The sequence below is a fragment of the Staphylococcus sp. GDX8P114P-2 genome, from assembly GCF_017892945.1.
GTDB lineage: Bacteria > Bacillota > Bacilli > Staphylococcales > Staphylococcaceae > Staphylococcus > Staphylococcus arlettae.
In genome coordinates this window covers 288358-346028 of the sequence record NZ_JAESMB010000008.1, presented here as the reverse complement: position 1 = coordinate 346028, position 57671 = coordinate 288358, and the positions used below count along the sequence as shown (strand labels likewise).

The 57671-nt window shown below is 32.8% G+C and carries 60 protein-coding genes (2 of these 60 only partly in view); 48 read left to right on the top strand and 12 right to left on the bottom strand.

Features of this window, described 5'->3' with window-relative positions:
- From KA845_RS04790 to KA845_RS04730, 13 genes are all read left to right on the top strand, one after another.
- Positions 1-419, top strand: partial view of a GNAT family N-acetyltransferase gene (locus KA845_RS04790; RefSeq protein WP_002510793.1) — the 3' portion only. Its footprint begins 58 nt before the window's first position; the window shows 419 of its 477 coding nt (coding positions 59-477); the start codon falls outside the window, past its left edge; its stop codon occupies positions 417-419.
- 33 nt (positions 420-452) lie between these two features.
- Positions 453-1751 carry an HD domain-containing protein gene (locus tag KA845_RS04785; RefSeq protein WP_002510794.1) on the top strand — a complete coding sequence of 433 codons (1299 nt, stop codon included), beginning with the start codon at positions 453-455 and terminating at the stop codon, positions 1749-1751.
- Positions 1752-1820: 69 nt separating this feature from the next.
- Positions 1821-2345, top strand: coding sequence for a YwhD family protein (locus KA845_RS04780; protein ID WP_172606435.1), 525 nt, complete (start codon positions 1821-1823; stop codon positions 2343-2345).
- Positions 2346-2569: 224 nt separating this feature from the next.
- Complete coding sequence (locus KA845_RS04775) at positions 2570-2986, top strand: YwiB family protein (protein WP_021459197.1); 417 nt, start codon at positions 2570-2572, stop codon at positions 2984-2986.
- Positions 2983-4650 carry an arginine--tRNA ligase gene (argS, locus tag KA845_RS04770; RefSeq protein WP_210127809.1) on the top strand — a complete coding sequence of 556 codons (1668 nt, stop codon included), beginning with the start codon at positions 2983-2985 and terminating at the stop codon, positions 4648-4650. Before KA845_RS04775 ends, argS begins: the two co-directional genes overlap by 4 nt.
- Before the next feature lie 108 nt (positions 4651-4758).
- The gene (locus KA845_RS04765) at positions 4759-5394 is read left to right on the top strand and encodes an endonuclease III domain-containing protein (protein ID WP_002510798.1); all 636 of its coding nucleotides are present in this window, start codon (positions 4759-4761) and stop codon (positions 5392-5394) included.
- A gap of 64 nt (positions 5395-5458) precedes the next feature.
- Positions 5459-6331, top strand: a complete 873-nt coding sequence (locus KA845_RS04760; RefSeq protein ID WP_210127808.1) for an ABC transporter substrate-binding protein — start codon at positions 5459-5461, stop codon at positions 6329-6331.
- Between the two features lie 130 nt (positions 6332-6461).
- Positions 6462-7412, top strand: coding sequence for a FecCD family ABC transporter permease (locus KA845_RS04755; RefSeq protein WP_002510800.1), 951 nt, complete (start codon positions 6462-6464; stop codon positions 7410-7412).
- Positions 7413-7440: 28 nt separating this feature from the next.
- Positions 7441-8139 (top strand): HAD family hydrolase, encoded by a 699-nt coding sequence (locus KA845_RS04750; RefSeq protein ID WP_103388028.1) that lies wholly within the window; start codon positions 7441-7443, stop codon positions 8137-8139.
- A 1-nt stretch (position 8140) separates the two neighbouring features.
- Entirely contained in the window at positions 8141-8926 is a 786-nt protein-coding gene (locus KA845_RS04745; RefSeq protein WP_002510802.1) for an alpha/beta fold hydrolase, read from the top strand.
- A 138-nt stretch (positions 8927-9064) separates the two neighbouring features.
- Positions 9065-9568, top strand: a complete 504-nt coding sequence (locus KA845_RS04740; RefSeq protein WP_002510803.1) for an SA0570 family protein — start codon at positions 9065-9067, stop codon at positions 9566-9568.
- Positions 9569-9743: 175 nt separating this feature from the next.
- Positions 9744-10454: a hypothetical protein gene (locus tag KA845_RS04735; RefSeq protein ID WP_103388029.1), complete on the top strand. Its 711-nt coding sequence runs from the start codon at positions 9744-9746 to the stop codon at positions 10452-10454.
- Positions 10455-10708: 254 nt separating this feature from the next.
- Positions 10709-11503, top strand: coding sequence for an alpha/beta fold hydrolase (locus KA845_RS04730; RefSeq protein WP_002510804.1), 795 nt, complete (start codon positions 10709-10711; stop codon positions 11501-11503).
- A 146-nt stretch (positions 11504-11649) separates the two neighbouring features.
- Here KA845_RS04730 and sarA read toward each other — a convergent pair whose 3' ends face one another.
- Both sarA and KA845_RS04720 read right to left on the bottom strand, forming a co-directional pair.
- On the bottom strand, positions 11650-12024 hold the full coding sequence (gene sarA, locus KA845_RS04725; RefSeq protein WP_002510805.1) for a global transcriptional regulator SarA: 375 nt from the start codon (positions 12022-12024) through the stop codon (positions 11650-11652).
- 857 nt (positions 12025-12881) lie between these two features.
- On the bottom strand, positions 12882-13811 hold the full coding sequence (locus tag KA845_RS04720; protein ID WP_031266615.1) for a DMT family transporter: 930 nt from the start codon (positions 13809-13811) through the stop codon (positions 12882-12884).
- Between the two features lie 178 nt (positions 13812-13989).
- Here KA845_RS04720 and KA845_RS04715 point away from each other — a divergent pair, with 178 nt between their 5' ends.
- Entirely contained in the window at positions 13990-14223 is a 234-nt protein-coding gene (locus tag KA845_RS04715) for a hypothetical protein (RefSeq protein WP_002508989.1), read from the top strand.
- Positions 14224-14376: 153 nt separating this feature from the next.
- Here KA845_RS04715 and KA845_RS04710 read toward each other — a convergent pair whose 3' ends face one another.
- Positions 14377-14610 carry a DUF2922 domain-containing protein gene (locus tag KA845_RS04710; RefSeq protein ID WP_002508988.1) on the bottom strand — a complete coding sequence of 78 codons (234 nt, stop codon included), beginning with the start codon at positions 14608-14610 and terminating at the stop codon, positions 14377-14379.
- A 12-nt stretch (positions 14611-14622) separates the two neighbouring features.
- A complete protein-coding gene (sroA, locus tag KA845_RS04705) occupies positions 14623-14829 on the bottom strand; it encodes a sigS mRNA-stabilizing protein SroA (protein ID WP_021459188.1) in 207 nt (68 codons plus the stop codon).
- Between the two features lie 148 nt (positions 14830-14977).
- On the opposite strand from sroA, the gene KA845_RS04700 reads away from it, so the two are divergent.
- The 9 genes from KA845_RS04700 (at position 14978) to KA845_RS04660 (ending at position 24290) form a co-directional block, all read left to right on the top strand.
- A complete protein-coding gene (locus KA845_RS04700; protein ID WP_103388030.1) occupies positions 14978-15529 on the top strand; it encodes a tyrosine-type recombinase/integrase in 552 nt (183 codons plus the stop codon).
- A gap of 18 nt (positions 15530-15547) precedes the next feature.
- Positions 15548-17944 (top strand): DUF4040 family protein, encoded by a 2397-nt coding sequence (locus KA845_RS04695; RefSeq protein WP_210127807.1) that lies wholly within the window; start codon positions 15548-15550, stop codon positions 17942-17944.
- Positions 17931-18356, top strand: a complete 426-nt coding sequence (mnhB2, locus tag KA845_RS04690; protein ID WP_002508985.1) for a Na+/H+ antiporter Mnh2 subunit B — start codon at positions 17931-17933, stop codon at positions 18354-18356. Before KA845_RS04695 ends, mnhB2 begins: the two co-directional genes overlap by 14 nt.
- Positions 18353-18700, top strand: a complete 348-nt coding sequence (mnhC2, locus tag KA845_RS04685) for a Na+/H+ antiporter Mnh2 subunit C (protein WP_002508984.1) — start codon at positions 18353-18355, stop codon at positions 18698-18700. Before mnhB2 ends, mnhC2 begins: the two co-directional genes overlap by 4 nt.
- On the top strand, positions 18693-20192 hold the full coding sequence (gene mnhD2 / locus KA845_RS04680; protein WP_245338049.1) for a Na+/H+ antiporter Mnh2 subunit D: 1500 nt from the start codon (positions 18693-18695) through the stop codon (positions 20190-20192). The genes mnhC2 and mnhD2 overlap by 8 nt, the downstream gene beginning before the upstream one ends.
- A gap of 3 nt (positions 20193-20195) precedes the next feature.
- On the top strand, positions 20196-20678 hold the full coding sequence (mnhE2, locus tag KA845_RS04675) for a Na+/H+ antiporter Mnh2 subunit E (protein WP_021459184.1): 483 nt from the start codon (positions 20196-20198) through the stop codon (positions 20676-20678).
- Positions 20675-20977 carry a Na+/H+ antiporter Mnh2 subunit F gene (gene mnhF2 / locus KA845_RS04670; RefSeq protein ID WP_002508981.1) on the top strand — a complete coding sequence of 101 codons (303 nt, stop codon included), beginning with the start codon at positions 20675-20677 and terminating at the stop codon, positions 20975-20977. Before mnhE2 ends, mnhF2 begins: the two co-directional genes overlap by 4 nt.
- Positions 20952-21398 carry a Na+/H+ antiporter subunit G gene (locus KA845_RS04665; protein WP_002508980.1) on the top strand — a complete coding sequence of 149 codons (447 nt, stop codon included), beginning with the start codon at positions 20952-20954 and terminating at the stop codon, positions 21396-21398. The genes mnhF2 and KA845_RS04665 overlap by 26 nt, the downstream gene beginning before the upstream one ends.
- An 843-nt stretch (positions 21399-22241) precedes the next feature.
- Positions 22242-24290 (top strand): cation:proton antiporter, encoded by a 2049-nt coding sequence (locus KA845_RS04660; protein ID WP_103388032.1) that lies wholly within the window; start codon positions 22242-22244, stop codon positions 24288-24290.
- 364 nt (positions 24291-24654) lie between these two features.
- On the opposite strand, the gene mntC is transcribed toward KA845_RS04660, so the two are convergent.
- Genes mntC through KA845_RS04645 form a run of 3 tightly spaced genes read right to left on the bottom strand, consistent with a single transcriptional unit; the run spans position 24655 to position 27164 of the window.
- Entirely contained in the window at positions 24655-25587 is a 933-nt protein-coding gene (gene mntC, locus KA845_RS04655; RefSeq protein ID WP_021459182.1) for a manganese ABC transporter substrate-binding lipoprotein MntC, read from the bottom strand.
- Entirely contained in the window at positions 25584-26420 is an 837-nt protein-coding gene (locus KA845_RS04650; protein WP_002508977.1) for a metal ABC transporter permease, read from the bottom strand. The genes mntC and KA845_RS04650 overlap by 4 nt, the downstream gene beginning before the upstream one ends.
- A 3-nt stretch (positions 26421-26423) precedes the next feature.
- Positions 26424-27164 carry a metal ABC transporter ATP-binding protein gene (locus tag KA845_RS04645; protein ID WP_002508976.1) on the bottom strand — a complete coding sequence of 247 codons (741 nt, stop codon included), beginning with the start codon at positions 27162-27164 and terminating at the stop codon, positions 26424-26426.
- Between the two features lie 120 nt (positions 27165-27284).
- On the opposite strand from KA845_RS04645, the gene KA845_RS04640 reads away from it, so the two are divergent.
- A complete protein-coding gene (locus KA845_RS04640) occupies positions 27285-27926 on the top strand; it encodes a metal-dependent transcriptional regulator (RefSeq protein WP_021459180.1) in 642 nt (213 codons plus the stop codon).
- A gap of 47 nt (positions 27927-27973) precedes the next feature.
- Here KA845_RS04640 and KA845_RS04635 read toward each other — a convergent pair whose 3' ends face one another.
- On the bottom strand, positions 27974-28723 hold the full coding sequence (locus KA845_RS04635) for a M50 family metallopeptidase (RefSeq protein WP_204176593.1): 750 nt from the start codon (positions 28721-28723) through the stop codon (positions 27974-27976).
- A gap of 207 nt (positions 28724-28930) precedes the next feature.
- Here KA845_RS04635 and tarA point away from each other — a divergent pair, with 207 nt between their 5' ends.
- On the top strand, positions 28931-29680 hold the full coding sequence (gene tarA / locus KA845_RS04630) for an N-acetylglucosaminyldiphosphoundecaprenol N-acetyl-beta-D-mannosaminyltransferase TarA (RefSeq protein WP_021459178.1): 750 nt from the start codon (positions 28931-28933) through the stop codon (positions 29678-29680).
- Positions 29681-29734: 54 nt separating this feature from the next.
- Here the strand turns inward: tarA and tagH are convergent, their stop codons facing one another.
- Positions 29735-30529, bottom strand: coding sequence for a teichoic acids export ABC transporter ATP-binding subunit TagH (tagH, locus tag KA845_RS04625; RefSeq protein ID WP_002508972.1), 795 nt, complete (start codon positions 30527-30529; stop codon positions 29735-29737).
- 394 nt (positions 30530-30923) lie between these two features.
- Here tagH and KA845_RS04620 point away from each other — a divergent pair, with 394 nt between their 5' ends.
- The 4 genes from KA845_RS04620 (at position 30924) to tagD (ending at position 34587) form a co-directional block, all read left to right on the top strand.
- On the top strand, positions 30924-31724 hold the full coding sequence (locus KA845_RS04620) for an ABC transporter permease (protein ID WP_210127806.1): 801 nt from the start codon (positions 30924-30926) through the stop codon (positions 31722-31724).
- 235 nt (positions 31725-31959) lie between these two features.
- On the top strand, positions 31960-33051 hold the full coding sequence (gene tarB, locus KA845_RS04615; RefSeq protein WP_103388035.1) for a teichoic acid glycerol-phosphate primase TarB: 1092 nt from the start codon (positions 31960-31962) through the stop codon (positions 33049-33051).
- Positions 33048-34106, top strand: a complete 1059-nt coding sequence (locus KA845_RS04610) for a glycosyltransferase family 2 protein (RefSeq protein WP_021459176.1) — start codon at positions 33048-33050, stop codon at positions 34104-34106. Before tarB ends, KA845_RS04610 begins: the two co-directional genes overlap by 4 nt.
- An 82-nt stretch (positions 34107-34188) precedes the next feature.
- A complete protein-coding gene (gene tagD / locus KA845_RS04605; RefSeq protein WP_002508968.1) occupies positions 34189-34587 on the top strand; it encodes a glycerol-3-phosphate cytidylyltransferase in 399 nt (132 codons plus the stop codon).
- A gap of 175 nt (positions 34588-34762) precedes the next feature.
- Here tagD and pbp4 read toward each other — a convergent pair whose 3' ends face one another.
- On the bottom strand, positions 34763-36058 hold the full coding sequence (gene pbp4 / locus KA845_RS04600; protein WP_107373894.1) for a penicillin-binding protein PBP4: 1296 nt from the start codon (positions 36056-36058) through the stop codon (positions 34763-34765).
- Between the two features lie 201 nt (positions 36059-36259).
- On the opposite strand from pbp4, the gene KA845_RS04595 reads away from it, so the two are divergent.
- The 12 genes from KA845_RS04595 (at position 36260) to KA845_RS04540 (ending at position 49213) form a co-directional block, all read left to right on the top strand.
- A complete protein-coding gene (locus KA845_RS04595) occupies positions 36260-37981 on the top strand; it encodes an ABC transporter ATP-binding protein (RefSeq protein WP_103388038.1) in 1722 nt (573 codons plus the stop codon).
- A gap of 284 nt (positions 37982-38265) precedes the next feature.
- On the top strand, positions 38266-39495 hold the full coding sequence (locus KA845_RS04590; protein ID WP_002508965.1) for a NupC/NupG family nucleoside CNT transporter: 1230 nt from the start codon (positions 38266-38268) through the stop codon (positions 39493-39495).
- A 438-nt stretch (positions 39496-39933) separates the two neighbouring features.
- On the top strand, positions 39934-40770 hold the full coding sequence (locus tag KA845_RS04585; RefSeq protein WP_002508964.1) for a YitT family protein: 837 nt from the start codon (positions 39934-39936) through the stop codon (positions 40768-40770).
- A gap of 341 nt (positions 40771-41111) precedes the next feature.
- Positions 41112-41915 carry an ABC transporter ATP-binding protein gene (locus KA845_RS04580; protein ID WP_002508963.1) on the top strand — a complete coding sequence of 268 codons (804 nt, stop codon included), beginning with the start codon at positions 41112-41114 and terminating at the stop codon, positions 41913-41915.
- Positions 41916-41967: 52 nt separating this feature from the next.
- Entirely contained in the window at positions 41968-42927 is a 960-nt protein-coding gene (locus KA845_RS04575; protein ID WP_411841195.1) for a FecCD family ABC transporter permease, read from the top strand.
- Positions 42924-43940 carry a FecCD family ABC transporter permease gene (locus KA845_RS04570; protein WP_002508962.1) on the top strand — a complete coding sequence of 339 codons (1017 nt, stop codon included), beginning with the start codon at positions 42924-42926 and terminating at the stop codon, positions 43938-43940. The genes KA845_RS04575 and KA845_RS04570 overlap by 4 nt, the downstream gene beginning before the upstream one ends.
- Before the next feature lie 156 nt (positions 43941-44096).
- A complete protein-coding gene (dhaK, locus tag KA845_RS04565) occupies positions 44097-45062 on the top strand; it encodes a dihydroxyacetone kinase subunit DhaK (protein ID WP_103388041.1) in 966 nt (321 codons plus the stop codon).
- 12 nt (positions 45063-45074) lie between these two features.
- The gene (dhaL, locus tag KA845_RS04560; RefSeq protein ID WP_103388042.1) at positions 45075-45650 is read left to right on the top strand and encodes a dihydroxyacetone kinase subunit DhaL; all 576 of its coding nucleotides are present in this window, start codon (positions 45075-45077) and stop codon (positions 45648-45650) included.
- 1 nt (position 45651) lies between these two features.
- Positions 45652-46014, top strand: coding sequence for a dihydroxyacetone kinase phosphoryl donor subunit DhaM (gene dhaM, locus KA845_RS04555; protein ID WP_103388043.1), 363 nt, complete (start codon positions 45652-45654; stop codon positions 46012-46014).
- Between the two features lie 152 nt (positions 46015-46166).
- Entirely contained in the window at positions 46167-46670 is a 504-nt protein-coding gene (locus KA845_RS04550; RefSeq protein ID WP_021459169.1) for a hypothetical protein, read from the top strand.
- Between the two features lie 297 nt (positions 46671-46967).
- Positions 46968-48035, top strand: a complete 1068-nt coding sequence (locus KA845_RS04545; RefSeq protein ID WP_103388044.1) for a YkvI family membrane protein — start codon at positions 46968-46970, stop codon at positions 48033-48035.
- 146 nt (positions 48036-48181) lie between these two features.
- Positions 48182-49213, top strand: coding sequence for an alpha/beta hydrolase (locus tag KA845_RS04540; RefSeq protein ID WP_002508956.1), 1032 nt, complete (start codon positions 48182-48184; stop codon positions 49211-49213).
- Positions 49214-49303: 90 nt separating this feature from the next.
- Here KA845_RS04540 and KA845_RS04535 read toward each other — a convergent pair whose 3' ends face one another.
- Positions 49304-49810: a GNAT family N-acetyltransferase gene (locus KA845_RS04535; protein WP_002508955.1), complete on the bottom strand. Its 507-nt coding sequence runs from the start codon at positions 49808-49810 to the stop codon at positions 49304-49306.
- A gap of 116 nt (positions 49811-49926) precedes the next feature.
- Here KA845_RS04535 and KA845_RS04530 point away from each other — a divergent pair, with 116 nt between their 5' ends.
- The 5 genes from KA845_RS04530 (at position 49927) to KA845_RS04510 (ending at position 54596) form a co-directional block, all read left to right on the top strand.
- Positions 49927-50844 (top strand): Rossmann-fold NAD(P)-binding domain-containing protein, encoded by a 918-nt coding sequence (locus KA845_RS04530; protein ID WP_103388045.1) that lies wholly within the window; start codon positions 49927-49929, stop codon positions 50842-50844.
- A gap of 18 nt (positions 50845-50862) precedes the next feature.
- Positions 50863-51537 carry a response regulator transcription factor gene (locus KA845_RS04525; RefSeq protein ID WP_002508953.1) on the top strand — a complete coding sequence of 225 codons (675 nt, stop codon included), beginning with the start codon at positions 50863-50865 and terminating at the stop codon, positions 51535-51537.
- A complete protein-coding gene (locus tag KA845_RS04520) occupies positions 51530-52561 on the top strand; it encodes a sensor histidine kinase (RefSeq protein ID WP_002508952.1) in 1032 nt (343 codons plus the stop codon). Before KA845_RS04525 ends, KA845_RS04520 begins: the two co-directional genes overlap by 8 nt.
- A 399-nt stretch (positions 52562-52960) precedes the next feature.
- The gene (locus KA845_RS04515; protein ID WP_002508951.1) at positions 52961-53578 is read left to right on the top strand and encodes a DUF47 domain-containing protein; all 618 of its coding nucleotides are present in this window, start codon (positions 52961-52963) and stop codon (positions 53576-53578) included.
- Between the two features lie 13 nt (positions 53579-53591).
- A complete protein-coding gene (locus KA845_RS04510; protein ID WP_002508950.1) occupies positions 53592-54596 on the top strand; it encodes an inorganic phosphate transporter in 1005 nt (334 codons plus the stop codon).
- Between the two features lie 552 nt (positions 54597-55148).
- On the opposite strand, the gene KA845_RS04505 is transcribed toward KA845_RS04510, so the two are convergent.
- Positions 55149-55958, bottom strand: coding sequence for a LysM peptidoglycan-binding domain-containing protein (locus KA845_RS04505; protein WP_002508949.1), 810 nt, complete (start codon positions 55956-55958; stop codon positions 55149-55151).
- Between the two features lie 352 nt (positions 55959-56310).
- Between KA845_RS04505 and KA845_RS04500 the strand changes: the two genes are divergently transcribed.
- On the top strand, positions 56311-56970 hold the full coding sequence (locus KA845_RS04500; RefSeq protein ID WP_002508948.1) for a Bax inhibitor-1/YccA family protein: 660 nt from the start codon (positions 56311-56313) through the stop codon (positions 56968-56970).
- A 177-nt stretch (positions 56971-57147) separates the two neighbouring features.
- Positions 57148-57671: the 5' portion of a YebC/PmpR family DNA-binding transcriptional regulator gene (locus KA845_RS04495; RefSeq protein ID WP_002508947.1), read on the top strand. It continues 190 nt past the right edge of the window; 524 of the gene's 714 nt are visible here — the first part of the coding sequence; the start codon lies at positions 57148-57150; the stop codon falls past the right edge of the window.

The window sequence follows — 57671 nt, the reverse complement described above, 5'->3', positions numbered from 1 at the left end:
CAAAAGCTTGGTATAACACATATCTGAATATTTATGCAGCTAAAACAGTTAATGAATTGTTAGCTGCTTCATATAATGAAGAGCATTTAAAAAAACGCTTGGAATCACAATTGTTTTTAGTCGTTGAATCTAACGATGAAATTATAGGTTTTGCGAATTTTATTTATGGGACAGAACTTTATTTATCAGCTCACTATGTGACACCAGTGTCACAACATCATGGGTATGGCACTGATTTGTTAGAACAAGGGATTGCCCAGTTTAAAGATCAATATGATGAAATATTTTTAGAAGTTGATAATAAAAATGATGAAGCGATGGCATTTTATAAACATAAAGGCTTTGAAGTAGTTCGGTCGTATGAGCATGTAATGTATGGTGAAACTATGGATTTAGCTTTAATGCGTAAAAAGCTGTAGACGTTTCAGCTATTAGTGAATAGGAGGACTATTTTGACACAATCAACATATGCGACGCAAAAATTACCTGAAGAAAAAGTATTTAAAGATCCGATACATCGCTATATACATGTTAAAGACCAAGTTATTTGGGATTTAATTAAAACTAAAGAATTTCAACGTTTAAGACGCATCAAGCAACTAGGCACATTATATTTATCTTTCCATACTGCAGAACATAGTCGTTTTGGTCATTCATTAGGTGTATATGAAATAGTGCGTCGACTTATTGACGAATCATTTTCAGGTCGTGAAGCATGGAATGATGATGATAGACCATTAGCGTTGTGTGCCGCATTATTACATGATTTAGGTCATGGTCCTTTCTCACATAGCTTTGAAAAAATATTTAATACTGACCACGAAGCTTTTACACAAGCTATTATTACTGGACCAACTGAAGTAAATGAAGTGTTGCAGCGTGTAGCACCGACATTTCCTGAAGAAGTGGCTAATGTGATAAACAAATCGCATAGTAATAAATTAGTCATCTCAATGATATCATCACAAATTGATGCTGATAGAATGGATTATTTGCAAAGAGATGCTTATTTTACTGGTGTATCGTACGGTCAATTTGATATGGAGCGTATTTTACGTTTAATGCGTCCTTCGAAAGAAGAAGTACTTATTAAAGAAAGTGGTATGCATGCAGTAGAAAACTTTATTATGAGTCGTTATCAAATGTATTGGCAAATATATTTTCATCCAGTAAGTCGTGGTGGAGAGGTATTATTGAATAATTGTTTAAAACGTGCAAAGCAACTCTACAACGAAGGATATCAATTTAAAATGTATCCAACTGATTTCGTACCGTTCTTCGAGGAAACGATGACGATAGAACAATATATAGACTTAGACGAAGTAGTCGTCTTGTACTATTTAAAAGCATGGGTACATGAAGCGGATACTATTTTAAGTGATTTAGCTCGACGATTTATTAATCGTGATTTATTTAAGCATATGCCGTTTGATGGTTCAATTATTACCATTACTGAGTTAACAGATTTATTTATTCAGGCAGATATAGACCCTAATTATTATTTCGTAAGTGAATCATTTAGTGATTTACCATATGACTATGATCGACCAGGTTCCAATCGCCAACCTATTCATCTATTGAGACGTAATGGTTCAATTAGAGAAATTAGTAACCAATCGTTAATTATTTCGAGTATTACCGGTATACAAAGAGAGGATTATAAATTATATTATCCGAAAGAATTACTCGTGAATGTAGAAGATGATCAAGTGCGTAATGCGATTATTAGTTTGCTGAACGAATTAAACTAAGTTATTGTGACAGTGAAATATATAATTTAATATGGAAGTTAGAAATGATTGAATGATTTAGAAGGAGGTGTGGTGCTAGTGTCTGAAAATAAAGGATTTAAGTTTAACATTATTAAAAACGATCCATTGGGTGGACATAAAGGTACTAACATAGGTTCTATTAGTTTAGATAACATTGCACCAGTTTTTATAGATGTACAAAATCAAGAAGCTTTTATAGATATTGGTGGTATGCATGCACGTGCTAGTGTTGAAAAGGGTGTTAAGTGGATTAACGATAAAGAAATTGTTGAAGGTGAGGACGCTAAACCATACTGGTTATGTTGGGTAACTACGGAACGTGGTGAAAATGGACCTTATTATGCAGGCGTGACAGCATGTTACTTATTAGTTAATAAAAGCATCCGTCGAGGTTATAAAAGTATGCCAGAACATGTGAATATGATGGATAAATCAATGAAACGAGAAATTATTATTGATCATATAGGCGATACTAATAAAAACATTTTAAAAGCATTTTTAGAGCAACATAATGAGGAAATGTGGCACAATTCGGCTGAGGAATTGCATAAAGCATTGTCAACAGAAGGATAGTTACGAGCAGCGAGGCTGGGACATTTAGTATGTTCCAGCCTTATTACTATGGTGATTAATACAATTAGTGAATATGAACTGTGCATGTTACTATCATATGTAAAATTTTATGCAAATTTGTACTTGCTACTGCTATAGGATAATGCTAATTTCTTACCTGTGATGTAAGGCATAATTATGCTATAATTATGTGTATTATTTTAAAGATTAGGGTGAAATGAACATTGGAAAACAATGTATTTATTCATACAAAGCAAGTTGTCAAACAACACGACGATAAACAAAAATTTTCATTTAAAACAGAAGGTACATGGCAAAAGCGACAAGCAGATTTTATTCGATATAAAGAAACGATAGAAGATGCTACTGTCAATGTAACTGTGAAAATTGAACAAGCTGGCGTGAAAATTATCCGTAAAGGTGATATAAATATGAACCTTCATTTTGTAGAAGGGGAAGATACAATTACATTGTATGAAATTAATGGTGGCCGTATTCCATTAACTGTTCATACACACTCTATTTTACATTTTGTAACTGATGATGGTGGTAAAGTTAAAGTACATTATGATTTGTTACAAGAAGACGAAAAAATGGGCACATATCAATATGAAATAAGTTATAAGGAGAAAAAGCAATGAACATAATCGATAAAGTGAAGCATACATTAGTAGCTGAAATTAAAGCCAGTATTGTAAAAGCTGAACTAACTGAAGCAGCAAATATTCCTGAAATTAAAATAGAAATCCCTAAAGACACAGCAAATGGTGATTATTCGTCAAATATCGCAATGGTTTTAACAAAAATAGCTAAACGAAATCCACGTGATATCGCACAAGCAATCGTCGACAATTTAGATGCGACGAAAGCCAATGTTAAAGAAGTAGCAATTGCTGGTCCAGGTTTTATCAATTTTTATTTAGATAATTCTTATTTGACAGCTGTAATTGCAGAGGCATTGAATAAAGGCGATAAATTTGGAAGTGCTGAATCGCATGATAAAAGCAAAATAATTGTAGAGTATGTTTCTGCTAATCCTACAGGAGATTTACATATCGGACATGCAAGAAATGCTGCTGTAGGCGATACGCTGTCTAACATTTTAGCGGCTGCAGGTTATGATGTAACAAGAGAATATTATATCAATGATGCTGGGAATCAAATTACGAATTTAGCGCGTTCTATTGAAGCACGTTATTTTGAAGCATTAGGAGATACTACGCATACTATGCCAGATGACGGATATCATGGTAAAGATATTATTAATATTGGGCGTACTTTAGCTGAAAAACAACCTGAATTACGCTCATTATCAGATGAAGAACGTGTTAAAACGTTCAGAAAACTTGGTGTAGATTATGAAATGGAAAAATTACGTACTGATTTAGCTGATTTTAATACGCATTTTGATAGTTGGTTTAGTGAAACAACGCTATATGAACAAGGCGAAATTACAGAAGTATTAAATAAAATGAATGAGCTAGGCTACACTTACGAACAAGATGGTGCGACATGGTTAAGAACAACTGATTTTAAAGATGACAAAGATCGTGTACTTATTAAGAAAGATGGAAATTACACATACTTTTTACCAGATATTGCATATCACTTTGATAAAGTTCAACGTGGTAACGATACTTTGATTAATCTTTTTGGTGCAGACCATCACGGTTATATCAATCGTTTAAAAGCTTCACTAGAAACATTTGGTGTTGATAGCGACCGTTTAGAAATTCAAATTATGCAAATGGTACGTTTAATGCAAGATGGAGAAGAAGTGAAAATGAGTAAACGTACTGGTAATGCTATTACGTTACGTGAAATTATGGACGAAGTAGGTGTAGATGCGGCACGTTATTTCTTAACGATGAGAAGTCCAGATACACACTTTGATTTTGATATGGAGTTAGCTAAACAAGAATCTCAAGATAATCCAGTGTACTATGCACAATATGCTCATGCTCGTATTTGTTCTATTTTAAAACAAGCGCAAGAAAGAGGTATCACACCAACGACAGATGCAGATTTTAATTTAATTACGAATGACAAGGCAATAGAATTATTGAAAAAAGTAGCGGAATTTGAACCGACAATTGAAAGTGCGGCGGCACATAGAGCCCCTCATCGCATTACCAACTATATCCAAGATTTAGCAGCACATTTCCATAAATTTTATAATGCTGAAAAAGTGTTAACGGACGATGTTGCTAAAACAACTGCTTTAGTTGCTTTAATAGAAGCGGTAAGAATTACACTACACAATGCATTACATTTAGTAGGTGTCAACGCACCAGAATCAATGTAAGTAATAATTTTTGAAAGAGTCAGTGCATAAACAAAGTGGTGCGAGCGAGTACTATAATGTTAATCAAGCACTGACTCTTATTCAGTCTGATAACTAGTAGGTGGAGACATGTTAGACACAAAAACATTGTATCAAACGTTATATGCACATATGGGTCCACAGGGCTGGTGGCCAGCACAGAGCTCAATTGAAATAATCATAGGTGCTATTTTGGTCCAAAATACCAATTGGAATAATGCCGCGCGTGCGATTGAACAATTGAAAGATGCTACCGACTTACAACCTAAAACCTTGCTTCGACTCACAGATGAGCAATTACAAACATTAATCAGACCGAGTGGCTTTTATAAAAATAAAGCACGAACTCTGCAAACAGTCTTGTCATGGTTTGAGATTTTTAACTTTGATTATCAAGCAATCAAATCACATTATCAACAAGATTTAAGAGCCGTATTACTTGGACATAAAGGGATTGGTGAAGAAACGGCAGATGTGTTATTAGTTTATGTCTTTGGAGAGGTGCAATTTATTCCTGATAGCTATACTCGACGTATTTATTACAAATTAGGCTATCCCAATACGACAAATTATCGTAAGTTTAAACAGCATATTGTATTGCCGTCAGATTTTGAAGTACAAGATGCGAACGAATTTCATGCACTTTTAGATAATTTTGGAAAAGTTTATTTTAATAGTAAGCAACCACATAGATATACATTTTTAGATGAATATTTTATACGTTAAATGACAATTCAATATAACAATTGCAGATTGAATTAAAGTTGAAATAAATTAGGAGAACTAAGTCATGAAAAAATACCAATTATTTGTGGCACTATTTGTAGCTATCATAGTATTAGCTGGATGTGGTCAAAATGAACAACAAAATAGTAAAAATAATGATAAGCAGTCTTATGATCGTATCATTTCACTTATGCCAAGTAATACTGAAATTTTATATGAGTTAGGTTTAGGTAAACAAATTATAGGGGTGTCTACAGTAGATGATTACCCTAAAGACGTAAAAAACAAGCAACAGTTTGATGCTATGAAGTTAAATAAAGAAGCATTAATGAAAGCTAAACCAGATTTAATTTTAGCGCACGAAAGTCAAAAAGGCATGAATGGTAAAGTACTTAGCAGCTTAAAACAAAATGATATAAAAGTTGTTTATGTAAAAGATGCCCAATCAATATCTGAGATGTACGATACTTTTGAAAATATTGGCAAGTTAACAAACAAAGAGCAAGCGGCTAAGAAATTAATAGACGAAACCAAAGGAAATATAAAAAAAGTTGTCGAATCAGTGCCAGACATTAAACAACAACCTAATGTTTTTATGGAAGTATCTTCTGAACCAGAAATTTTTACAGCCGGCAAAAATACATTTTTTAATGATATGCTGACACAGTTGCATGCCAAAAATAGCTTTGCTTCGAAAGAGGGATGGCAAAAGGTAAGTAAAGAAGAAGTCATTAAACAAAATCCTGATGTCATGATAGGTACGATGGGCATTAGCAAGGAAAAATACCAAGAAAGTGTTAAGCAACGCGGTGGCTTTAACCACATTCAGGCCGTTCAATATGATCAAGTAACGACAGTGAATGGTGATGAAATATCAAGACCAGGACCTCGTATTGATGAAGGTTTGAAGGCACTAAGAGATGCGATATATAACTAAATAAAAATCCTTATCGCTAATTTTGACGATAAGGATTTTTTGCATAGAAGTGAATTTATTGTAGTTAGTTTTGTGTGATGATGATATGGTAAAATAAAGAACAAATTTGAGGCGAAAGCGTGGCAAGAAAATGATGCGTAATGGGGCGATATATGTATGGCTCGGCACTCTATTATGTGCCGTGTTAGTCAATCTAAGTTGGGGCATGTGGGGCTTGACGCCTGCGATGCAACATGCAATTTTTGTTGAAGTGCGCTTGCCTAGAGTTTTAGAGGCGCTTTTTGCCGGTATTGGGTTAACAGTTGCAGGACAAATGTTTCAAACTATATTAAATAATCCATTAGCTGACAGTTATACGTTAGGCTTGGCCAGTGGTGCTACTTTTGGTTCAGGATTAGCAGTTGTACTCGGTGCAGGTTTTATTATGCTCCCTCTGTTTTCTATATTATTTAGTTTGATCACATTACTTTTAGTCATTGTGATAACTACAATGATGTCTAAAGGCTACCCTATGAAATCACTTATTTTATCAGGTATTATGATTGGCGCGTTATTTAATGCTTTATTATATATGATGATTTTATTTAATCAAGATAAAATGAATAATATTGTTAATTATATGTTTGGGGGCTTTTCAGCAGCAGAATATAGAGAGGTAATATATATTGCTATAATCTTAATTTGTTGTATTGTGGTGTTATATAGTATGATGCCTAAAATTAAATTATTGCGACTTGGCGACTTACATGCGCAAGGGCTAGGATTGAACGCTCAGCAATTAACGTATGGTGTGCTGTTATTAGCATCAATTATGACAGCGATTATTATTGCCTTTGTAGGAATTATTGGTTTTATTGGTATGGTCATACCACAACTTATTCGTCGTTATTATTTTAAGTATACATTAAGTAAACAACTGACTTTAAACATGTTAATTGGTGGTACTACTATGTTAATCGCAGATGGTGTTGGAGGAATAATTTTACAAACATATCAAATCCCAGCGAGTATCATTATAGCCATTATCGGCATTCCTGTGTTATTTTATTTAATGATAACTCAACCTAAAACATTAAATTAAGTATAAAAAATAGAGAAGAAGGTAGCGTATGGATTTATCAAATATTAAAGCAGTTGTATTTGATTTAGAAGGTACTTTATTAGATAGAAAAAAATCACGAGAAAAATTTATAGAAGAACAATATGAGCGATTTCATGATTATTTAGTCAATATACAGGCAATAGATTTCAAAAATAAATTTATAGCATTAGATGATGACGAAGATCATGATAAACCGGAGTTATACAAAGCGATTATTAAAGATTTTCATGTAGATAGACTGACGTGGAAAGATTTATTTCATGATTTTGAAATGCATTTTTATCGCTATGTATTTCCGTATTACGATACTTTATACACGTTAGAACGACTTAACCAGTATAATTATATTACTGGTGTCATTGCTAACGGTAAATCAAAGATCAAGGAATACCGCCTACACGCCCTTGGAATAGAACACGTCATCAATTATATGTCGACGTCACAAACTGTTGGCGTGCGTAAACCACATCCCAAAATTTTTGAAGATATTTTAGAAAAGTTAGATACTAAACCAGAAGAGACTATGTATGTAGGAGACGATCCATTGAACGACGTCGCACCTGCAAGAGCAATGGGAATGATAAGTGTTTGGTTTAAAGATGAAGATGCAGAGATTGAACCATTACCAGAAGAAGTAGACTTTACGATTACAACATTAGAAGAATTGTTAACAATTTTACCGATGAAGCAGAAAGGACAAAACTGATATGAATTTATTTACTACACAAGACGGCGTTGCACTTAATTACGATACGAGTGGAGAAGGGCATGCTATTGTGATGATTCACACGGCATTAGAAAATTTTACAGTTTTTAAAGAACTGGAAAAACAACTGAGTAGGGACTATCAAATTGTACTTATAGATTTGCGAGGTCATGGGTACTCTGATAAACCTAAACATATTAGCTTTTCGGACTATGGTAGCGACATCAAACAATTATTAGATGCGTTATACATCAAAAGTTGTGCACTTATTGGACATGAAATGGGTGCCTCTGTGAGTGCTGAATTAGCATCAAAATATCCTGAATTAGTGACGTCTGTAACTATGGTGAATCCTACGATGTTAGAAGATAAATCGCCAAGTGAGCGTTTGTATCAAAAATATGCTGAAACAATTCGTAATTGGGATGAAGAAAAACAGCACAAATTTTTAGCGAATCAATTATATTACGATAAGAAAAAAGCACAAAAGGTGTTAAAACAAATGGAAAATACACTGGCTTTTACTACAACAGCGGAACGTCAGTCAGTTGAGGCTTCTTTTAATTTTAATAATATTAGAAACTTTTTAGCTCAAGTTCAAGTACCTGTCCAAATTATAGTTGGACAACATGGTGAACGGACTACAGTAGTTGAAGCTAAAGAAGTAGCAGATTATATTACGAACAGTGAATTTGAAGTTTTCCAACACTCAGGTTTATATCCTTTTATTGAAGAAAAAGAAGCATTTTTAAAAACAGTCAAACCTTTTATCAATCGTTTTGTGTAGAGATATTATAGTATTACACTTATATATATCTTTTATTAGTAATAATTGAAATCATTTTGTAATATCTCTGTTATTTTCGTAACATGTATATTATAATATGGTTAAGCACAAAATAGGTTGAAAAAGGAGAGAGTGCTGATGAAAAAGTTATTTGCTGCTTTATTAGTTTCAGGTCTTACATTATCAGGTTTTAGTGCTACAAATGTTGAGGCAGCTTCAGGTAACTCTATTCAAAGTGTTGAACAATTAGAGCAAGGTGATCAGGAACTCGAAGGTGCAGAATTAGGAGCATCTATCGAAACTGTATTAGAAAATAATAAAAAACCACTATATTCATACAGTCCTGATGGTGATGAACATTATTATGAATTTAAAAAAGATAATGGTGTATTAATTGTCACTGCAGACGGTAAAAAAGGTAAAGGTAAAATTTTACGTGCGTCAATGGTTTATAATGAACCCAATGGACCATCTTTTAATGAAGTGAAAAAAGAAGTAAGTAATAAGGCTTCTGCTCGTGAACATTACAATGATGTTACAGGTAACATAGGTTATATCCAAGACGACAATTTATCATATCAATTTACTACTACATCACCAGATGATAAAGATATTAAATTATATCGTATTGACTTAAGCTAATCGTCAATGTCATACTTAGTGAAAAATAAACCGACAAGTCTATACTTGTCGGTTGTTTTATTGATACAATGTTATTAATACGTCACTGGACACCATATAGCTGAGTTAATATGATAATTGGCATAAAGGTATGTTTAATAAGCACTGTAATAGTAGAAGAGAAAAGGAGACTATAATGAGAGTCAATGACAAAGTATTAGTAGAAAATATCAATGATTATTTTACTCATAAAGGACTTTCTCCTAATTTAATCGATGACATAAAAGAAAAGTTAAAAAAAGATTTTAGAAAATCTGAAGAACAAAATCAAGATTATATTGAGTATAGAGGAAAATCACCAGCTGAAATTATATTGACGATTCAACGTAATTTATTTACTTTACAGTTAAATCCTATTGTATTTTTCATTTTAAATTTTATCGTAATTTCTTATTTATATGATAAACAATATGTACCGTTCCAAGCAGCTTCAGGACTATCTATTTTTTATTGTTTGGTTATTTTACCTATTTCAATTGTGATTTATATTAGGATAAGTCATAAAAACTATTTGTATAGTAATAAATTAGAAATGTATATCGGTCTCGCCATTGCAGCAGTATCATTAGTATTAGTTGTTATCCATGCATTTAATGTTAATTTTAGTATCGTTGCGGTATCAATTTATGCACATCAATTTATTTTCTTTGTAGGTATCATTTTTAGTATTACCGGAATTTATTTCAAACGTTTAGAGTTTACAGGTATAGGTTTGCTGTTATGTCAAAAAACAGTAGATGCTATGATTATGAACCCTGGTATTGCGCAAATTGTATCTATCATTATTTGGATTTTATTACTAATTGTAATTATTTATTACACTATTCGTATTTCTTCCAGAAATTAACATTATAAAATGTACGTTGAAAACAGCAACAAAACATCACGTTTATCGTGGAACTTACAATTAATTTATAGCTCGATTTCAAAGTGAAGTAGCAATCAGATGGAGATGATTGTTGCTTCACTTTTCTTATTATATAAAAAAATCAAGAAAACAATTTGTTCTCAATATGATATTTTTATGAAATTAATAGGGTTCATAATGGAATAACATTTTACATAGTGGGTATATGTTACTTGTAAGGGGAGGTGACCCAAATGAATAAAATATTAGTTAATGATGACAACGAGATAGCTTACACAATTGAGGGTCAAGGAATTCCTGTAATTTTAATCCATGCCTTAGATGGGAATATGGCAGCATTTTGTAATCTAAAAAATGAATTGAAACACAATTATAAAGTAATCACATATGATGTAGTTGGTCATGGATACTCATCAAAACCAACAACTTTTACATTAGATGATCATATTGAAGATTTAAAAATCTTAATGGAACGATTAAATTTATTTGATGCCCATGTGATTGGTCATGACATGGGCGCGATTATTGCTAAAGGTTTTGCAGATCGCTATCAAAATTGTGTCCGCACGTTAACGTTAATTTCATTTGACTATACAAATGGTATTCATGGTCTCAATAAGTTAATGTTTGAACACGAAGAAGAAATAATTGGTTTTGATAAGGAAGAAGCTTTGATTATTTTATTCCCGTATATGTACACTGCCCGTGAGAGCGCCAAAAAGTGGGTACAGAAGCAAAGAATTTATGCACGACAAAAACCTGAATGCAGCGCAACTGCTACACGAGCAATGATGACTTTTCCAACTTTAGATAATGAAGAAATTATGGGAGAGACAACAGTACCCACCTTGATTATTAACGGGAAAAATGATCCGCTCATTAATCATGACTATACGGAAAATTTCGCATCTAATAATCTTAATATCACTGTAAAATTATTCGCTGAATCTGGACATGCTCCACATATTGAGGAACCATTACATTTTTTAACAGCCTTCAATTTGTTTGTGGAATCAGTGAAAGTGTGAGTATGTAGATATTAAGGGGAGTAAATTACACATGGAAATGAATAAGCACAAGTCAACGTTTAAACTGTATTATTAAATACATTAAAAAGAATCTGCAGCACCTTTGGTGTTGCAGATTCTTTTTATGAATATAAAATTAAAATGATTTAGACTTCTTTATTGTCATTAGCTTCTTTAATACGTTTATTAACACGTTCTAATAACTCATTAATTTTATCACGTTGTTTTTTGTTAACTAAAATTAATACAGTTCTTTCATCGTGTTCATTACGTTTTTTATCGAAGTAATCTTCTTGTGATAAATTTTTAACTGCTTTTACCACTTGCGGTTGTTTGTAATTTAAATGATTAATTATATCTTTTAAATAGTACTCTTCACTTTCATGCTCACTGATGTAAGTAAGTACTGCGAATTCTTCAAAGCTCACTGAGAATTCCTTTTTAATAATACCTTTTAATTTGTCTGCATATGTCACCATAGCCAATAACTCGAAACAATCATTTATTTTTGTGATCGCCATCTTTTATATTCCTCCCTGTTTTGCCAGCCCAATCATGATACAAATTAAATTTTATAATTTGTATAACTTTTATCTAAAACGAAAGTTAAACCTACTTTATTATGATAATTTTAGTCTAAATTTATTTGTGTAAAATATATTAAAACCATAATTATTTAGTTTATTATAACTAAATAAAAATAGAAAGTAAACTAAAAACTGTTTAAGAGTGGGCGTAATGATTTATTTTATTAATTCAATTAGTTTATAAGCAAAAATTTAAATATATTTTATTGCTCTAAACTAATTTTTCCCATTACAGTATAATTTAAAACTTAAATTGGCCGATTGGCGAATTTTTTGATTACTTTGTAATATTACTAAGTATTTAATGCATATTTCATTAATTAATGGTTAACATTAATACAAATGCATCGTAGTCTATTTTACCCGTTTTAAATATATTAAAGACATTTTTAGCATAATTTGCTTTTAAATTTATCAAAATTAATTTGACTATAAACTAATTTAAAGTCGTTGTATTTTAAAAAAATTAATTCTAAAACAAGGTGTTTCACTTTTCTATAATTACAAGTTGATCATTGAAAATGAAAACAATTCAAACACCAACAATAGTTAATTAAAATTTATTGTTAAATTGTTTATTTGATACTACCAAAGTTATATTACGCTCAATGAGTAATAAATTCAACTTTATTTTAATTACAAATGTTTTACAATGTTGTGTAAATTAAATGAGTAATTGAAATATTATTAATATATAGTAGATATTTTAACGTTTTAAGTTCAAAAAATGATAATTATTAACTGTAACTAAATCTCTGTCGCTATATGTAATTATAAATTGTAACTGCTGATTAGAAAAATCGTAATAAGATAATACCAAGCATCAATGCTATAATACCGATAATTTTTCGTAATGTTACTTTATTAGTAGGTGTTCCAAACAAACCAAAATGATCGATAATAATGCCCATAATCATCTGGCCTAACATAACTACTATGGTAGTAACAGCAGCGCCAAGATGTGGCATCAATATAATGTTTGTCGTAACAAATACGACACCAAGAATACCACCAATAAAATAAAGCGGTTTAAGTTTGCCTTGTGTCGGGTTATAAGTTGTTATTTTTAATGATTTATTAAATATCAAAGTGAGGATAAATAATAAAATTGTGCCGATAGTAAAGGAAACAAGGGCTGCCATTACTGGAGAATGTAATTGTTGTCCTAAACTACTATTAATTGTAGTTTGTATCGGAGGGCCAAAACCAAAGATAAAGCCAATAATTAGCCAAAGATAAAAAGAAACGGGTGTTACACGGCGTTCTTGTGTTTTACGAGTATAATTCATTAACAATATCCCTATAAATAATATGATAATGCCTAATGATTTCACTACAGTAAAAGGTTCGTGATTTGCGCCAAACCAACCAAAAGTATCAATAAGTACTCCCATAATAATTTGACCTGCAATAGTCATTACTACCGTTAAAGATGCACCTAATCTAGGTAAGAGGAGTAAGTTTCCTGTTAAAAAAATAACACCTATTATACCACCGACAAACCAAACATAGCTTAAGCTTTGGTTTGCATAGAAATCAGCTGTAAAGACATGAGGATTAACGATAATATTGATAAGAATTAAAAATAACATTCCCGTAGCGAATGAAATCGTCGAAGCATAAAATGATGAACGGGTATACATGCTCAATCGTGAGTTGATGGAAGTTTGAAAAGGTACTACCATACCAGCAACTAACCCTAAAATAAATAATAAAAACAAAATAATCACGCTTTCTCTAAAATTTTGATATTGATAATGTCAGTTTATTCTTTTGTTATATGATATGATGAGTATATACGATATAAATGTAAAATTCATGATATTGATACATGAGTTATAGCAGATATGTTTGTAAAAGTGAATGATTTTAGAATTTAAAAGTGAGTGACTAACTAAATTGAAGCAACTTTCTATCATTCGTCTGTTAGACGAAGAAACTTTTTTTATTGGTGCTGGGAGCAATCAACAACTAAGACCACAACAATTTATTGAAGTATTGAACCCTAAAAGATCATACAAAAATTTAGCACGCGTTGAAGAAGTGTATGAACAATATGCATTATGTAAAAAATTAGGCAAGAAAAAAATATTTTTTGGTGATACAGTCAGAATTCGTCCGTTAAATAATTAACTAGATGTCAAATATACATTAAAATGTCACAGTGACATCGCCCCTAAAGCACTTAAGCTGAGGGGGCGATTTTTATTTTTTAGACAGTTAGCAACTATGTGTATATATAGTGCTAATTAGATAGTCATATAATGTAAAGTTACTAGAAAATGGTTAGTGTTTAGCGTCTAACGTTTCAAAAATTGTAGTAATTGTTTTGTCTATCAAATAGGCAGCATGTACTTTCACAGGTTGGCTTTTCGAAATTCTCAAAATATCCAAATCAACTATTTTTTCCATGTTTTCTTTGACTTGTACTTCTGTTAGTTTACGTTCCACTTTAGGAATTTGTAGTTTTAACGTTTTATTAAGTACATCTGTAAATACTAATTCTAATGTTTTTGACATTATGGTGCCTCCTTAATGAACGATTTCGCTTTTGTTTAATTCTATAGTAGTAAACTGTTCTCCAAGCATATTTTCAAGCGCAACTTTAAAGGCTTTGATTTGTTCTGTAGTTGCCTGTGGATTTATATTGGCAAAACGACGAGAGAAATTTTTCACTTTCCCATCAGGTCCAGCAAAGCTACGAGAAAATGTTACTGTTAATTGATTAATTCCATTCATTGCTTAACACCTCCTTCTATTAAAAATATCGAAGTGATAAAAGCAAATGGCTATAAAAATTTTAAGAAATTTGTGTAAAATGCTTTTATGTTACTTATTTATCATTTATTATTGAATAAGAAACATTTTAAAGTTAAGAGGTGTGAAGATGAACCAGGTGGACCCAATTAGAGATATTGGAGATATAAAATTGATGTATGAAGTGTTGCAACGAAAGTCATATAGAGATTATTTATTATTTAAATTCGCAATACACACAGGTATTAGATTATCTGAATTATTAAATTTAACCGTGTGTGACGTGATGGATAAAAATAAAGCTATTAAATCATTTTGGGTAGAATCACATGCATCAAATATTAATATTATGATTCCAGAAGAATTACAACGCGAATTACGACAATACATCACTATGGAACAGTTAAATACGGGTGACTTGTTATTTCAATCCAATAGAACTCAAAAAGGTTTATCTAGACAACAAGCGTATCGCATTATCCATGCTGCTGCAGAAGAGTTGGGGATGTTACATATAGGATTAACAACTTTGCGTAAGACGTTTGCTTATCACGCCTATCAGTCTGGAATCTCTATTTCTATTATTCAAAAATATTTAGGGCATCAGACCACTTATGAAACGATGAAATTCATAGGTATTTCAAGGAATGCAAGTAAGACGACAATCGCGTTAAATTTATAAATGTAAAGGAGGAAGTCGATGAATTTGATATACCTATTATGTATTATATTAGCTATTACGATACTTGTGTCTTTAACAATGACACATGTCAAATTAAGTAGATTTGCAGGACAAATAGCTTTAATAGCTCCAGTTCTAGCTTTAGTATACTTTTTGTGGCAAATTCCACGAGTAGTGGAAGGACAAATGACGATGGTCAATATACCTTGGTTGCAAGCTATAGATATTGACTTGGCATTTAGACTTGACGGTTTAAGTTTACTTTTTGGCATATTAATTTCAGGCATTGGAGTAGCCGTCTTCTATTATGCGACACAGTATCTGTCTAAAGAACATGATCATTTACCGCGTTTTTATATATACTTATTACTTTTTATGTTCAGTATGATAGGTGTTGTTACTTCTAATAATACAATTTTATTATATGTGTTCTGGGAATTAACAAGTGTGTCATCATTTTTACTTATTTCTTATTGGTACGATAAAGAAGATAGTCAGTATGGTGCTATACAATCATTTGTAATTACAGTCTTAGGTGGTTTGGCATTATTAGTAGGCTTCGTTATGATTTACAGCATTACTGGCACAAATACGATTACAGATATTCTTGATCAAAGTGATAAAATAGCTAACCATCCATTGTTTATCCCAATTATTATTCTAGTGTTAATAGGTGCTTTTACCAAGTCAGCGCAATTTCCATTCCATGTATGGTTACCGAAAGCGATGGCCGCACCTACACCAGTCAGTGCCTACTTGCACTCGGCAACAATGGTGAAAGCAGGTATCTTTTTACTCTTTAGATTTACACCTGTTCTTGGACTTAGTGATTTTTATATTTATAGTGTGACTTTTGTTGGGTTAATTACAATGATTTATGGGGCTATAAATGCACTTAGACAATATGACTTAAAAGCAATATTAGCTTATTCAACCATCAGCCAACTCGGTATGATTATGTCGATGGTAGGTTTAGGTGGTGGTTATGCTCAACATACATCAGATGAATTATCAGCTAAATATGCAATGTTACTTTTTGCTGCATTGTTCCATTTATTAAATCACGCATTGTATAAAGGTGCGTTATTTATGGGTGTGGGTATTATTGACCATGAAACAGGAACACGTGATATTCGACAATTATCAGGAATGCGCAAAGTATTTCCGAAAGTTCATTTTGTCATGTTGCTGTCAGCATTATCTATGGCGGGCATTCCGTTTTTAAATGGTTTCTTAAGTAAAGAGATGTTTTTTGATGGTTTGCTTAGCGCACATGAATTGCCACAGTTTAATATAGTATTAACTTTAATTATTGATCTATTAGGTGGCTTAGCAAGTGTATTTACGATGATTTATGTGGTTTATATGATTAAGGAAGTCTTTTGGGGCAATTATAGTGAGGCGAAACTAGAAGTTGCTAAACCACATGAACCATTGAAATTTACATTACCATCATTACTAATGACGCTCTTATTGCCTGTTATTTTCTTTGTCCCGAATCTTTTCGGTGACCATTTAGTCTTACCGGCTTTAAGAAGTATTACCATTGGTGAAAAAGTTGATCAATTTGCTCCGCATATTGCCCAATGGCACGGCGTGAATTTACCACTTATACTAAGTGTTGTTGTCATATTAGTGGGGATTATCGCAGGATTGAAAATAAATTGGACTAAATTTGCACGTAATTTCAAAGTGAAATCTATTACAGAGTTTTATGACAATTCTTATAAACAATTTGAACGTTATTCAGGTTATAGTATACGTGTACTAATGAATAACCGTTTAAATCAATACATTATTATGACACTTATTATCTTTGCGGTACTTGTCTTGTATGCCATTATTCGTGTTGGCTTCCCTGAAGTACATCAAGTAAAAGTAGGGGAATTTGGACCGCTAGAAGTTGTTACGTTGATTGTTGTTTATGTGTTGGGAATTGCTTTAGTGTTTATCAGACAACGTCTAACAATGGTTATTCTGAATGGAATTATAGGGTATTGTGTTACAATATTCTTCATTTTAATGAAAGCACCAGATTTAGCATTAACGCAATTAGTGGTAGAAACGATAACAACGATACTCTTTATTGTCAGCTTTTCACGTTTACCAAACGTACCTAGAGCAAAAGTACATAAAAAACGTGAATTAATGAAAATAGTCGTATCACTAATCATGGCCATAACAGTAGTAATATTAGTCTTTATCGCACAACATGGCACATCAATATCAACGATATCAACGTTCTATCACAATGCTTATGAATTATCTGGCGGAAAAAATATAGTTAATTCTATATTAGGAGATTTCAGAGCATTTGATACGTTATTTGAAGGTATGGTATTGATTATTGTCGGCTTAGGTATCTACACATTATTAAAATTTAAAGATCGGAGGGGGCAAGATGAAAGAGAATGATGTTGTCTTACGCACAATAACTAAAATTGTGGTCTTTATTCTTTTAACATTTGGATTTTATCTGTTTTTAGCGGGACATAATAATCCAGGTGGTGGCTTTATTGGAGGACTGGTTCTTAGTTCAGCATTTTTACTAATGTTTCTAGCCTTCGATGTGAAACAAGTATTAGTCTCCCTGCCTGTTGATTTTAAAATAATGATTATTGTCGGCTCATTATTATCAATGGTAACAGCAATTGTACCTATGTTTTTTGGTAAACCGTTCCTTTACCAAACAGATGCATACGTCAATGTACCATTAATGGGTGAATTGCATTTAACAACTGTGACATTGTTTGAAGCGGGAATAGTACTCTCAGTTGTGGGAGTCATTGTTACCGTAATGCTGTCAATTAGTGGTGGTCGCTCATGAATTTAATTTTATTATTAGTAATTGGCTTCTTAATATTTATAGGAACGTATATGATTTTATCAGTCAATTTAATACGTATCGTTATTGGTATTTCTATTTATACGCATGCTGGTAATTTAATCATTATGAGTATGGGTAGTTATGGTAAAAACAAGACTGAACCATTAATTGGAACTGCTAACCAAAATTTTGTTGACCCTTTGTTACAAGCGATTGTCTTAACGGCTATTGTCATTGGCTTTGCGATGACAGCATTCTTGCTTGTACTTGTATACAGAACCTTCCGAGTTACTAAAGAAGATGAAATTGATGTGCTGAGAGGAGATGACGAAAATAATGAGTAATTTATTAATACTACCATTACTGCTTCCAGCACTTTGTGGTTTAATCTTGGTCTTCATTCGTAATAATAGTTTGTTATCCCGAATTTTTGCGATAGGTACGATGGCGGTCTCTACACTCGTCTCGTTATTCTTACTAATACATGTAATGCAGGGGAAACCTATCAAATTGGATTTTGGTGGATGGCAAGCACCGTATGGTATTCAGTTTGTCGGAGATTCTTTAAGTTTATTAATGGTTACAACATCAAGTTTCGTAGTCACATTAATAATTGCTTATGGCTTTGGTAGAGCTGAAAAACGTGCGATACGCTTCTATCTTCCCAGTTTTATTTTATTCTTAACTGTAGGCGTTATTGGCTCATTTTTAACTGCTGATTTATTCAACATCTATGTCATGTTTGAAGTAATGTTATTGTCTTCATTCGTATTAATTACATTAGGACAGTCGGTAGAACAACTACGAGCGGCAATTATCTATGTCGTGCTGAACATTGTCGGATCGTGGATGTTACTGTTAGGTATAGGGTTATTGTATAAGCTAACTGGAACACTTAACTTTGCACATGTTGCGCAACGTATTGGTGAAGTTCAAGATCAACGTGCCGTAGTCATAATTTCGATGGTCTTTTTAGTGGCATTTGGTTCTAAAGCAGCATTAGTCCTCTTTATGTGGTTGCCAAAAGCTTATGCGGTATTAAATACTGAATTAGCAGCATTATTTGCTGCATTAATGACTAAAGTTGGCGCTTATGCATTGATTCGTTTCTTTACTTTAATATTTAATGAACAAGATGATGTAAAGCATTCATTAATGGTCTTTTTAGCTTGTGTTACTATGCTTATTGGAGCATTTGGAGTAATGGCTTATAAAGATATTAAAAAAATTGCTGCCTATCAAGTTATTTTATCGATTGGATTTATCATATTAGGTTTGGGTACACATACTTTTGCGGGTGTGAATGGCGCCATATTTTACTTAACAAATGATATTGTTGTGAAAACTTTACTCTTCTTTATTATAGGAAGTTTAGTATATATAACTGGACATAGAAACTACCAATATTTATCTGGTTTAGCTAAACAAGAGCCATTTTTTGGTGTCGCTTTTATTGTATTAATTCTAGCTATCGGAGGCGTGCCACCTTTTAGTGGATTTCCTGGGAAATTATTAATTTTCCAAGGTGCTGTAGAAAATGGTAATTATATCGGTTTAACGTTAATGATCATTACAAGTTTAATAGCGATGTTTAGCTTATTCAGAATATACTTTACAATGTATTTAGGAAGTAGTGAAAAAGGTGAACAAGTATTGTTTAAACGTATTCCATTCTATCGTAAAAGTTTAATAGGGATGCTTGTCGCTGTGGTCATTGCTATTGGTTTAGCAGCACCTATTTTATTTAAAGTGACAGAAAATGCGACACATTTAAATATGGATGATCAAGCATATGAAAAAGCAGTTAATCCACATTTGCTGAAGGAGGAGAAATAATCTATGAGACAAGTAGTGTTAAATGTTGTCATTGCGTTTTTATGGGTTTTATTTCAAGATGAAGACGCTTTTAATATTTCTACCTTCTTCGCAGGATATTTAATTGGTCTAATTGTTATTTATATATTACATCGCTTTTTTGGCCAACAGTTTTACTTGAAAAAAGTTTGGGTGGCTATTAAATTTTTATTTGTGTATTTATATCAATTGATTACATCAAGTATGACCAACATTAATTATATTTTGTTTAAAACAAAAGATATGAATCCAGGTCTTGTTACGTATGAAACGACTTTAGATAGTGATTGGGAAGTATCATTTTTAACAATACTTATCATTATTACACCTGGCTCTACTGTTATTCGTATTTCAAAAGAAAAACAAAAATTCTTTATTCATGCAATTGATGTGTCAGACAAAGAACGTCAAAAGTTATTAAAAAGTATTAGACAATATGAAGGTCTAATATTGGAGGTGGCAGAATGATTGATTCACTAACCAATTTTTTCATTACAAGTTCCATTATTGTCTTTGGGATCGCGTTACTGCTCACTTTGTTTAGATTAATCAAGGGACCTACCACTGCTGATCGAGTTGTTGCATTTGATGCTGCCAGTGCAATACTCATGTCTATAGTAGGTGGTTTAAGCGTTATTTATGGTACGTTTTCATTCTTAGATTCTATATTATTAATTGCCATTATCTCATTTGTAAGTACAGTCTCTATTTCTAGATTTATTGAAGGGGGGCACGTATTTAATGCAAACAACAAGCGAAATCGTTAATTTATGTGCTGCCATTATCATGTTTTTAGGAAGTGTTATTGCACTTATTAGTGCCATTGGCTTAATCAAATTTCAGGATGTCTTTTTACGTAGTCATGCGGCTACTAAAAGTTCTACTTTGTCAGTGTTATTGACGTTAGTCGGAGTTATTATTTATTTCATCTCTGCGCAAGGATATTTAAGTGTACGTATGATTTTAGCCTTGGTATTTATTAATTTAACTTCTCCTGTTGGAGGACATTTAATTTCACGAGCTGCATATCGTACGGGGGCTTATATGTATCGTAAAAAAGATGGTATGAGACAAACGAACATATTGTTAAGTTCAAATGATGATCAAAATAATTTTGAACAGCTGAAAAAGCGTGCTAAAGAGCGTGAACAATTACGTAAAAAAGCCTATGAAGAAGACGAATATTAATTTTGTTATATGAAGATGTGTATCTTTTCCTCCTGTGCTGACAAGGTAGGCGGAATAAGATGCACTTTTTTTATTAAATATTTAGGTTAAATAATGTGCTGAGATGTTGAGAAGTTATTGATGAATCGTGGTATCCAGACTGTCGACAAAGTACAGTATTTTTGGCAATTTTTGTGCTCGCTTTCCGCGGGCACTGCCTCAGCCTGTAGTCTTCGGCGAGTGCTATTCCCGCAGGAGTCAGCCCAAAGCACTGCCAATATTGTAGAAAAGTCTTTAGGATAACTAATATTTAAGGTATGTTTACTGCCAATAAGACAATAGGCTATTGACAAAGCTTCCAACTTTTTTTGCAGTTTTTTGTGCTCGCTTTCCGCGGGAACTGCCTCAGCCTGTAGTCTTCGGCTCTTGCTATTCCCGCAGGAGTTGGCCCAAATCACTGCCAATAATATATGAAAGTTTTAGATGAACTATCACCTTGGTTTTTGTCTACGTTCTATAACAAGAGGAAAGGGAATAACTAAATCGTCATCTTCATTTTATATTGCCAGTAGCTAACTGAACTGTAATGTACCTTAACTCATGTTTTTTATACCAGTCATCCTTGTCGCTGTGGGGAGAGGAATCTTATTAATAAAATTCGATTTCTGTTCCATTCCCTAAAAAAATGATAAAATAATATATATTTGTAATTGTGTGAATTAATAATCGATGGGCAACGTTTGCTCATTGTAGCATTTAAAATGAGATGATAGCGTAAGCGCTTGTGTGACATGTATATTATGCGTTATTTGTTTCAACCTCAGCAATTATAATAGTAAAGTTCAAACGATGAGAGGTGAAACTATGCAAATATTTGAGACACTGCTTATTTTTATAGTAGTCGTCATTTTAAGTTCATTTGTACATATATTTTTATCAAAAGTTCCTTTGGCCTTCATTCAAATAATTTTAGGTATGTTGTTATATATTACACCTGTACCTGTAGACTTTAATTTTGATTCAGAACTTTTTATGGTTGCATTAATTGCTCCATTATTATTTGTAGAAGGTGTACAAGTATCTCGCGTACATTTAAGAAGGTATATTAAGCCAGTTTTAATGATGGCATTGGGTTTAGTAGTGACAACAGTTATAGTAGTAGGTCTGTTTGTTCATTGGATATGGCCTGAGTTACCAATGGCAGCAGCGTTTGCTTTAGCAGCCATTTTATGTCCTACCGATGCAGTAGCTGTGCAAGCTATAACGAAAGGGAAAGTATTACCTAAAGGTTCTATGACAATTTTAGAAGGTGAATCACTTTTAAATGATGCAGCTGGTATCATATCTTTTAAAATTGCTGTAGCAGCTCTTATTACTGGAACTTTTTCAGTGGCTAACGCGATAGAACAGTTTTTAATATCATCTATCGGAGGATTTATCGTAGGGCTTATTATCGGTGTGGTTTTAGTACGAGCAAGAGTATCTTTAACACGACGAGGCATTGAAAATGTTAACATGTTTACTTTTATTCAATTATTAACACCGTTTGTCACATATCTTATAGCAGAAATGTTCCATGCTTCAGGTATTATTGCCGCGGTTGTAGCTGGTTTGGTTCATGGCTTTGAAAGAGATCGTATCTCACAAGCACGTACACGTTTGCAAATGAGTTATAACCATACGTGGAATATTATCGGCTATGCATTGAATGGCTTTGTGTTTGCTATTTTAGGTTATTTAATTCCTGAAGTGGTAGGTCGTATTATAGAAAATGAACCGCATAATTTATTATTTTTAATTATTGTTACTGTTTTAATAGCACTAGCGATTTATGTCTTTAGATTTTTATGGGTGTTCGTTTTATACCCTTACTTTTATTTACCAGTGAGTCCTTTCCAAAAAATGATGTCGGATAATGAAAATAATCAAACTAACACAGAAACACCACCAAAAAGAGGGGTCTATGCATTTATAATGTCTCTTTGTGGTGTACATGGGACTATCTCATTAGCTATTGCTTTAACTTTGCCATATATGTTGGCAAATCATCATTCTTTTGCTTTTAGGGATGATTTACTATTTGTTGCATCTGGTATGGTAATTATTAGTTTAGTAATAGCACAATTCTTATTACCATTATTTACAACATCTGCACCGAAACCTAAAGATACAGGGATGAACTATAAGCATGCAAGAATCTTTATTTTAGAAAAGGTAATAGAGTCATTAAATAAAAATTCAACTTTAGAATCTAGTTTTCATTATGGAACGGTAATTAAAGAATACCATGAAAAACTTGCATTTTTACGTACTGTGGAAAATGAAGATGAAAATATCAAAGAATTACAGCGACTGCAAAAAATTGCATTTGAGGTTGAAAACGATACTTTAAATAATTTAGTTGTTAATGGTGATATTACTACTAGTGTGTTGGATAACTATATGCGTTACGCTGAACGAACACAAATTTATAAACAAGCTTCATTAATGCAACGTTTAATAGTTGAAGTGAAAGTTTATATTTTGAAAATACGTATTAAAAAACGTATGAAAACAAACGCAGCTTCTTCGTTATCTATTGCAGATAACTTGTTAGAAATCTCCAATGTTATGCGTACAGTACATTATCGAGTAGTGAGTCGCTTAAGTAAAGAAACTACTGAAGATAATAAATTAGAAGTTGGGATGATTTGTGATGGTTATTTGGCACGACGTGATAATTTAACACCAAGTAACTTTTTCAATCCTAAGAACGAAAATTCGATAACGAAAATTCGTTTAGATGCATTGAAAGAACAACGTCGTATCTTAAATCAATTGATAGAAGAAGAAGATGTTAGTGACACAACAGCGTTAAAAATACGAGAATCAATCAACTATGATGAAATGGTTATTGTAGATAGTTTAACTTAGTGACACTACTCTATAGATAGAGTTGCTTTAGTTTAATGTACGAACTGAAAAGTAAATAAAAATAAACTGGCAGATCACTAAAACAATGAATCATAAATGTTTAGCGGTCTGCCAGTTTTGTAAGCGTAGCAATATGGGCTGTCTGGATAGAAATTTCATTATATTGCTACGTTTACTTTTTTACACAGAGAAAAAGCCATCAATGGAGGAGGATTATGTACCATTGATGGCGTAAGAGTTTGATCTAAGGCTTGAATACCACCATATCGTACGTGGATGTGTAGCATGTATAGGAGAGACACGTACGATATGGGACTATTCACCTAGTTAACAGGTTGAATAGCCTTAGTTATTATCATAATTATTACTTCATACTGCCATGAATTGTGTTGATATTAGCTTCCATCATTTTATAATAGGAATCTCCTTTAGTTCCTTTTTCTCCAATAGAATCGGTAAATACTTCACCATAAATATCTTTTTTAGTTTCTTCACTTAACGTATCCATGCTTTTACGTTCAACACTTGTTTCAACAAGTAAGTGTTTTAGATTGTGTTTTTTAACAAATTCAATGGCTTGTTTCATCTGCTCTGGTGTACCTTGCTTTTCAGTATTTATTTCCCAAATGTATCCTGGTTTTAAATCGTACTGTCTTGCAAAGTATTTAAAAGCACCTTCGCTTGTAATAAATGCACGTGAGTCTTTTGAAATATCATCAAACTTGTTATGACTTTCTTTATTCAATGTTTGTAGCTTGCTAATATAATTTGAACCTTGTTTCTCTACATCTTTATTGTCTTTAACATTTTTAGTTAACGTCTCTTTAATAACTTCGGCATATTTAATACCATTTTCTAAACTTAACCACGCATGAGGATCTTGGTTCTCCTCTTTTTTACTAGCACCTTCTAAATAAATAGGCTTTACTGTTTTAGAAACAGCTACAACATTTTTATCGTCCATTGATTTATTCGCTTGTTTTAAAGCTTTTTCAAACCACCCGTTACCCGATTCTAAATTTAACCCATTATAAAATACAATATCAGCATCTGTTAATGCTTTAATATCTTTAGGTTTTACTTCGTATTCATGAGGGTCTTGGCCTATAGGAACGATACTATGTAAGTCTATATTCTTACCGCCAACATTTTGAGCTATATCATAAATTATTGAATTAGTAGTTACAACTTTTAATTTATCATTTGACTTGTTTTCTGACTGTGCAGATTTGTTGTTATTACTGCAAGCACCAACGACTAGCATTAATATTAAAAGTATGGGTAATAATTTTTTCATGTTAATTGTCCTTTCTTTATACGTGTGTTAATTTTTAGTGCGCTGAATACAATGATGTAAATAATAAATGCACACAGAACAATGGTTGCGCCACTTGGAATATTATAAATGTAGCTAAAATACATACCAGTGACAGAACAAATAATACTAATAGTACTAGCAATTACCATCATTTGTGGTAAGGTCTTAGCTATTAAAAATGCAGTACTCGCAGGTGTTATCAATAATGCAACGACTAAAATAATACCAACAGTTTGAATACTGGCTATTGTTACCATAGCTAGTAATAACATTACAAAATAATGAATTAATGTAGTGTTCAAGCCACTCATGCGGCTAAATGTTGAATCAAATGTTGAAATCATTAAAGGTCGATAAAATATAACAATAAGTAAAAGTACTATAGCACTGACGATAATAGTAGACCAAAAAATATTAGTTGTAATGGCAAGAATGTTGCCAAATAAAATATGGTGTAAATCTGTTGCACTATTAATCAAACTAATAATGATAATCCCAGTAGATAAAAAGGCCGTAAAACTAATACCTATCGCAGCATCTGGTTTAGTTTTACTGCTTTGCGTAATAAATCCTATAAATAAACTTGCAATCATCCCTGTAACTAAAGCACCGATATACATTGGTATACCGAGTACAAATGATAATGCTACACCAGGTAACACTGCATGACTCATAGCATCCCCCATTAACGAAAGACCGCGTAATACAATAAGACTACCTACCGTGCCACATACAATACCTACTACTATAGAGATAATAAGTGCACGGTTTAAAAATTGATAACTGAATAAATGTTCAATGAAATCTAACATATTTTACTGCACACTCTTTTCATCGGATATTAGTGCAGAAGGTTCTGCATTTAAAAATGTCTGGTTTAATTGTTCAGGTTGCATTGCTATATCGCTATCACCAAAAAAGCGAATAGTGCGATTAAGTAAAATGATACGATCGAAATATTGAGTGGCTTTAGATAAGTCGTGATGAACAATTAAGATTAATTTGTTTTCACTTTTTAGGTGCTGTAATAAATTGAAAATTAACTGTTCACTATGAAAATCTATGCCTACGAAAGGTTCATCTAACATATAGACCTGATTACTGTGCATTAAAGCACGTGCCACAAGTACACGTTGCAATTGACCTCCGCTTAATTCGGAAATTTGACGATGACGCAAATCATTTAATTCTAATGTTGTTAATAAAGACTCGAGTCGTGATTTTACTTTTTTAGTTACGGGTTTAAACCATCCGATATTACCATATGAGCCTGATAATATAACAGCTTCTACACCGATAGGAAAATCTAAATCAATATGAGCTTTTTGAGGAATATACGTAATTGATTTTAATACTGAGGAGAGCGGTTGTTGATTTAACAATTGTTCTCCAGTTGCTTTGAATTCTCCAATAAGCGATTTAAATAAAGATGACTTTCCTGCACCATTAGGTCCCATAATTCCTATAATTTCACCTTGGATAGGTAATGTTAAATTAATATCTTTGAGCACATGTTTCTTCCCTAAATGCAAATTTAAGTTTTTTATTTCTAACATAATTCACCTTCTAAAAATATTTTTAGGTTGACCTAATTTATTTTATAATATACTACGAACTTTTAGCGTGTCAAGAATTTTCGTGATACAATAAAGACAATGATTGTGAGAGGTGAAAGTATGCTGACAGAAGAGAAAGAGGACTACTTGAAGGCCATTTTAACGCATAAAGGCGATACTACTTTTGTATCAAACAAAAAGTTATCGCAGTATTTAAATATAAAGCCACCATCAGTAAGTGAAATGATAAATAGATTAGAACAAACAGAATTGGTAGCAACAAAACCATATAAAGGTGTGATGTTAACGCAGAAAGGTTTGGCACACACTTTAGATATTATTAAACGACATCGTTTACTTGAATTATTTTTAATTCAAATATTGCATTATGATTGGGAAGAAGTGCATCAGGAAGCGGAAGTATTAGAACACAGAGTCTCACATCTATTTGTAGAGCGGTTAGATAAGTTATTAGATTATCCAACTACATGTCCTCATGGCGGCGTTATACCACGTAATAATCAATATAAGGAACTATATACAACCGATTTATTACAATTTAGTGCTGGAGATTATGTTAATGTTAAAAGAGTAAGGGACAGAACAGAATTATTGGTTTATTTGTCTAGTAAAGCCATCTCAATTGGTGATGAAGTACTTATCGTCGATAAAGATGATACAAATAGAGTAGTAATGATTCAAAAAGGCGAGACGGTTACAATTTTGAGTTATGATAATGCAGCGCATATTTACGTAGAATAATATAAAAAGCGATGGTTTATATTAACCATCGCTTTTTGCATATATATTTAAAATGAAATAACTACAGTGAAAAGTTTATACACAGTATATAAATTAATCGCAATCCACAGTGTACTAAAAAAGAATGTGGGGCAGCGAGTTAATTCGTTTAATGTTGTACCATCCCATTCAACATCACGGTTGAAAAACGTCAGTTTAAAGATTGTCCAGCTTGATTGGAGCACTTCACCGAGCAACATTCCAAGGATGAAGTGGTAACTTATAGAAACGAAATAAAAGATGAGCTCCTGATCATTGCTTTGAAATATACCATAAAGCAATACAATTAACATCAAAAGTATAATAATTGGGAGTAATTTACGAGATGTTAATATGACAAAATAGCAAAATATAAATAAATACACAGCAATAAAGATGCTGGGATAGTTGGCAGTGACAGCTAAATATCCTAAAAAGAGCATTAAAGGTGGCATGATATAACCACCTAATGTGGTAATGATTTGGCTCAAACGACTACTAGATTGTGTAATAGCATAACCTTGTTGTGATGTTTGGTCACGTTCTGAAGGTTTAGCGACAATAACTAAATCTCTAGCTTTGCCTCCGCTAATTTTATTAAATAAAATATGGCCAAATTCATGTGTTAATACTGGAATATAATTTAAATAAATATCAATTATACGATTAAGTGGCTTGTGCCTATACTGATGAATCACAATGTAAAGCACTGCTAATATTAAAATCCAACTAATATGTAATTGAATGGATGAACTTAAAAATGATTGTATATAGGACATGCAAATACCTCTTTTGTAATGGTGATGAATATGAACTTTAATCTATTATAAACGATATAAACAATTAGCGCATTTGGACTTTTGATGTAGGAAAGAATTAGGGGAATAGCATATTACAGAAAGTATTATCTCATTACTGCGTATTATGATAAAATGACTGTTAATATTGTATGAAATCGACAGTGAGTAGATAGGAGTTAATAGTTAATGGTGAAAAGAGACGAAACAGATAAAGTAGATGTTTTATCTGTACATTTTAATAATGTCACAATGGACGATATGGTAACAAATGTAAAACAATTTTTTGAAGACGGGCAACAAGAGACACTGTTTATTGTGACTGCAAATCCAGAAATCGTAGATTATGCTACAACTAATACATTTTATCGAACATTGATTAACAGCGCTAATTATACCGTTGCAGATGGTACAGGCGTGGTCAAAGCTTCCAAAATTTTAAGAACGCCATTAAAAGCTCGTGTACCAGGTATTGAATTGATGGAATCATGTTTAAAAATAGCGCATTCTAATCATCAACGGGTGTATTTATTAGGAGCCAAAGAAGTAGTAGTAGTAAAAGCACAAGAACAGTTAAAACAGCAATATCCAAATATAATTTTTGATCATCATCACGGATATATCGATCTACAAGATGCGCACATTGCTCAAGAAATAAAAGACTTTAAGCCAGATTATATTTTTGTGGGGATGGGTTATCCTAAACAAGAAATGTGGATAGAGCAGCATCGACATAACTTTGAACATACAGTGATGATGGGCGTAGGTGGCTCATTAGAAGTATTTAGTGGAGTCAAAAAACGAGCACCTAAATTTATTAGAACCATTAATTTAGAGTGGGTCTATCGTTTAATAATTGATTGGAAACGGTTAGGAAGAATGCAAAGTATTCCTAGATTTTTATGGAAAGTTATGAAACAAATGCGACATAAACATTAAAAACGATTACGATGTCTTGAATTTTGTGGCATCGTAATCGTTTTTAGTTTAACGTTATTTAAATTCAAAACGAGAATTATCTAATTCTGATCTGAATTTTTTTTGATCCGCAGCGGAACGTTTTTTGAAGTCATTTAAAAATTTTTCATATTCAGGCAAGACTTCATCTAATGTACCAAATTGTTTTAATTTACCGCCTTCTATCCATGCAATTTTTGAACAGAAGTCACGTACTTGTTTCATATTATGACTGACAAAGAAAATTGTTTTATTTTGTTCTTTGTACTCATAAATTTTTTCTAGACATTTTTGTGCAAATGTTTGGTCACCAACGGATAAAGCTTCATCGATAACTAAAATATCGGGATTAGTGGTAATGTTTATTGAAAACCCTAATTTGGCACGCATACCACTGGAATATTTTTTAACGGGTTGGTAAATAAATTCACCAAGTTCACTGAACTCAATAATTTGTGGAGTATAATCTTTAATTTGTTTTTTATTAAAGCCCATACACAACATTTTAAATTCAATGTTTTCAATTCCAGTAAGTTGACCATTAAGTCCAGCATTAATGGCGATTACACTGACTTCTCCATTGCGGTTAATGTGACCACGTGTTGGGGAAAGTGATCCGCCAATCATGTTACTAAGGGTAGATTTACCAGAACCATTAATACCTACTAGGCCAATAACATCACCTTCATGTGCAGTTAATGATAAATCATTTAAAGCATAAAATGTTTTGTTTTTGTGAAAAGGTACCAGTAAATCTTTTACTCGTTCTTTATTATTGCGATAAATACGGTATTCTTTTGAGACATGTTCAATGTTTACCGAGACTGTCATAATTTTACCATCCTTATTTCTAATTACTGTTATTATAATATATAGTAAATGAGTTGTTAAATTTATTAACCTATTGTAAAGTAAGTAGGTATGAATTGCGAGAAAACTATAGTCTACAATTGTTAAAGTTTACTGAATTTGTGGAATTAAATCAACTCTTTTAGTAGAAAATAGTGTAAAATGTAGCTGGTATCATCTAGTATATAATAATTGGCAATACTATTTTATGATGATATTAATAGTAATGAGCTAAAATGAAATCATAGTAAGTTTACATCTATTTATTAAATAGGGTATAATTTTTTTGTTATGAAAATATTTGGAGATAACGACAGAATAAAAAACAAAAGTTTAAGATATAAAAGTAAATCGTTTGAAAGCGTGGTTTATTTAAATGAAGGCAGTTTGGACTGTATTTAAAGAACATATAAAAAATATATATTTGATCAAAAGATTAGCAGAATTTCAAATTAGAATCACTAACCATAATAATTACTTAGGTATGGCGTGGGAATTAATCAACCCAGCAATGCAAATTGCGGTTTATTGGTTTGTTTTTGGTTTAGGTATGCGCAGTAATACCCCTCAAGATGGTGTGCCGTTTATATATTGGTTATTGGTCGGTATTAGTATGTGGTTCTTTGTGAACCAAGGTGTATTAGAAGGAACCAAGGCGATTGCGTCGAAATATAATCAAGTAGCAAAAATGAATTTTCCGTTGTCTATTATTCCTACTTATATTGTGTTTAGTAGATTTTACGGGCATCTCGGTTTATTAGCCATAGTGATGGTTATATGTTATTTTGCAGGGTATCACCCGACAATTTACACCTTACAGTTGTTAATATATGTACCTTTCGCGTTAATCTTAACGGTGGCAATTTCACTCGTAACATCAACTTTAGGTGTACTTATTAGAGATACTCAGATGGCAATGCAAGCGTTAATGCGAATTGTCTTTTTCGTATCATCTATTTTAATCGTGCCACCTAAAGGTATTGTAACTGATGTGATGCAATTAAATCCGATTTACTTTTTAGCTGAAGCATATAGAGCTGCTATTTTACATCATGATTGGTACTTTATTTCTCATTGGGAATTGGCAGTCTATAATGTCATTTTAGTTATTGTTTTACTCGTGGTAGGATCGATTTTACACATGAAGTATCGCGATCATTTTGCAGACTTTATGTAATGCATTATTTATAAAATATATGAAGAACCTGAAACATATTTTACGTTCCAGGTTCTTTTTGTATATTGGTAATAATTAATCGTTAGAAGTGTAGGTTAAGTGAATAGGGTCAAGCTGACAATAAGATAGAACGAAATAATTTAATAATTAAACATTGCTATCGTTGCAATTCTATAAATTTTGGAAAAAGCACGCTATAATTAAATGAAACTAACTGAAGTAAAGGGGAGAAAAAATGAGACAATGGATAAAAAGAATTTACATGATGATGATACATATACTAAATGTAGTATTTAGTTGGAATAAAATATCAACTAAACACATAGTAGTGATGATGACTTTTGAAGCAGATGTCTTACCGATAATTAAAGAATTATCTCAACAAGGATATCGTGTCACAGTAATTGCTAAAGGCATACATCAAGAAACCATTGAACAATTACAAAATTGTACATTTATTCCAGCAGGAAATAAACATATTATTCACCATATAAAAGCATTAAGCACAGCAAAAGTAATAGTGATTGATACTTATTATTTACTATTAGGTGGCTATCGCAAAAAAGCTGGTCAAAAAATTATTCAAACGTGGCATGCTGCAGGTGCGCTAAAACATTTTGGGCTAACGGATCATCAAGTGGATCATACTAATAAAATGCAAGTTAAACAATATCGTCGGGTTTATGGAGCTACAGATTTTTATTTAATCGGTGGTCCACCAATGGCAGAATGTTTTAAAGCAGCTTTTGATGTACATCCAACACAGCTTTGTACGACAGGACTACCGAGGTTAGTACCGTATTGTCAATTAGATGTTAAAGAGATGCAAACACAGTTAAAACAGCAGCATGGGATTACGACTAAACTCGCGATTTACGTTCCTACATACAGGGAATACAATCAAAGAAATAGAATAATCGATGTTACACAATTTGAACAAGCATTACCTGGTTATACTTTAATCAATAAACTACATCCAGCAGTAGCAGAGCCAAGTCAGACTCAGATTGATACACAGACATTGATGTTGATGGCAGATTTAATTATTACTGATTATAGCTCATTAGCAATTGAGGCAAGTTTATTAAATAAAACTGCTGTCTTTTACGTTTATGATGAGACATTGTATGAAGCGGAACGTGGGTTAAATAGCTATTATTATGATATACCAAGTCGTTATAAAGCATATGATGAAACATCATTAATTCAATTGATCCAACAACAAGAACAAACGTTAGAACCGTTATTTCAAACGTGGCATCAATACAATACGAAGGATAGCTTAAATCAAGTCATGGAGTTAATTAATAAGGAGGCTTCACAATGAAAATAGCATTTATTATTCCAGTTTATAATGCAGCTAATACGATTCGTCGTGCTATTGCCTCGATTGATACTAAGTATGAGCATGAAATCATTTGTATAAATGATGGTTCGACTGATGAATCATTAGCAGTGTTGCAGGAATTAGCGAAAATGTATAAAGAACTGACAATTATCAATCAAGAAAATGCGGGTGCGGCAGCAAGTCGTAATAGAGGTCTTGCATCTATGTCGAGTGATGTATTTATGTTTTTAGATGCTGATGATGAGTTCTTACCTAGCAGAATTGATTACATGGCTGACTACTATTTGAAAAATGATGATGTAGATATTGTTTTAGGGCAACTAGGACGCGAGCGTCATGGAGAATGGCAAACGATTCCAACTCATACAGAAATTAATAAATTTGATACTGTGAATTTGGCTCAATGTCCAGCTATCTTACAATCTATAGGCCCTGGTGCAAAAATGTTTAGTGCTAAATTTGCGGACTTACGTTTTGATGAAGATGTAGTGTTTTGTGAAGAACATACATTTATGGCACGTGCTTTTAATAAAGCCAGTGATATTCAATTATTACCTAATATTATTTATGGTTATAATAATGTAGAAGGATCAATTACAGAACAGCGTACGCACCGTTTTGAAGATTATTTAGCTAATGCAGCGGTGGTTAGACAACGCGTGATGGATATTTTGTTATTATCGAATTTAAGAGTATATTACAGTTATCGTTTTGACGAGTTGATTGTTAGCTATTTAATTCAATCTTACCTAGCCAATCAAAAGGAAATTACCGAACCATTTATTAATGCAGTGACAATGTATCTGAAAACAATGCAAACAACAGATTACGAAGGGCGCGCATTGTTCAGAATTATTAAAGTAGTAGAGCAAGGTGGTAAAGGTTGGACAAAACCAATATATGAAACATGGAGAGAAACATTACATTATGTTGGTATTGGACGGCCACCTTATTATCGTTTTAAAGTTGAAATTCTACCGAGACGTGCTAAATTTAAAAGCAAAATGACTCTAAAAAAATTATTGAAAAGGTAAACATTAATTACGTTATAGTATTAAAAATTTTAGTATGATATACTTCTTGAAAATGTGAAAAGTTACTGAGAGGTAGATAATAATGAAAAGAGTTATAACATATGGAACTTATGACTTATTGCATTATGGTCATATTGAATTATTGAGAAGAGCACGTGAAATGGGTGACTATCTTATTGTTGCGTTATCATCGGATGAATTCAACCGTATAAAAAATAAAAAATCTTATTATAACTATGAACAACGTAAAATGATGTTAGAATCAATTCGTTATGTTGATCTTGTAATCCCGGAAGAAGGATGGGGACAAAAAGAAAAAGATGTTGAACGTTATGATATAGATACATTTGTCATGGGTCATGACTGGGAAGGCGAGTTTGATTTTTTAAAGGACAAATGTGAGGTTATTTATCTTAGACGTACGGAAGGTATTTCTACGACTAAAGTTAAAAAAGAATTATATGGTAAAGAAGAACATTAATAAATTATCACACACGATAATATGAATGTGTGTTGATAATGTTTAAAGGGATAAGTTTTAGAAATCACCATGATTTCTAACTTGTCCTTTTTTATTGCGTTATAAGTTTAATTTAACTCAAAAAAAACGCATTGAGTTTTGGATTGATAATCCTAGACTCAATGCGTATGTTGAACTATTTTTTATTGTTAGATTTACGACGTATTAAATCAATAAGTAAATAAATAACGATTGCTAATGCGGTAATAATTAAGACGATACCTAATAACGTTAAAATAGGATGATCATCCCAAGTGGATTTAACCATAGTAGTAGTTTCGTGTAATAATGGTTTTTTCACTTTTACAGAAGGTGGACCGTATTTATCGGAAATAAATGAGCGGTCGTATTCAATGTGTAATTTTTTATCTTCGATGACATATTTATAATCTTCTTTTGTAAAGTCTTTTGGCAATACATCATATAAATCATCTTCTAAGTAATAAGTTTTGCCATTAATTTTGTGTTCGCCTTTGCCTAAAATTTTAGTGTATTTATACTGATCGAAAGACATATTCATCATAGCATTACCCATCATGTTACGTTGTTTTTCACCACCGAAGTTATCATAGTTTCCGGCACCCATGATTGTTTGTACAATACGGAATCCATCACGTTTTGTCGTGATAGTATGGTTATAATTTGCTAGGTCACTTGATCCAGTTTTTAAACCATCAGTACCTTCTAAGCTCATGTCGCCACCTTCAAGTGAATGGTTGAAGGTATAGTATGTAACACCATGTTGTGTTGGCGCAGTTTGCTTAGTGAAATATAAAATTTTAGGTGTATCTTGAATTGAACGTTGCGATAAAATTTCGAAATCTCGTGTTGAAGACACTGAATTATCTTCATCAGTGTACTTTTTAGGTGCAAAATCTTCTAGTTGGGCATTGTCAGCACCTGTAGGATTAACAAAGTGCGTATCTTTCATGCCTATTGATTTAGCTTTTTTATTCATTAAGTCAGTGAATTCTGAAGTGTTTTTAGATACTTCATTTGCTAATATTAGTGCTGCCGCATTACTAGAAGCAGAAACTGTTATTTGCAATAATTCTTTAATGGTATATGTTTCGCCAGGGTAAAGTTTAGTATTACTTAATTTTGGTAAAGTAGACATACGATAGTGGTCTTCTGTAATTTTAACTTTATCGTCTAAAGATAAATCTCCCTTTTTCACTGCTTCCAATGTTAAATACATGGTCATAAGTTTAGACATGGATGCAGGGTACCACTTTTTGTCGATATTATAGTCATATAGAATTTGGCCTGTTTGTGCAATGTTTGCTGCACCCTCAGGTTGATATTTATCAGATACGTTATAACCGTATTGATTTGCAATGCTTGTAGGTGTAGCTGTCTCAGCATTAGCAAAAGGTGTTATAATTGAAACAATAAACATAACAGTTACCATAATGGAAATTAACTTTTTCATAAAAACAAACCTTCTTAATATATTCTCTTTTTGATAATAGAAATATTTTAGCATATTGGGTTGAATTAATAAATGAATATATATAAACCGTCACAACAATAATTTTGTGAATTAAAAAAGCAAGCAATAAAGCATAGAGTTACATAAAGTTTTCGTTGCTTGGCGATGTAACCACATAAGTCAAAAATAGAGGTAAATGTAATGAATCAAACGAACCCGTTATTTTATTTATTCAAAAAATTAACTTGGCCAAAAAAACTAATTGCCATTGCGGTGTGTATATCTTCTTTAGGTAGTTTAACAGGATTACTTGTTCCTTTAGTAACAGGTAAATTAGTCGACAAATTTACCCTAGAAAGTATTAACTGGAATTTTATCGCTATCTTTTTAGGGATTTTTATTATGAACACTTTACTGAGCGGCTTGGGCTTATATTTATTAAGTAAAATTGGAGAAAAAATTATTTACGCCATACGTTCAATGTTATGGCAACATATTACGCATTTAACAATGCCATTTTTTGACAAAAATGAAAGTGGTCAGTTAATGAGTAGGTTAACTGATGATACGAAAGTAATCAATGCTTTTATTTCGCAAAAACTACCAGAGTTGTTGCCATCAGTATTAACTGTTTTAGGTTCTTTTATTATGCTTTTTGTAATGGATTGGCAAATAACGTTAGTAACCTTTATAACGATACCGATATTTATTGGGATTATGATTCCACTTGGGAAAATAATGCAACGTATATCCAAAAAGACACAAGCCGAAATTGCCGATTTTAGCGGTTTGCTTGGACGAGTGTTAACCGAAATGCGTTTAGTTAAGGTAGCAAATACAGAGCGTTTAGAATTAGAAAAAGCAGACAATAATTTACAACGCATTTATGATTTAGGGTTAAAGCAAGCAAAAATCACAGCAATTATCCAACCAATATCTGGACTGGTCATGCTGTTAACGATTACAGTGATTTTAGGTTTCGGCGCATTAAGGGTTACAAGCGGTGCCATTACTGCAGGAACATTAATTGCTATGATTTTCTATGTAGTGCAGTTATCAAGTCCGTTAGTCAATTTATCTACATTAGTAACTGATTATAAAAAAGCTGTGGGAGCGAGTCAGCGTATATATGAGATTATGCAAGAACCTATAGAAGATTTTACTTTGCCTGAAGTAGTTGAAGAATCCCAACATCCATCTTTAATATTCAAAGATGTAACTTTTAAATATGATACGACAACTGTATTGCAAGCGGTGAATTTTGAAATTTTAGCAGGTAAAGTCACAGCTTTTGTAGGGCCATCAGGATCAGGAAAAAGTACAATTTTTAATATTATCGAACGTATGTATGATATTGAGCAAGGCATGATTACATACGGTGATCAATCTATATATAATATCCCTTTAGCTACTTGGCGACATAAAATAGGTTATGTTATGCAAACGAATGCCATGATGAGCGGTACGATACGGGACAATATACTCTATGGTATTAATCATGCTGTTTCTGATGAAGAATTGGAAACGTATGCTAAGATAGCTAATTGTCATGATTTTATTCAAAATCTTGAGCAAGGTTATGATACGTTAGTGGGTGAACGCGGTATTAAATTATCCGGCGGTCAACGTCAACGTATTGATATTGCACGTAGCTTTGTAAAAAACCCGGACATCTTATTGTTAGATGAAGCTACTGCAAATTTAGATAGTGAAAGCGAGCGGAAAATCCAAACCGCATTAGAAGAATTAATGGAGAAGCGGACTACGATAGTGATTGCTCACCGTTTGTCAACGATTCGTAAAGCAGACCAAATTATCTTTTTAGATCAAGGTGTTATCACAGGAAGTGGGACGCATCAAGAATTAATGCAAACACATGAGAAATATCAGCAGTTTGTTGCTACTCAAAACTTAACTGAATAAAACACAGACATTTTGTAAATGCCAAAAGAAATAAATAGCATATACTCGAACATTAAAAAAGTTATTTTATCAAAAATCCTTACATGCTATAATAAGTTAGAATTAACTAGCAAGGTAGAAAATTGAAAAACACAGAAATACAATAAATGAAAACGAATACACTATTTATATTTTAGTGATTAATCATTATTAACTTTTTAGGGACAAGTCAATAATTATAAAGTAAGATGGTTTTTTAATTTGAGTTTGCTTGAGTTCATATATATTGGAATGGTGGGTGTAAAATGTTTTTACTAATTAATATTTTAGGTTTAATTGTTTTCTTAGCGATTGCAGTATTATTTTCAAGAAATCGCAAAGACATACAGTGGACTTCTATCGGTATTTTAGTAATCCTTAATATTGTATTAGCATGGTTCTTTATTTATTTCCCATGGGGGAAAGCAGTAGTACAAGGATTAGCAAACGGAATTGCCTGGATGATTGATTCTGCACATGCAGGTACAGGATTTGCTTTTGCAAGTTGGGTCGAACCTGGTGCAATGGATATGGCAGTTAGTGCCTTATTCCCAATTTTATTAGTTGTACCATTATTTGATATTCTGATGTATTTAAATATTTTACCTAAGTTAATTGGAATGATTGGTTGGGTGTTAGCTAAAATTACGAGACAACCAAAGTTCGAGTCATTCTTTGGTATTGAAATGATGTTTTTAGGAAACACTGAAGCGTTAGCAGTTTCTAGTGAACAATTAAAGCGTATGAATGAAACACGTGTACTAACTATCGCAATGATGTCTATGAGTTCAGTATCTGGGGCTATCGTAGGTGCATACGTGTCGATGGTACCTGGTGATTTAGTGTTAACTGCTATACCATTGAATATCATTAATGCGATTATAATTTCTGCAATTCTTAATCCAGTTACTCTCGAAGATAAAGAGGACATTATATATAGTATTCAAAATAGTGAGATAGAAAAACAACCTTTCTTTTCTTTCTTAGGAGACTCTGTCTTAAATGCAGGGAAATTGATTTTAATTATTATTGCATTTGTCATTAGTTTTGTTGCTTTATCAGATTTAATCGACCGTCTAATTAATGCTGCAACAGGTATTATTGCAACTTGGATCGGTTTAAAAGGTAGTTTTGGTTTAGATCAAATTTTAGGTGTATTTATGTATCCTTTTGCATTATTACTTGGTTTACCGTGGGGAGAAGCATGGATTGTTGCGCAACAAATGGCTAAAAAAATTGTGACCAATGAATTTGTTGTTATGGGAGAAATTAAAGATGTATTGGATTCATATTCACCGCACAGACGTGCAGTGCTTACAACATTCTTAATTTCATTTGCAAACTTCTCTACAATCGGTATGATTGTAGGTACATTAAAAGGAATAGTTGATACGAAGACTTCTGACTTTGTCTCTAAATATGTACCAATGATGTTATTAGCCGGTATTTTAGTATCGTTAATGACAGCAGGATTTGTCGGCTTGTTTGCTTGGTAAGATAAAAGTTGGTGTGATAGTCAATTTTAATAACTGCATAAACACTTTAATACTTAAATTTAAACAGAGCAGCGTTTAGCTGTTCTGTTTTTTTGCATTATAAAAGCCAAGTACGCGGTGTACTTGGCTTTTACGGGAAATGAATTAAATGTATGATATAAGCAAGGACTAGGTACTTATAACATACTTCGAGCAAAAATTTGTTTTTGTTTGTTACTATAAACAACACAAAGGAGATGGCTTCTTATTGTTCTTCAATAAGAAGATAAATAACATTATAGCAAAGGAATAAATATAAGTAAACCGAAAATTCAGAATTTTTAAAATTATGTATCTCAAATTAATTTGTATTCCAGTTAAATGAGGTAGAGTGTTGTGATGTTGGCATTATTTTGCTACTATTCAAGTGATTGAAAATTGAATAGGAGGTTGGTGGGCGTGAATAAAACACTACGTGATATTATATTGGTGATTATAGGATCATTTATTTTTTCTGCGGGTGTCAATACATTTATTATTACAGCTGATTTAGGTGAAGGTGGCGTTACAGGACTTGCCATTGTACTTTACTATGCATACCATATTTCTCCAGGGCTTACGAACTTTGTTTTAAACGCGTTACTTATTGCTGTGGGGTATAAGTTTTTAAGTAGACGTAGTATGCTGTTAACTATTTTGGCGACAGTGTTAATTTCTGTATTTTTAGGATTGACTGAAAGTTGGCAAGTAGATTCTAATAATATTTTAGTTAATGCGATTTTTGGTGGAACGTGTGTAGGTCTAGGTATTGGTGTCATTGTTTTAGCAGGTGGAACGACTGCAGGTACGACTATACTTGCAAGAATAGCTAATAAGTATCTAGATGTTAGTACACCATATGCACTGTTGTTTTTCGACTTAATAGTTGTGCTTATTTCATTAACTGTTATTCCGTTACCTAGTGCATTAGTCACGGTTATATCATTATACATCGGCACTAAAGTTATGGAATTCGTTATCGAAGGTTTAAATACGAAAAAGGCAATGACTATTATTTCACAAAAGCCAGATGAAGTAGCTAAAGTCATAGATGAAAAAGTCGGTCGAGGCTTAACAATTTTAAATGGTCGTGGTTACTTTACTAAAGAAGATAAGGATATTCTGTACGTTGTAATAACAAAAACACAAGTGACTAAAGCCAAGCGCTTAATTAAACAGACAGATGAAGACGCATTTTTAGTCGTTCATGATGTGCGTGACGTTTATGGTAATGGTTTCTTGATAGATGAGCACTAAAGTTAGTGACCGTTGATTACGTCCTAACTTTTGCCAGTAGAATCAAAAAGTAAGTTTTGAAGCGAAAATACGAAATCAAATGTGGACGTTTGGTTTCATATTTTCGCTTTTTCTAGTGTTTATAATTGGTAGACTTACAGATATTAAGCATAGAATTTTATTGTGATTTTATAGTCAATTTCAGTAAAAAATGGTATAATAACACCCGTGATAATGATTATCATTTACGGGATGTAGCAATTAACGCAATAAATGACAATAACAGATAACTTATATATAGAAATTAAGACAATCAATTATAGGTTAAGATAGATGCTTATTAATCAGGAAGAAGGGTAAGTATGACACGTTTAAATGGGAATCAAATTACGATTAGTTATGGAGATAATGTTATAGTCAACAATTTAGATATTACAGTACCAGATGGTCGAATTACTTCTATTATTGGACCGAATGGTTGCGGTAAATCTACATTGTTAAAAGCATTATCACGGTTATTAACGATTTCAAATGGGGAAATTGTGTTAGATGGAGAAAGTATACACAAACAAGCTACTAAAGAATTGGCTAAGAAAATTGCGATATTGCCACAGTCTCCTGAAGTAGCTGATGGGTTAACAGTTGGAGAACTTGTTTCTTATGGTCGTTTTCCACATCAAAAAGGTTTTGGCCGATTATCTGCAGAAGATAAAAAAGAAATCGATTGGGCCATGAAAGTAACAGGCACTGCTGACTTTCAATACCGTGCTATTAACGACTTAAGTGGTGGTCAAAGACAACGTGTGTGGATAGCTATGGCGCTTGCACAACGTACAGATATTATTTTCTTAGATGAACCAACAACATATTTGGACATATCACATCAATTAGAAATTTTAGAATTAATTACCCAGTTAAATCAAGAACAAGGATGTACTATCGTCATGGTATTACATGACATTAACCAAGCAGTGCGTTTTTCTGACTATTTAATAACGATGAAAGATGGCGATATCATTGCTAATGGTGACACCGAGGAAGTATTGACTAAAGATATTCTAGAAAAGGTGTTTAATATTGATGTTGAGATAAGTAGAGATCCACGAACAGGTAAGCCTATGTTAGTCACATATGATTTATGTAAACGTAGCTATTCCCAGGTATAGGAGCATAACGATGACAACGCAAAAAAAGAAAGTTTATAATTTTGCAATTACGATGGCTATAGCTATCGTATTGTTAGTTGTCGCACTCTTTGTATCTATCTTGCTGGGAGAAGCGAAAGTTAATGTGACAACGATATTTGAAGCTATATTTAGCTATGATGTAACGAATCAACAACATAACATTATTAGTGAAATCCGTATCCCGCGCGATATAGGCGCTATTTTAGTTGGTGCTGCTTTGGCAACATCGGGAGCAGTAGTGCAAGGGGTTACGAAAAACGGATTAGCCGATCCAAGTTTAATCGGATTAAATGCAGGCGCATCATTTACTTTGGCGCTGACATTTGCATTGTATCCTAAAGCACCTTTTTTAATGCTCATGGTTGCCGGCTTTGTAGGTGCTATTCTTGGCGGTTTTATCGTATTGATGATTGGACGTTCGCGTAGTGATGGTTTTAATCCTATGCGTATTATTTTAGCGGGTGCAGCAGTTAGTGCGTTTTTAACAGCATTGAGCCAAGGTGTCGCACTGTTTTTTAGGTTGAATCAAGATTTAACATTTTGGAGTGCCGGTGGTGTGTCAGGTACAACATGGCATCAATTAATTTGGGCCATCCCTGTCATTGTTATCGCGTTACTCATTTTAATTACGATAAGTAAACAGTTGACTATATTAAATTTAGGTGAAACTTTAGCACGAGGGCTAGGCCAAAATGTGGTTTTTATACGAGGTATTACTTTAATATTAGCCATGGTATTAGCAGGCGTTGCAGTTGCTATGGTTGGTCAAATAGCCTTTGTCGGTTTAATGGTGCCACATATAGTAAGGTTTTTAGTCGGCACAGATTATGCACGTGTTATTCCTTTAACTGCAGTGTTAGGTGGTTTACTTGTGTTAGTTGCTGATACATTAGCACGTATGATGGGTGAAGCACCTGTAGGAGCAATTATATCGTTTATTGGTGTACCTTACTTTTTATATTTAGTTAAAAAGGGAGGTCGCTTTACATGATTGATCCAAAGTTAAAATATAGACAATGGATTACTTTAATAGTATTCACTGTATTATTAATAATAACTTGTGCATGGAGTATGACTTCTGGTGAATATAAAATGTCATTCGGAACATTTTTTACAACATTATTTGGACAAGGTGCTTATACAGATACATTAATATTACTAGAATTTCGTTTGCCTAGAATGATCATTACTATTTTAGCTGGTGCTGCTTTGGCGATGAGTGGTGCGATCATTCAAAGTGTGACACGTAATCCACTTGCGGAGCCTGGTATTTTAGGGATTAATGCAGGTAGTGGTTTTGTTATTGCACTGTTTATTGTTGTTGGCCAAGTCAATGCTGATAACTTTATTTATGTATTGCCGATTATTAGTATGATTGGTGGTATTTTAACAGCACTTATTATATTTAGCTTCAGCTACAACAAAGGAGAAGGGATAACGCCAGCTAGTATGGTGTTAGTAGGTGTTGGTCTAGCTACAGCTCTTAGTGGTGGTTCATTGACGTTAATGTCTAAATTTGATAAAGATCAATCTGAATTTATGGCTTCTTGGTTTGCTGGTAATATATGGGGAGATGAATGGTCCTTTGTGCTAGCTTTTGTACCGTGGTTAGTGATTATCATACCTATATTACTGCTAAAATCGAACGCGTTAAATTTATTAAATACTAGTCAACATATAGCACAAGGTGTGGGTGTTAGAGTAGATAAGGAACGCTTCATATTACTTATGTTAGCGGTAGTGCTGTCTTCTGCAGCAGTAGCAGTGGCAGGCGCAATTGGTTTTATTGGTTTAATGGGACCACACATTGCTAAATCTATCGTTGGTCCAAGACATCAACTATTTTTACCAATTTCAATTGTTATCGGTGCATTTTTATTACTCGTTTCTGATACTATTGGTCAGGTTATCTTACAACCTTCTGGCATACCAGCTGGTATCGTCGTAGCTATTATTGGAGCACCATACTTCTTATATTTAATGTACAAATCTAAAATGGTTTAAAATAAAAAGACTAAGTGTATGTGATAGAAATCTAGTTTTATAAGATTTCAAAATTATATACGTTTAGTCTTTTTTTAATTTTAATTATTAGCGTTTGCTGAAAAATGTAGGGTATACTAAGTGCAAATAGTGTTTAATCTAAAGGGGGAGCTTTAAATGAAAAAGCTAATCAAAGAGAAAACTGACTACTTAGCTGATATGCTTGCTGGCATGAAGATAGCAAATGATGATATAGATATTATTGCAGATACGGTCGTAGTAAGAAAAAATAAAAAAACTGAAGGAGTTGCTATTGTTTCAGGCGGTGGTAGTGGACATGAACCAGCACATGCAGGTTACGTTACAGACGGTATGTTAGATGCTGCAGTATGTGGAGAGATATTTACTTCACCGACACCAGATAAAATATTAAGTGCAATAAAAGCAGTCGACACTGGTCAAGGTGTATTGTTAATTGTTAAAAATTATGCTGGTGATGTTATGAACTTTGAAATGGCACAAGATATGGCTGCGATGGAAGACATTGAGGTTGCCACTGTTATAGTTAAAGATGATGTAGCTGTTGAGGAACCGTCACAACGCAGAGGTGTAGCTGGTACTGTATTGGCACATAAATATGCAGGATATTTAGCTGAACAAGGCACCGATTTACACTCGTTACAATCTCGAGTACAGACCTTTGTAGATAGTGTTAAAAGTATAGGCATGGCGCTAACACCACCTATGGTACCAACTACAGGTCAATATGGATTTGATATTGATGCAGATGAAATAGAACTTGGTATTGGTATTCATGGTGAAAAAGGTTTGTCTAAAGAGCCTGTTCAACCAGTTGATACTATAGTAAGCCATTTATTACAACCGTTGTTAGCTGAAATAGAGACGGATGATGTTATCGTAATGGTCAATGGCATGGGTGGTACACCTATTTCTGAATTAAACATTGTCACAAAATATGTCTCTGAATACTGTGAAGCCAAAAATCTAGCTGTGAAACATTGGCTTGTTGGAGATTATATGACGTCACTTGATATGCAAGGTTTTTCAATTACATTGGCACCATATTCAGAAACAGTTTTAACCGCGTTAACGCAAACAACAGCAAGTCGTTACTTTAATTAAGGAGGCAACCCAATGAATGCTGAAACGTTAAAAATGAATTTATTAGCATTAGTTGATACATTTGAAACTCAAGAAGAAAGCTTAACACAATTAGATAGAGCAATTGGCGATGGAGATCATGGTGTAAATATGCTTCGTGGTTTTCGAGCATTACCTGATAATTTAGATGATTCATCAGTTTCCACTATCTTGAAATCGACAGGTATGACGTTAATGTCTCATATCGGAGGAGCTTCTGGGCCTTTATATGGTTTTAGTTTTGTCAAAATGGCACAGGTAGCAGGTGATGAAATTACTCCGAATAATTTAAGCGAGGTTCTACAAGCATTCTCAGATGCAATAGCACAAAGAGGTAAAGTAGAACTCAATGAGAAAACAATGTTTGACGTAATTGAACGTGCCAGACTGGCTGTGGACAATGGTGAGTCCATAACATTTGAAAAACTACAAACTTTTGCTGACGATACTAAAGAAATGATTGCTACCAAAGGACGAGCAGCATACTTTAAAGAGGATTCTAAAGGACATGTGGATCCGGGCGCTCAAAGTAGTGTATATGTTTTAAATGCATTGATTGGAGATGAATAATATGACATCAATTATTCTTGTGAGTCATAGTGAAAAGATTGCAGAAGGAACTAAAGATCTATTAAGTCAAATGGCCTCAGGTGTTAATGTAGTAGCTCAAGGTGGTATTAATGGTGAAATAGGGACATCTTTTGATGATATTCACCAACTTTTAAATGGCTTAAACGATGATGCGATATGTTTTTATGACATTGGTTCAGCTGAAATGAATTTAGATATGGCTATTGAAATGTATAATGGCAAGAACCAGATGATAAAAGTAGATGCCCCGATTGTTGAAGGAAGTTTTACGGCTGCAGTTAAATTATCTGTTGGAGGCACGTTGGAAGACACAATTGAAGAAGTAAAAAATCATTTCAGTTAAAGATTTTTGTCTATTGCTAGTAGAAAAAGTCTTTAATATAACTTGTGAAATTAAAATTGTTAAAAAAGTAGTTTCTTAAATGAATATGTACGCGGAATATGGTAAAATAAAAATCAATTGTAAAAAGAATCTGGGTATAGGAGGACATTGCCATGCAAGATTTAATAAAGAAACATGTCTTAAGCGGCCAATTCGAGTCAGTTAGAAGATTAATGTCCGAGACAGATTTTATGGAATTTGAAGAAGCGTATATTTCAAGTGCTCATGAGGTAGAAAGTATCATGTTTTATACTTGTATTTTAGATATGATGAAACATGAAGAAACACCAGAAATGCACGATTTAGCGTTTTTACTTTTAGTTTACCCCTTGAGTGACCTAGAAGGTGCATTAGATTCAGCGTATTATCATGCAGAATCATCCATAAATCTTTCCGACGGTAAAGAAGTAAAGAGTTTATTACAAATGTTGTTATTACATGCAGTACCTGAACCAGTCATATCTGATAAAGAAGCATTCGATATCTCAAGAAAAATTTTAAAGCTTGATCCCAATAATAGTGTAGCGCGTAATGTCTTAAAAGAAACAGCGAAAAGAATGGATAACGTTGTTGTTGATTTTAATGAACTAAACCGTTCGAGAGTGGCAGATCAATAAGTAATATTATAGTGATGATAAAAATATACGCACGTATCGATTTCAGTAGGTACATGCGTATATTTTTATTTTGTCAGTAAAGTAATTGTGCAATGTGTCTTCGAGTATTACAAATTTAAATGTCTGATGAGGTAGAGTACAGCAACGTTTGTAGCGATTTATAGCAGGTGTATTAAAGCCGTCCAATATTAAATGTTAGTGTTTAAAACTTTAGGGAAGTAATATTGTGTGCGTTGCAAAAAAAATATAGTGCGTTATAATATATCACTATATGACATTTAAGGAGGTATTTTTTTAATGGGGCTTAACAAAGAAGCCATTAAAATAGGATTTGCCTACGTAGGTATAGTCGTAGGCGCTGGATTTTCAACAGGACAAGAGGTAATGCAATTCTTCACGGGATTTGGATTATGGTCCTACATAGGTGTTATTTTATCAGGATTAATATTAGGATTTATTGGGCGCCAAGTTGCCAAGATAGGTACTGCATTTGACGCTCAAAATCATGAATCTACGTTAGAGTATTTATTTGGCAAGGGACTAAACAAATTTATTGATTATGTACTTATATTTTTCTTGTTTGGTATTTCTGTAACAATGATTGCAGGTGCAGGATCAACATTTGAAGAAAGCTATGGTATACCAACGTGGTTAGGTGCATTAATCATGATCATTGCAATTTATGTGACTTTATTAATGGACTTTAACAAGATTGTACGTGCACTTGGTTTCGTAACGCCATTTTTAATTATTTTAGTAGTTATTATCGCGATATTCTATTTATTTAATGGTTCCATTCCGTTAAATAAAGTGAATGAAACAGTACCAAATGCTAGTCTGTGGAAAGGTATTCTCTATGGTATTAATTATGGTGGCTTAGCGTTTGCAGTTGGTTTTAGTACAATTGTTGCGATTGGCGGAGATGCATCTAAACGAAGTGTCTCAGGTAGAGGAGCATTATTTGGTGGTATTGTATACACTGTACTGTTAGCATTGATTAACTTTGCATTGCAGTCAGAGTACCCTATGATTAAAGATGCATCAATTCCTACATTAACATTGGCAAATGAAATTCATCCGTTGATAGGTATTGTATTATCTGTCATTATGTTAGCCGTTATGTATAATACTATTTTAGGTTTGATGTATTCATTTGCTGCACGTTTTACAGAACCATACAGTAAAAAATACCATATTTTCATTATCGTTATGGTACTCGTAGCATATGGATTAAGCTTTGTTGGCTTTGCTGGTTTAATTAATTTCTTATATCCACTTATGGGAGCTATTGGATTAATTGTTGTAATATCTGTGTTAATTAAATACGTTATACGTAAAAAACAAAACAAAAAATATATTGCGTAAAAAGCATATAAAGTGTGCGTTTAGCACAGGCTTATTAGTACAAAAAACAGTTAACTGAAGTGAAAAGCAGGCTGTAAATCATTGTTGATTTTACTACATCTAAAATACTAAATGTGATACAATTCACCCGAAAGGGAAGGTCAAACATGAAAAATAAACACAAATGGGTGATTTTAACTACACTTGTAATTATAATAGTGGCCTGTGTAATTGGCCTGCTGTTGAAAAAACATTTCGAACAGCAACATTCACAAGAAGTTAAAGAAAAGGTACAAATTAATAATAAAAATGTAAATGCGTTTACTAATATTACGTATAGTAAAGGATGGCCTAATAGTAGGCTTGATATACTCACACCGACAGATTTAGATCATGATAATAAATTACCAATCGTATTTTGGATGCACGGTGGTGGCTTTATTGCAGGTGATAAGCAGTATAAAAATCCTTTATTATCAAAAATAGCTGAACAAGGATATATTGTTGTTAATATTAATTATGCATTGGCACCAGACTACAAATATCCAAATCAACTTCATCAAATTGATCAAGCTATTCAATTTATAAAAAGAAATAAACATGAATTGCCAATCGATTTTGATCAAGTCATATTTGGTGGTGACTCAGCTGGGGCACAAATGTCTAGTCAATATACAGCAATACAAACTAATGAAAGTTTACGTGATGAAATGAAATTTAAACAACAGTTTGAGGCAGACCAGTTAAAAGCAGCTATATTTTTTGGTGGTTTTTATGATATGAAGACAGTCAAAGCTACTGAATTCCCAAGGATACAGTTATTTATGGAAAGTTACACAGGCGAGCGTAAGTGGGAGCAACAATTTAAGAACTTATCTCAAATGTCTACAATTAACCAATTAACTGAAGATTATCCACCGACTTTTTTATCTGTAGGTGATGCAGATCCATTTTACAGTCAAAACATTGAATTCTATAAAAAATTAAAACAGGAAGACATTCCTGTTGATAAACTGTTTTATGATGGTAGCCATAAGTTGAGACATCAATATCAATTCCATTTAGATTTACCAGAATCTAAACAAAATATGAAATCGGTATTGTCATTTCTAAGTAGAAATACGAGCGCATCAGGGGTTGAAACTGAAGTGAATAGCGAAGATAGTAATCCCAATGGTGTAGACTTAAATCCATATTAAGACAGAAAAAGACCAGCTAACTAAATCAGTGTTAGCTGGTCTTTTGTTAGTGTATACTACACATAGGTAAGCATCACTGACTAATCTCCCTTAGAGTAGAAGTTTTGCTAAAATATACTGGTTGTAATAACGATCATCTATAAAGAGTTTATCTTTTAGTTCACCTTCTATTTGATAACCAGTAGACTTAAACATTTCTAAAGCAGTAGTATTTTCAGTGACAACTGCCACTTCAATACGACGGATATCATGATTAAGACACCAAGCTTCTACAGCATTTATTAACGCCTGTCCAAGTCCCTTGGCGCGATAATATTTAACGACACCCATGGAAAATTGAGCTTCGTGACGTGCGCGTGCTAAGTTCTCTGTCGTAACGGTAGCGAAGCCAACAAGTTCGTCATTATTCTCGGCTACAAAAATGGTATTAGTCGGTGACGTGATAAAATGCTCTAGTTTGCTTAATGCATCTGTCGTAGATGGTGCATATTCACCTGGATTATAAAGCATATAATCAGATTCATCATAAATAGTTTTAAGTAAAGTGACAAACGGTTGAACATCGTTAATGCCAATTTCTCTTATTTGATGAGCCATGTTTACACGTACCTCATTTCTCTTTAGTTTAGATTCATTATAATATAAATTAGAATTATAATCTTTAGTTTTTCAAAAAATATACAAAATAATTACAATTATTAAGGAGTGTTTTAATGAAACCAAATGTTTTACTTGCTGGTGTGACAGGCTATATTGGGAAAAATCTAATACCTGCAATAAAAAATGATGCCCAATTATTCACGCTGTCAAAATACCCGAAAGAGCAAGATATACAAGAGGTAACGTGGTTGAAAAAAGATATTTATAATTATCATGATGTCGTTGCAGCAATGCAGAACATAGATATAGCAATATTTTATCTTGACCCTACAAAACATTCTGCTAAACTCACACAAGCGAGCGCTAAAGATATGAATAGACTCGCCTCTGATAACTTTGGAAGAGCTGCAGCAGCTAACAAAGTACAAAAAATTATTTACATTCCAGGTAGTATATTTGATAACGAAACGATAGCGAGGTTATCAGCATATGGTGTAACAGTTGAAACTACAGAACATAGAGTTGAAAGGCCAACAGTAGCAGTAGAATTACAAGTTTCTAAATATGATGATGTTAGGTCAGCGATGAGTATTCAATTACCTATGCATTGGACATTAGAACAGTTGGTTCAATATTATATTTCATGGATAAATCAGACACGAGGTACGTTTATGTATAGTTATCAAGTTAAAGATGACTATATTATTTATCGGAAAAATAAACAGAAGCCGCTATTAGTGCTTCATAAACATCAAACCTCTGATGATATTATTACGTTACACTTAGTAGGTGGTACTTTAGTAAAGCCTAATGCCAAAAAGCAAGGGAAATTAGAGTTTCGTAAACTTAGAGGTACTACAGAAGTAATGGTACATTTGTTTGATTATATACCTAGATTAGTATGGCCAGTCTATTACTTGTGCCAAGCACCTATTCAAAGTTTGATGATGCGTGGATTTGAAATTGATTGTCGTATTAAAAATTTCCAAGGTCGCATACAAGCTGGTGAAGATATCAAATACACTAAATAAAGAAAGGAGTATTAGACGTTGAAGATTTTATTAGTAGAGGACGATGAGACGTTGTTTGAGTCTTTAAGTCAAACGCTCCAACAATGGGATTTTGAAGTAGAAGGTATTGCTGATTTTGACGATGTTATGACTACTGTAGAAGCGGTACAACCAGAAATTATTATTATGGATATTAAATTACCAAAATTTGATGGATTTCATTGGACGAGAAAGATTCGACAAAACTCTAATGTACCTATAGTATTTTTATCTTCTAAGGATAGCCCAATGGACCAAGTTATGAGTATGGAGCTTGGAGCCGATGATTTTATTCAAAAGCCGTTTAATACGAACGTCTTAATCGCTAAAATACAAGCAATTTATAGAAGAGTCTATGAATTTGATATTTCAGAGAAAAGTATTTTAATGTGGCAACAAGCCAAGCTTGATTTAACAAAAGATAGCATTAGTCAGCATGATACTGAGATTTATCTGTCTAAAACAGAAATGATTATATTGTCTATGTTAGTGCGTAAACAAAATCAAATTGTGACACGCGATACACTTATAACTGCATTATGGGATGATGAGGCATTCGTCAGTGATAATACTTTAACAGTGAATGTTAATCGATTGCGAAAAAAATTAGCTGATATTGATATGAATGAGCAAATAGAAACTAAAGTTGGCAGAGGTTATTTAGCACATGGATAATATCATTTTATTTGGGCTATTTGTAAAAAGTCGCGTTCGTTGGATATTGTGGATTATACTACTGCATGTAATTTTAATAGGATTAGCTTATTTGGATTATAATATAGATGTAGCGAGTGTCTTATTTATTGTGTGGGTGAATTTAGGTTTGACAGCATTATTCATAATATTTTCCTTTTTTAAAGAAGCAAAATTTATTAAGCATCTTAGGAATAATAAAGAAATTGAAGAACTTGTACATAAAAATTTGGCAAGTACACCATTTCAACAAGAAGTAGTGAATTATTTTCAAACTAAAATTGCGAATCAGAAGGCGTTGGTCACACAACAGACTAAACAAATTAAAGACTACGAACAATCTTTAACGACGTTTATTCACGACATTAAAACACCTGTTACTACTTTAGATTTAATAATTAATAAAGTGGATGACCCAACACAAAAATTTGCTTTAATGCGGGAATGGACTAGAATTAATGAGATGTTAGATATGCAACTCTATTTAACACGCTTAGATTCAAGACAAAAAGATATATTTTTTGAATATGCCGCATTGAAGCCACTCATCATTGATGAAATTCAGTTAACACGCTATATTAGTCAAACACGTGGTATTGATTTTGAGCTAACAGTTGATTCAGAGATCAAAGTATATACAGATACAAAGTGGTGCAAAATGCTAATTAGACAAGTATTATCTAATGCTATTAAATATAGTGAACAGAGTACAATTTCAATTACAGCAACTGTAGAAGCTAACCAAATACAGTTACAAATTGCAGATCGAGGCATAGGTATTAGCCAGAGAGATATTAAACGTGTTTTCGACCGCGGATTTACGTCTACACAACGTCAAAATGCTACAAATGCAACTGGTCTCGGATTGTATTTAGTCAATCAAATTAAAGATACATTGAATTTACACGTAGAAATTGACTCTGTAGTTGATCAAGGTACTACAGTAACGATTATCTTTCCAGAACAAAATACTGTTATTAAACGCATGAGTGAACAGAAAATTTAAAATAGTTATGATATATTTTTAAATGAATGAAATGATAAGTTAAAAATTAAATGTAAAATATATTTAACTTGATTTTTGAATAATTTGCGAGAACGTTATGATAATTCTTATAAATCAATGAGTTGGGAATATAATATTTATTTAGAATGTTAAGAATTTGTAAATTCAATTGTGGAATTGTAAATTTTGTGCTATTTTCAAATAAGGCAAATTGACATTTGTGAGCTTTTTTAAGCTTGAACACTTAAAAATATTTACAAAAAATTTACATACTTTGGTAACGGCACGTAAATATAACACATGGGGTTAATCTTACAAATTTCTATTTGGCTACTAAGTTTTAACTTTTAAAATTTTTTGATGATAATAAATAATCATCGTATACGGAGGATTTTTTGAATGTTTAATAAGAAAAAAGATAAATTCATGGTTCAACTAGAAGAAATGGTATTTAATCTAGATAGAGCAGCGATTGAATTTGGTAAAATGGATTTTAACACGCATTTGGATCTTAAGGCATACTCAGACAATATTAAAACTTATGAGTCACATGGTGATGAATTAATGCATCAAGTGATCTCGGATTTAAACCAAACATTCATTACGCCAATTGAACGTGAAGACATTCTTTCTTTATGTAATGCGATTGACGATGTGTTAGATGCTATAGAAGAAACATCAGGTATGTTTGAAATGTATTCAATCGAATATACCGACGAATATATGGCGGAATTTGCAGATAATATACAAAAAGCCATTGCAGAAATGAAACTAGCAGTAGGCTTATTAGTAGAAAAGAAACTTTCACATATGCGTATTCATTCAATTAATATCAAAGAATTCGAAACTAATTGTGACGGTATTTTAAGACAATCTATTAAACATATTTTTAATAGTGAAACTGACCCGATCACACTTATTAAAATTAAAGAAATATATGAAAGTATGGAAGAAATTGCAGATAAATGTCAAGTTGTGGCAAATAATTTTGAAACAATAATTATGAAAAATAGCTAAGGAGTCCTAACTTATGGAATATATTTTAATCATCACAGTAGCTATCGTAATTTTTTCACTAATATTTGACTTTATCAATGGTTTCCATGATACAGCCAATGCTGTTGCTACTGCAGTTTCGACACGTGCATTAACGCCTAAAACAGCAATTTTTCTAGCGGCTATTATGAACTTTATTGGTGCGTTAACGTTTACTGGGGTTGCAGGTACGATTACTAAAGATATCGTAGATCCGTTTAAGTTACAAAATGGGCTAGTTGTAGTGTTAGCTGCTATTTTAGCGGCTATAGTATGGAATTTGGTTACATGGTATTACGGTATACCTAGTTCATCATCACATGCGTTAATTGGTTCTATTGCAGGTGCAGCAATTGCATCTCAAGGATCATTTGCAGTGTTGCATTATGAAGGATTTATCAAAATTATAATTGTATTATTAGTTTCACCAGTTATCGCATTTATGGTAGGTTTTATCATTTATTCGATAGTTAAAGTTGTTTTCAAGAATGCCAATTTAACAAAAACTAACCGTAATTTTAGATTTTTCCAAATTTTCACGGCATCATTACAATCATTCTCACATGGTACGAATGATGCGCAAAAATCTATGGGTATTATTACATTGGCGCTTATTGTAGCTAACGTTCAAACAAGTGGTGTAGAACCACAGTTATGGGTAAAAGTTTCTTGTGCGGCTGCAATGGGACTTGGTACAGCAGTAGGTGGTTGGAAAATTATAAAAACTGTTGGTGGTAACATTATGAAAATTCGCCCAGCGAATGGGGCAGCGGCTGACTTGTCTTCAGCACTTACAATTTTCGTAGCATCATCATTACATTTCCCACTATCTACAACACATGTTGTGTCTTCATCTATTTTAGGTGTCGGTTCTTCAAATCGTATTAAAGGTGTGAAGTGGAATACAGCACAACGTATGATTGTTACATGGGTAATTACATTACCGATTTCTGCATTACTAGCAGCATTAGTATATTTTGTATTAAATATTGTAATTTAGTTATTATGAGCTGAGGAATTTATTCCCCAGCTTTTTTAGATAAAAATAAGGTTGGACATAAATTTCCAAATTCAAAATAAGAGGACCAATCATTGATATGGATTGGTCCTCTTAGACTGTCGATAAAGTCTCTGATTTTGTTGGCAGTTTTTTTGTGCACGCTTTTCGCGAGTACTGCCTCAGCTAGCAGTCTTTAGCTAATGCTTTTCCCACAGGAATCGAAATAAACCACTGCCAATAGTATAATATATAAATTTAAATTATATGATTTTGACCGTGCATGCTTGTCTGGGGGATGGTTCGAGCCTGTAGTCTCTCAACCATACTATTACCCCGGGCGTCAGCACGTTACAAAACCGGTACAAATTATATTTTGTTATTCAAAATAAGGCTCTTTGAAAACAAATAGTAATCAAGAATTATAAATAGAAATATTTCAAAAAACTAATAAAACGTCAATTTCTATATCTTCTCAATAGAAATTGACGTTTGTTTTTTGTCAGAGTTAGTTATGTCTCAGACTTATTTAGTTATTGTATGTTGAGCTTATTCTTAATGAATATAATTGTAACTTGAAACTTGTGAAGCTGGAATTGTACGATAATCCACTGTGCCTGGTGGTGTATTATAATTCATTTCTGAAATTAACAAACTGCCATCAGGATTAATGCGTTCAACATAAGCCACATGTCCCATAGGACCTTCATAGTTTTGCATAATTGAACCAACAGCTGCAGTGTTGTTTACAGTGTATCCGTCAGCAGATGCTGCAGATGCCCAATTATTAGCGTTCCACCAATATGTACTAATTGGTTGTCCAGTTTCGGCACGACGATTAAAGACATGCCATGTACATTGTCCCCAGTCGTATAAATTTTGATCGCTTGAAGCTTGTGAAGTATTAGTTGGTGTAGATGTGCTTCCGCCACCGCCACCAGTGCCGTCTGAACCACCTGGAATTTGTAATGTTTGATTTGGATAAATAATATAACCATTTAAATTATTAGCAGAAACAATTTCATCAACAGAAACGCCGTACTTATTCGCAATGATTGCTAACGTTTCTCCAGATTGTACAGTATGGCTTGAGCCACCAGAAGCTTCCGAAGAAGTATTTGAACTTTGGCTACTATCACTGCTGCCACTTCCACCAATTTCAATAACTTGTCCTGGAAATACCATATTATTACTAATATTATTATTTTGTTTGATTTCGTCTACAGAAGTATTGTATTGTTGAGCGATTGTCCAAAGAGACTCACCAGATTTAACAGTATGCTGCGTAGATGCTTCTGCATCATGATTTGCTAAAACTGCGGCAGTCCCTGATGCAGCTGTAACTGCAAATGCTAATTTTTTCAAAAGTACTCCTCCTTTTATGTCGTTTAATGTCGACAGTTAATTGTGTTCATGTGTAAACACAAGATTCACATTTAAATATTTCATACCCCATACTAACAAAATTATTTATTTTTTTGGTAGTTGTTATAGAGTTGTAACATAGATGAAAGAGTATTATGTGAAGGGTATAGCTTGCTGAAAGCGAATTTAAAGGGAATTAAAAGTGATATACATATAAAGATTTATAAAAACTGTAATATTTAGTAATATTAGATAGAAACTTGATTCAACAAAAATTAGAAAATTTATTATGAGAACAGTAGTATTTATGTTAGATTATATTAATATAATAATTAGATGGAGGTATATTGCTATGGCTGAAGCAGCAACAAAATCAACACCGCATAAGTCACAACAATCAAAGAAAACACAAGCGACAGCATACGGTAAAGTATGGTTGTTCTTTATGTATTATTGGTTGCTATTTGGTGTAGGATGTTATTTTGGTCAATTTTTACCAATGTCTTGGCGTAAACCGTTATCTATCGTCTTGCTAGTATTAGTATTATTCACTTTAGTGTCAGGGAGAGCGCGGAAGTCTGGTTTAATCATCTCTCATATATACACTTTAGCTATAGGACTACTATCATACGCTACATTCACAATTTATTTACAAAACTTAGGAGCAGAAGTGTTTTACAAGAACGTTATTTTAGCCATTGCTGCTTTTATCGTTTTTGGACTTATTGGCTTCTTTATGATTAAAGATGCGTCTAGCATGGGCAAATACTTATTTGTTACGCTGATTGCACTTGTAGTGGCTAGTCTTATTGGGATGTTTATTCAAAACCCAATCTTTCATACAATTATTACTATAGTAGGGCTATTATTATTTTTACTTTATACATTGTACGATTTTAATAGGATGAAAAGAGGACGATTTTCACCAAGAGAAATGGGCTTCAAATTGTTCCTTAATCTGTTGCATATTATCAAATATGTTTTACGCCTTGCTAACAAAGCTAGAAAATAGAGTAGACGTTGTAATTGCCAGTACTGGTAGTTACAACGTTTTTTAATAGAATAATATAATTAAACGGGCAACTGTCAATTTTTTAAGTCGGATACGTATGTCCAACTATATAAAATTAATAATTTGCGCTATAATATTAACTGGTTATTAAGTGATATGAGAAAGTGAGATGAAATTATGGGTCGTAAATGGAATAATATTAAAGAAAAGAAAGCCCAAAAAGATAAAAATACTAGTCGAATATATGCAAAATTCGGTAAAGAAATTTATGTAGCAGCGAAGTCGGGTGAACCAGATCCAGAATCTAACCAAAATTTACGTTTAACGTTAGAACGTGCTAAGACTTACTCTGTACCTAACCACATTATTGAAAAAGCCATAGAAAAAGCTAAAGGTGCTGGAGAAGAAAACTATGATCATTTGAGATATGAAGGCTTCGGACCTAATGGTTCAATGCTAATTGTCGATGCATTAACAAATAATGTTAATCGTACTGCATCAGATGTACGTGCTGCCTTCGGTAAAAACGGTGGTAACATGGGTGTTTCAGGTTCAGTAGCTTATATGTTCGAACACACAGCTGTTTTTGGATTTGAAGGACATACAGCTGATGACATTTTAGAAGGTTTGATGGAACAAGATATTGACGTACGTGATGTACAAGAAGAAGGCGACATGGTTATCGTCTATGCAGAACCAGA

Bases quoted from the DNA above. Each gene is read 5' to 3' on its own strand.
- argS (WP_210127809.1), top strand. From the start codon at position 2,983: ATGAACATAATCGATAAAGTGAAGCATACATTAGTAGCTGAAATTAAA.
- KA845_RS04765 (WP_002510798.1), top strand. From the start codon at position 4,759: ATGTTAGACACAAAAACATTGTATCAAACGTTATATGCACATATGGGT.
- KA845_RS04760 (WP_210127808.1), top strand. From the start codon at position 5,459: ATGAAAAAATACCAATTATTTGTGGCACTATTTGTAGCTATCATAGTA.
- KA845_RS04755 (WP_002510800.1), top strand. From the start codon at position 6,462: ATGATGCGTAATGGGGCGATATATGTATGGCTCGGCACTCTATTATGT.
- KA845_RS04750 (WP_103388028.1), top strand. From the start codon at position 7,441: ATGGATTTATCAAATATTAAAGCAGTTGTATTTGATTTAGAAGGTACT.
- KA845_RS04745 (WP_002510802.1), top strand. From the start codon at position 8,141: ATGAATTTATTTACTACACAAGACGGCGTTGCACTTAATTACGATACG.
- KA845_RS04740 (WP_002510803.1), top strand. From the start codon at position 9,065: ATGAAAAAGTTATTTGCTGCTTTATTAGTTTCAGGTCTTACATTATCA.
- KA845_RS04735 (WP_103388029.1), top strand. From the start codon at position 9,744: ATGAGAGTCAATGACAAAGTATTAGTAGAAAATATCAATGATTATTTT.
- KA845_RS04730 (WP_002510804.1), top strand. From the start codon at position 10,709: ATGAATAAAATATTAGTTAATGATGACAACGAGATAGCTTACACAATT.
- sarA (WP_002510805.1), bottom strand. From the start codon at position 12,024: ATGGCGATCACAAAAATAAATGATTGTTTCGAGTTATTGGCTATGGTG.
- KA845_RS04710 (WP_002508988.1), bottom strand. From the start codon at position 14,610: ATGTCAAAAACATTAGAATTAGTATTTACAGATGTACTTAATAAAACG.
- sroA (WP_021459188.1), bottom strand. From the start codon at position 14,829: ATGAATGGAATTAATCAATTAACAGTAACATTTTCTCGTAGCTTTGCT.
- KA845_RS04700 (WP_103388030.1), top strand. From the start codon at position 14,978: ATGAACCAGGTGGACCCAATTAGAGATATTGGAGATATAAAATTGATG.
- KA845_RS04695 (WP_210127807.1), top strand. From the start codon at position 15,548: ATGAATTTGATATACCTATTATGTATTATATTAGCTATTACGATACTT.
- mnhB2 (WP_002508985.1), top strand. From the start codon at position 17,931: ATGAAAGAGAATGATGTTGTCTTACGCACAATAACTAAAATTGTGGTC.
- mnhC2 (WP_002508984.1), top strand. From the start codon at position 18,353: ATGAATTTAATTTTATTATTAGTAATTGGCTTCTTAATATTTATAGGA.
- mnhD2 (WP_245338049.1), top strand. From the start codon at position 18,693: ATGAGTAATTTATTAATACTACCATTACTGCTTCCAGCACTTTGTGGT.
- mnhE2 (WP_021459184.1), top strand. From the start codon at position 20,196: ATGAGACAAGTAGTGTTAAATGTTGTCATTGCGTTTTTATGGGTTTTA.
- mnhF2 (WP_002508981.1), top strand. From the start codon at position 20,675: ATGATTGATTCACTAACCAATTTTTTCATTACAAGTTCCATTATTGTC.
- KA845_RS04665 (WP_002508980.1), top strand. From the start codon at position 20,952: ATGCAAACAACAAGCGAAATCGTTAATTTATGTGCTGCCATTATCATG.
- KA845_RS04660 (WP_103388032.1), top strand. From the start codon at position 22,242: ATGCAAATATTTGAGACACTGCTTATTTTTATAGTAGTCGTCATTTTA.
- mntC (WP_021459182.1), bottom strand. From the start codon at position 25,587: ATGAAAAAATTATTACCCATACTTTTAATATTAATGCTAGTCGTTGGT.
- KA845_RS04650 (WP_002508977.1), bottom strand. From the start codon at position 26,420: ATGTTAGATTTCATTGAACATTTATTCAGTTATCAATTTTTAAACCGT.
- KA845_RS04645 (WP_002508976.1), bottom strand. From the start codon at position 27,164: ATGTTAGAAATAAAAAACTTAAATTTGCATTTAGGGAAGAAACATGTG.
- KA845_RS04640 (WP_021459180.1), top strand. From the start codon at position 27,285: ATGCTGACAGAAGAGAAAGAGGACTACTTGAAGGCCATTTTAACGCAT.
- KA845_RS04635 (WP_204176593.1), bottom strand. From the start codon at position 28,723: ATGTCCTATATACAATCATTTTTAAGTTCATCCATTCAATTACATATT.
- tarA (WP_021459178.1), top strand. From the start codon at position 28,931: ATGGTGAAAAGAGACGAAACAGATAAAGTAGATGTTTTATCTGTACAT.
- tagH (WP_002508972.1), bottom strand. From the start codon at position 30,529: ATGACAGTCTCGGTAAACATTGAACATGTCTCAAAAGAATACCGTATT.
- KA845_RS04620 (WP_210127806.1), top strand. From the start codon at position 30,924: ATGAAGGCAGTTTGGACTGTATTTAAAGAACATATAAAAAATATATAT.
- tarB (WP_103388035.1), top strand. From the start codon at position 31,960: ATGAGACAATGGATAAAAAGAATTTACATGATGATGATACATATACTA.
- KA845_RS04610 (WP_021459176.1), top strand. From the start codon at position 33,048: ATGAAAATAGCATTTATTATTCCAGTTTATAATGCAGCTAATACGATT.
- tagD (WP_002508968.1), top strand. From the start codon at position 34,189: ATGAAAAGAGTTATAACATATGGAACTTATGACTTATTGCATTATGGT.
- pbp4 (WP_107373894.1), bottom strand. From the start codon at position 36,058: ATGAAAAAGTTAATTTCCATTATGGTAACTGTTATGTTTATTGTTTCA.
- KA845_RS04595 (WP_103388038.1), top strand. From the start codon at position 36,260: ATGAATCAAACGAACCCGTTATTTTATTTATTCAAAAAATTAACTTGG.
- KA845_RS04590 (WP_002508965.1), top strand. From the start codon at position 38,266: ATGTTTTTACTAATTAATATTTTAGGTTTAATTGTTTTCTTAGCGATT.
- KA845_RS04580 (WP_002508963.1), top strand. From the start codon at position 41,112: ATGACACGTTTAAATGGGAATCAAATTACGATTAGTTATGGAGATAAT.
- KA845_RS04575 (WP_411841195.1), top strand. From the start codon at position 41,968: ATGGCTATAGCTATCGTATTGTTAGTTGTCGCACTCTTTGTATCTATC.
- KA845_RS04570 (WP_002508962.1), top strand. From the start codon at position 42,924: ATGATTGATCCAAAGTTAAAATATAGACAATGGATTACTTTAATAGTA.
- dhaK (WP_103388041.1), top strand. From the start codon at position 44,097: ATGAAAAAGCTAATCAAAGAGAAAACTGACTACTTAGCTGATATGCTT.
- dhaL (WP_103388042.1), top strand. From the start codon at position 45,075: ATGAATGCTGAAACGTTAAAAATGAATTTATTAGCATTAGTTGATACA.
- dhaM (WP_103388043.1), top strand. From the start codon at position 45,652: ATGACATCAATTATTCTTGTGAGTCATAGTGAAAAGATTGCAGAAGGA.
- KA845_RS04550 (WP_021459169.1), top strand. From the start codon at position 46,167: ATGCAAGATTTAATAAAGAAACATGTCTTAAGCGGCCAATTCGAGTCA.
- KA845_RS04545 (WP_103388044.1), top strand. From the start codon at position 46,968: ATGGGGCTTAACAAAGAAGCCATTAAAATAGGATTTGCCTACGTAGGT.
- KA845_RS04540 (WP_002508956.1), top strand. From the start codon at position 48,182: ATGAAAAATAAACACAAATGGGTGATTTTAACTACACTTGTAATTATA.
- KA845_RS04535 (WP_002508955.1), bottom strand. From the start codon at position 49,810: ATGGCTCATCAAATAAGAGAAATTGGCATTAACGATGTTCAACCGTTT.
- KA845_RS04530 (WP_103388045.1), top strand. From the start codon at position 49,927: ATGAAACCAAATGTTTTACTTGCTGGTGTGACAGGCTATATTGGGAAA.
- KA845_RS04520 (WP_002508952.1), top strand. From the start codon at position 51,530: ATGGATAATATCATTTTATTTGGGCTATTTGTAAAAAGTCGCGTTCGT.
- KA845_RS04515 (WP_002508951.1), top strand. From the start codon at position 52,961: ATGTTTAATAAGAAAAAAGATAAATTCATGGTTCAACTAGAAGAAATG.
- KA845_RS04510 (WP_002508950.1), top strand. From the start codon at position 53,592: ATGGAATATATTTTAATCATCACAGTAGCTATCGTAATTTTTTCACTA.
- KA845_RS04500 (WP_002508948.1), top strand. From the start codon at position 56,311: ATGGCTGAAGCAGCAACAAAATCAACACCGCATAAGTCACAACAATCA.